The organism is Elusimicrobiota bacterium (assembly GCA_041658405.1).
Taxonomy (GTDB): Bacteria; Elusimicrobiota; UBA5214; order JBBAAG01; family JBBAAG01; genus JBBAAG01.
Genome location: JBBAAG010000012.1, coordinates 1 through 48971 on the forward strand (window position 1 = coordinate 1; position 48971 = coordinate 48971).

Annotated in this window: 44 protein-coding genes and 1 pseudogene; 5 read left to right on the top strand and 40 right to left on the bottom strand. The window is 40.2% G+C overall.

Translation table 11 applies throughout. The features are described from left to right. From WC955_03790 to WC955_03870, 17 genes are all read right to left on the bottom strand, one after another. The coding region (locus WC955_03790; GenBank protein ID MFA5858166.1) for a hypothetical protein at positions 1 to 464 on the bottom strand (464 nt) is incomplete at its 3' end. 125 nt (positions 465 to 589) lie between these two features. After that, a complete protein-coding gene (locus WC955_03795) occupies positions 590 to 1423 on the bottom strand; it encodes a DPP IV N-terminal domain-containing protein (protein MFA5858167.1) in 834 nt (277 codons plus the stop codon). Positions 1424 to 1644: 221 nt separating this feature from the next. Continuing rightward, entirely contained in the window at positions 1645 to 3450 is a 1806-nt protein-coding gene (locus WC955_03800; GenBank protein ID MFA5858168.1) for an RHS repeat-associated core domain-containing protein, read from the bottom strand. Between the two features lie 409 nt (positions 3451 to 3859). Next, positions 3860 to 5824 (bottom strand): RHS repeat-associated core domain-containing protein, encoded by a 1965-nt coding sequence (locus WC955_03805; GenBank protein MFA5858169.1) that lies wholly within the window; start codon positions 5822 to 5824, stop codon positions 3860 to 3862. Positions 5825 to 6197: 373 nt separating this feature from the next. Continuing rightward, on the bottom strand, positions 6198 to 6767 hold the full coding sequence (locus WC955_03810; GenBank protein MFA5858170.1) for a hypothetical protein: 570 nt from the start codon (positions 6765 to 6767) through the stop codon (positions 6198 to 6200). A gap of 12 nt (positions 6768 to 6779) precedes the next feature. Continuing rightward, entirely contained in the window at positions 6780 to 7604 is an 825-nt protein-coding gene (locus WC955_03815) for a hypothetical protein (GenBank protein ID MFA5858171.1), read from the bottom strand. A gap of 12 nt (positions 7605 to 7616) precedes the next feature. After that, positions 7617 to 8375: a hypothetical protein gene (locus WC955_03820; GenBank protein MFA5858172.1), complete on the bottom strand. Its 759-nt coding sequence runs from the start codon at positions 8373 to 8375 to the stop codon at positions 7617 to 7619. A 22-nt stretch (positions 8376 to 8397) separates the two neighbouring features. Next, complete coding sequence (locus WC955_03825; GenBank protein ID MFA5858173.1) at positions 8398 to 8538, bottom strand: hypothetical protein; 141 nt, start codon at positions 8536 to 8538, stop codon at positions 8398 to 8400. Between the two features lie 152 nt (positions 8539 to 8690). After that, entirely contained in the window at positions 8691 to 9341 is a 651-nt protein-coding gene (locus tag WC955_03830; GenBank protein ID MFA5858174.1) for a winged helix-turn-helix domain-containing protein, read from the bottom strand. A 98-nt stretch (positions 9342 to 9439) separates the two neighbouring features. Continuing rightward, positions 9440 to 13243: a MobF family relaxase gene (gene mobF / locus WC955_03835; protein ID MFA5858175.1), complete on the bottom strand. Its 3804-nt coding sequence runs from the start codon at positions 13241 to 13243 to the stop codon at positions 9440 to 9442. A gap of 215 nt (positions 13244 to 13458) precedes the next feature. After that, complete coding sequence (locus tag WC955_03840) at positions 13459 to 13746, bottom strand: hypothetical protein (protein MFA5858176.1); 288 nt, start codon at positions 13744 to 13746, stop codon at positions 13459 to 13461. A 100-nt stretch (positions 13747 to 13846) separates the two neighbouring features. Then, positions 13847 to 14704, bottom strand: a complete 858-nt coding sequence (locus tag WC955_03845; protein ID MFA5858177.1) for a toxin-antitoxin system YwqK family antitoxin — start codon at positions 14702 to 14704, stop codon at positions 13847 to 13849. 55 nt (positions 14705 to 14759) lie between these two features. Continuing rightward, entirely contained in the window at positions 14760 to 15185 is a 426-nt protein-coding gene (locus WC955_03850; protein ID MFA5858178.1) for a hypothetical protein, read from the bottom strand. Between the two features lie 14 nt (positions 15186 to 15199). Then, the gene (locus tag WC955_03855) at positions 15200 to 16705 is read right to left on the bottom strand and encodes a hypothetical protein (protein ID MFA5858179.1); all 1506 of its coding nucleotides are present in this window, start codon (positions 16703 to 16705) and stop codon (positions 15200 to 15202) included. Positions 16706 to 17147: 442 nt separating this feature from the next. Next, positions 17148 to 17576 (bottom strand): DUF2493 domain-containing protein, encoded by a 429-nt coding sequence (locus tag WC955_03860; protein ID MFA5858180.1) that lies wholly within the window; start codon positions 17574 to 17576, stop codon positions 17148 to 17150. Beyond that, entirely contained in the window at positions 17551 to 17910 is a 360-nt protein-coding gene (locus WC955_03865; protein MFA5858181.1) for a hypothetical protein, read from the bottom strand. The genes WC955_03860 and WC955_03865 overlap by 26 nt, the downstream gene beginning before the upstream one ends. Beyond that, on the bottom strand, positions 17894 to 18637 hold the full coding sequence (locus WC955_03870; protein MFA5858182.1) for an AAA family ATPase: 744 nt from the start codon (positions 18635 to 18637) through the stop codon (positions 17894 to 17896). The genes WC955_03865 and WC955_03870 overlap by 17 nt, the downstream gene beginning before the upstream one ends. 622 nt (positions 18638 to 19259) lie before the next feature. Here WC955_03870 and WC955_03875 point away from each other — a divergent pair. Continuing rightward, positions 19260 to 19949: a DUF4145 domain-containing protein gene (locus tag WC955_03875; GenBank protein ID MFA5858183.1), complete on the top strand. Its 690-nt coding sequence runs from the start codon at positions 19260 to 19262 to the stop codon at positions 19947 to 19949. A 170-nt stretch (positions 19950 to 20119) separates the two neighbouring features. On the opposite strand, the gene WC955_03880 is transcribed toward WC955_03875, so the two are convergent. From WC955_03880 to WC955_03900, 5 genes are all read right to left on the bottom strand, one after another. After that, positions 20120 to 20647 (bottom strand): retroviral-like aspartic protease family protein, encoded by a 528-nt coding sequence (locus tag WC955_03880; protein MFA5858184.1) that lies wholly within the window; start codon positions 20645 to 20647, stop codon positions 20120 to 20122. Next, positions 20634 to 20879 (bottom strand): hypothetical protein, encoded by a 246-nt coding sequence (locus WC955_03885; GenBank protein ID MFA5858185.1) that lies wholly within the window; start codon positions 20877 to 20879, stop codon positions 20634 to 20636. The genes WC955_03880 and WC955_03885 overlap by 14 nt, the downstream gene beginning before the upstream one ends. An 86-nt stretch (positions 20880 to 20965) precedes the next feature. Beyond that, positions 20966 to 22666, bottom strand: coding sequence for a type IV secretion system DNA-binding domain-containing protein (locus WC955_03890; protein MFA5858186.1), 1701 nt, complete (start codon positions 22664 to 22666; stop codon positions 20966 to 20968). Between the two features lie 4 nt (positions 22667 to 22670). Continuing rightward, positions 22671 to 23270, bottom strand: a complete 600-nt coding sequence (locus tag WC955_03895; protein ID MFA5858187.1) for a TrbI/VirB10 family protein — start codon at positions 23268 to 23270, stop codon at positions 22671 to 22673. Next, the gene (locus tag WC955_03900; GenBank protein ID MFA5858188.1) at positions 23240 to 23776 is read right to left on the bottom strand and encodes a hypothetical protein; all 537 of its coding nucleotides are present in this window, start codon (positions 23774 to 23776) and stop codon (positions 23240 to 23242) included. Before WC955_03900 ends, WC955_03895 begins: the two co-directional genes overlap by 31 nt. Before the next feature lie 55 nt (positions 23777 to 23831). Here WC955_03900 and WC955_03905 point away from each other — a divergent pair, with 55 nt between their 5' ends. Continuing rightward, complete coding sequence (locus tag WC955_03905) at positions 23832 to 24077, top strand: hypothetical protein (GenBank protein ID MFA5858189.1); 246 nt, start codon at positions 23832 to 23834, stop codon at positions 24075 to 24077. Here WC955_03905 and WC955_03910 read toward each other — a convergent pair. The 10 genes from WC955_03910 to WC955_03955 form a co-directional block, all read right to left on the bottom strand. Further along, positions 24064 to 24687, bottom strand: coding sequence for a VirB8/TrbF family protein (locus tag WC955_03910; protein MFA5858190.1), 624 nt, complete (start codon positions 24685 to 24687; stop codon positions 24064 to 24066). The two genes, WC955_03905 and WC955_03910, sit on opposite strands and share 14 nt — an antisense overlap. Then, positions 24684 to 25631, bottom strand: a complete 948-nt coding sequence (locus WC955_03915; GenBank protein MFA5858191.1) for a hypothetical protein — start codon at positions 25629 to 25631, stop codon at positions 24684 to 24686. Before WC955_03915 ends, WC955_03910 begins: the two co-directional genes overlap by 4 nt. 4 nt (positions 25632 to 25635) lie before the next feature. Beyond that, the gene (locus tag WC955_03920) at positions 25636 to 26580 is read right to left on the bottom strand and encodes a hypothetical protein (GenBank protein MFA5858192.1); all 945 of its coding nucleotides are present in this window, start codon (positions 26578 to 26580) and stop codon (positions 25636 to 25638) included. Continuing rightward, a complete protein-coding gene (locus tag WC955_03925) occupies positions 26577 to 29075 on the bottom strand; it encodes an ATP-binding protein (protein ID MFA5858193.1) in 2499 nt (832 codons plus the stop codon). The genes WC955_03920 and WC955_03925 overlap by 4 nt, the downstream gene beginning before the upstream one ends. After that, positions 29072 to 29338, bottom strand: coding sequence for a hypothetical protein (locus WC955_03930; protein ID MFA5858194.1), 267 nt, complete (start codon positions 29336 to 29338; stop codon positions 29072 to 29074). The genes WC955_03925 and WC955_03930 overlap by 4 nt, the downstream gene beginning before the upstream one ends. 8 nt (positions 29339 to 29346) lie before the next feature. Beyond that, positions 29347 to 29655 (bottom strand): TrbC/VirB2 family protein, encoded by a 309-nt coding sequence (locus WC955_03935; GenBank protein ID MFA5858195.1) that lies wholly within the window; start codon positions 29653 to 29655, stop codon positions 29347 to 29349. A 33-nt stretch (positions 29656 to 29688) separates the two neighbouring features. Then, positions 29689 to 31509 (bottom strand): hypothetical protein, encoded by a 1821-nt coding sequence (locus tag WC955_03940; GenBank protein MFA5858196.1) that lies wholly within the window; start codon positions 31507 to 31509, stop codon positions 29689 to 29691. Then, positions 31509 to 33011 carry a hypothetical protein gene (locus WC955_03945; protein MFA5858197.1) on the bottom strand — a complete coding sequence of 501 codons (1503 nt, stop codon included), beginning with the start codon at positions 33009 to 33011 and terminating at the stop codon, positions 31509 to 31511. Before WC955_03945 ends, WC955_03940 begins: the two co-directional genes overlap by 1 nt. 293 nt (positions 33012 to 33304) lie before the next feature. Further along, complete coding sequence (locus WC955_03950) at positions 33305 to 37918, bottom strand: hypothetical protein (GenBank protein ID MFA5858198.1); 4614 nt, start codon at positions 37916 to 37918, stop codon at positions 33305 to 33307. Positions 37919 to 38048: 130 nt separating this feature from the next. Beyond that, on the bottom strand, positions 38049 to 38924 hold the full coding sequence (locus WC955_03955) for an AraC family transcriptional regulator (protein ID MFA5858199.1): 876 nt from the start codon (positions 38922 to 38924) through the stop codon (positions 38049 to 38051). A 286-nt stretch (positions 38925 to 39210) separates the two neighbouring features. Here WC955_03955 and WC955_03960 point away from each other — a divergent pair, with 286 nt between their 5' ends. The 3 genes from WC955_03960 (at position 39211) to WC955_03970 (ending at position 42232) form a co-directional block, all read left to right on the top strand. Then, positions 39211 to 40320: a hypothetical protein gene (locus WC955_03960; protein MFA5858200.1), complete on the top strand. Its 1110-nt coding sequence runs from the start codon at positions 39211 to 39213 to the stop codon at positions 40318 to 40320. Beyond that, a complete protein-coding gene (locus WC955_03965; protein ID MFA5858201.1) occupies positions 40313 to 41773 on the top strand; it encodes a hypothetical protein in 1461 nt (486 codons plus the stop codon). The genes WC955_03960 and WC955_03965 overlap by 8 nt, the downstream gene beginning before the upstream one ends. 189 nt (positions 41774 to 41962) lie before the next feature. After that, complete coding sequence (locus WC955_03970; GenBank protein MFA5858202.1) at positions 41963 to 42232, top strand: hypothetical protein; 270 nt, start codon at positions 41963 to 41965, stop codon at positions 42230 to 42232. 3 nt (positions 42233 to 42235) lie between these two features. Here WC955_03970 and WC955_03975 read toward each other — a convergent pair whose 3' ends face one another. The 8 genes and pseudogenes from WC955_03975 to WC955_04010 form a co-directional block, all read right to left on the bottom strand. Continuing rightward, on the bottom strand, positions 42236 to 42733 hold the full coding sequence (locus tag WC955_03975) for a hypothetical protein (protein MFA5858203.1): 498 nt from the start codon (positions 42731 to 42733) through the stop codon (positions 42236 to 42238). Beyond that, on the bottom strand, positions 42721 to 42963 hold the full coding sequence (locus tag WC955_03980) for a hypothetical protein (GenBank protein MFA5858204.1): 243 nt from the start codon (positions 42961 to 42963) through the stop codon (positions 42721 to 42723). The genes WC955_03975 and WC955_03980 overlap by 13 nt, the downstream gene beginning before the upstream one ends. A gap of 227 nt (positions 42964 to 43190) precedes the next feature. Further along, positions 43191 to 44018: a HEAT repeat domain-containing protein gene (locus tag WC955_03985; GenBank protein MFA5858205.1), complete on the bottom strand. Its 828-nt coding sequence runs from the start codon at positions 44016 to 44018 to the stop codon at positions 43191 to 43193. Positions 44019 to 44263: 245 nt separating this feature from the next. Then, positions 44264 to 44692, bottom strand: a complete 429-nt coding sequence (locus WC955_03990) for a hypothetical protein (protein ID MFA5858206.1) — start codon at positions 44690 to 44692, stop codon at positions 44264 to 44266. Further along, positions 44689 to 45765: a hypothetical protein gene (locus WC955_03995; GenBank protein ID MFA5858207.1), complete on the bottom strand. Its 1077-nt coding sequence runs from the start codon at positions 45763 to 45765 to the stop codon at positions 44689 to 44691. Before WC955_03995 ends, WC955_03990 begins: the two co-directional genes overlap by 4 nt. 374 nt (positions 45766 to 46139) lie before the next feature. Further along, the gene (locus WC955_04000; protein MFA5858208.1) at positions 46140 to 46976 is read right to left on the bottom strand and encodes a TdeIII family type II restriction endonuclease; all 837 of its coding nucleotides are present in this window, start codon (positions 46974 to 46976) and stop codon (positions 46140 to 46142) included. Next, positions 46973 to 48160 carry a DNA methyltransferase gene (locus WC955_04005; GenBank protein MFA5858209.1) on the bottom strand — a complete coding sequence of 396 codons (1188 nt, stop codon included), beginning with the start codon at positions 48158 to 48160 and terminating at the stop codon, positions 46973 to 46975. The genes WC955_04000 and WC955_04005 overlap by 4 nt, the downstream gene beginning before the upstream one ends. Before the next feature lie 73 nt (positions 48161 to 48233). Then, a pseudogene (locus tag WC955_04010) lies at positions 48234 to 48806 on the bottom strand (ATP-binding protein). Between the last annotated feature and the right edge of the window lie 165 nt (positions 48807 to 48971).

Below are 48971 nucleotides of genomic sequence, written 5' to 3' on the forward strand. Positions count from 1 at the left end.
TAATAGTTTGCCGATTCGCTTTGGCCCGCGCTGTTGCCCATGAGGCTGTCATTAGAATAACTCGAAGGCGCGTAAGTGGTTATTGTAATACTGAATATACTATATTCTGCTGACTCTAATCCGTGTTGGTCTATTGCCTGCAGGTTTAACGGGTCGGACAATGCCAGGGTCAACACGTTGTTCTTCAACTGTATCGGCACAATTTTGTGGCGGTACGCAAACTTTGCCGGAATTTTTTCTGCGATAGATTTATCTATGAGTTTATCAGAAAGATTGGTAAACGGGATATTGAACTGCGCGGACAAAGCTTCGCATATTTGTTCTTCAGTAGCCCATTTGTACTGAATTAATATGCTGCCCAACCTCAGCCCACTAGTTTTTTGTTCTTCTAACGCTTGGTTGAGCTGAACTTGGGTTACTACGTGTTTATGTAAAAGTATCTGCCCTAAATATTTGTGTTGCATATATCCATTTCTTAACGCCAAAAGTATTTTAGGTTATTTATCGAGTGGAGTCAACACTATCTCTTCAAAGTGTCCACTTTTTCGGGGGGGGAGTAATTATATTCCCTTCCAAAACATAATCAGTATTATGAGTTGCTTTTAAAAGACCACCACTGCGGATTACATGGCGATATATTTTTGTCTTTAAACAATAATTTAATTTTGCCACTCTCAATATTAACTAGATAAAGCCCATCAGGGAAATATATATTTACTAACATTGTATATGTTGTTTCTTTATATCCAGCAAACACTATTTGTTGACCATCTGGTGACCAATCTATCCCAACTGTACGATAGGTATTTAAGTTAAGCTTCTTTAGTAAATTGCCGTTTCTGTCAATTATATAAATACCGTTTTCATTACCATCTTGATAGGTAAAAGCTATCTTTTTCCCATCCGGAGAAAATTTAGGTGACCATAACACTATATTGCTTGGAAAAACACTAGATAGAGTAACATATTTCCCTTTTTTGCCACTGTTTAAATGAATAAAACCATCAACTTTTATCTCTTTCATATTTTTACAATCTGCGCTAAGAATACATATACTTCGTCCGCTAGAAAACACTATTTCATTTCCATCCAGAGACCAAGATGGATCTCGAATCATTTTATAATTGTACTGAATACACTCATTTGATCTTAAATCATAAATTTCCAACTTTTCTTGTTCTATATCAGTTTTACCATATACCCCAAAAGCTATTTTATTACCTTTAGGGGAATATGAAGGTAAAAAATATTCTCCTGGACCAGCTATTTGTTGCGGTTTTTGCGTGGCTATATCCATTTTTACAATGTATTGAGGATAACCGCTGAAACCACTGAAGATATCAATAAACACAACTTCTTTCCCATTGGGGGATAAGTTAGGATTCCTCAATATACGTGCAGATTGCATTTTACCGTCTTCCATATAATTTCCAACCAACAATATCTTACGTAAATTACCGGGTGAGTCTTCACAAGATAACAAGTACATACTATTCTTACTGAGTGATACCCCGAAGACAACCATTCCATGTTGGTTCTTAAGCAATTCTATCTTTGCGTATTTATTAAATGATATACAACTAGATAACAGAGCACTAGCAACTATGATTATTGTTATTGTACTAACAAATTCTTTACTGTATTTCACTTCAATATTCCTTTGTTTATCATATATTGCAAATATCCTTCAAAGGAATGTCCTTGTACAGTAGAACCTCCGTTACCAAAAGGAATACCTATTCCTATACCATTAAATCCTGTTACATAGTCCATATTCCCCTTTATTACATTTCTTTCACCCTGATTACTATAGTACTCACTAAAAGGAGCTCCCATTCTATATACGGATTCCGATGATGTCCATCGGTCACTGTATTTATCATAAACTGCTGTACCGCCGCTGAATACAAATATTTTATCGTAGTCCCTATCTGAAAAATGTTCTATGTATGGGTCGCACGAAGTGTCTAAATTGTATTCATTTTTTATCACGTTGATTATATCACCAAACATATCCTCGTTGTACGGAAAAACTAAATCTATTCTATCGTACAATTCAGATTTTTGTTGTGCTTTAAAAAATTCTTTAATACTATTGTACCTTTCCTGCGTAGAATCTTGGTTTATTCCTGCAATAATTAGATATGATGCATTAGATTTGCTCCCCATAAATACCGAACCATCATCCAAATAATGAGGCTCCCAACCTTCTTGATATTGTTCTTTCGGAGATTCTTCTTCCGGACCTTCAAAAGCATGACCGGTGGGATCAAATCTTTTTATTGGATTATTTAAACAGTACACATACCTGTTTAATCCCTGTGGGTTATACATTAAGTTTAACGTATTATCCGGCGTTATGAACTGACACAACATCGGGTCATAGTACCGCGCGTTGTAGTAATACAATCCGCTCGTATCGTCGAGGATTTGACCGGTGTACTTTCTTGCGTTGTCTTTTGTGCCAGTTGAAGAATTAGCATACGAGTTTCCGTAAGGCGTATAGTTGTTCGTACGCACTACTGTTCCTGAGGAATCGGTTATAAGATTTGTACTCCCAAGATGATCACCATGGAAATACTGGAGACCGTCTTTAGTGCTGTCTAGTGCTATTCTTTGTGTCCCTGCATAAATATATTTAATAGTATCCGTCGCCACGTTGTTTATATACACCTCTTCGTATATTGTACCAATATATACACGCTTTGTAGAGTTAGTCCCATCGTCTACTATCTGCTTTACGCGTTGACCCGTGTAGTCATACTCGTATTCCGTGACTTTTCCGTCTACTGTTACTACCTTTATCGGACGGTTGTCGTAGTCGTATTCTATCCACCTGTTGTTACAGATTAGCATGTTACCGTTCAAGTCTTTGAGTACGTGATCAGTGTATTCTCTTATCACGTTAACTATTGTCTGTGTATCCGTCATTGTTTCTACGTCAGAAACTAATGTCCTGCCAGTTGGTGTTTCAAACCAACTTGTTACTTCTTTCTCTGGTGAAACCGGCCATTCATACCCAGATTTTAACGTATAACTCGATGTCGCAACTATATCCGTTACTGCTTCTCCAACTGTTGCTTTCATGCTATAATTAGATGACCCGCTTATTTCCGCACTATTTCCTGAGAACTGATGTTCGGAATACTGAATTGATGTCAAAGGCGTAATTATCATAAACTGCGACGCTTCCGCCGGTTGTTCTTCTGACTCTTCACCGTGTTCATCTATAGCACGGACTGAAATAATAAACGAATTTGTTTCTGTTACATTCCAGCAATGCGATACCTCTACCGCAGTGCCGTTAGGAACATACTCGGTTTCTTCATATTCCTGATTTGGCTTACTGTCGCTCCAGTCCCAGTTTATCTTATACTTGATATTATCCCCGTTTGTGTCCCACGACTGGATTACTGTTATTGTACCTATAAATTTTATTCTATTGTTCACTTCAATGTTCCGTTGTTTATCATATTTTGCAAATATCCTTTAAAGGTTCTTATCGCTTGAATATCCAAATAATTATTAGAATCCATAAAACCACGACAACAGCATCCGTGAGATATCTGGTATCCCTATCTTCATTTTCAAACTGTTTAATTATTTGTTTATACCGATCATGCCTTAAAAAATAGATTGCTGATAGTGTAAATGATATAGCACCCGCAACTCCTGTCATCCAATAACTAACTTTGGGTAATGAACAGATTTTTGATATATCGTAAATTAAATGTGCAGTTGGATAGAAGATAAATAGAACTAATACTCCTGAGGCAGACAATTCTGGTTCCGGTGCCATTATTAATTTACTAAAACGATAAAACTTATAGTATAAGTAATGAATTAAAGTTTTCATTTCTTACCAATTTTTACCATACATTTGTTGGAACATATACATCGGGTCATTCAGATTATTAACAGTTTGTCCTATTCCTAACTTAATATTTGTCCATGCTTGTTCAATTTGATTCCCAAAAAATACATTTAATGGTAAACCAACATATGGAAAAAATATTCCTATTCCTGTAATAGCTAAATTTGTCTCAAGCCTTTCTTGAGTAATTTCACCTTTCATAAATCTTTGATAATCAACCCACGCACTAACACCAGTAAAACCATATCCAAACCTTGATGCGACTTTCCCAATTGTAGCCGTTTTTATGAAACTTTGAAACCCGCGGAGTCCTTTACCGGGATAATAAACAAATATTCTCTCACTTGCTCCGGGGTATTGCTGCCATGTGTTATATATGTTTTGATATCCCCGTGTTTGCAGAGTTTTTGAACCAACTTCTCCTATACTCGATACAATTCCACCTACTTCCGTGACGTTCTTTATCTTTTCTAACATTGTTGATTGAGATGTTCCACCACTTACTCCCCACTCAGTATCCCAATTGGTTTCATTCGACACTGTTTCTCCACTACCGGTATCTTGATTTCCTTTTTTACTGTCGTAATCAGATTTATCTCTTAAAGACGTAGGGGTGGGATAACTATCTGAATATATAAATACAACTGTTTCATACCCGGATGGGTCAATATAATTCACAGGATTATTTCCACAGTACGTATATCTATTTAGGCTCTGCGGGTCTAATGGCTCGGAAACAATTGGGTCTGGAGTTACAAACTTACACAACATCGGGTCATAATAACGGGCATTGTAGTAGTAAAGTCCTGTATTATCGTCTAATATCTGTCCGGTGTATTTTCTCGCATTGTCTTTTGTACCGGTAGACGAATTAGCGTACGAGTTACCGTATGGCGTGTAGTTATTGGTTCTTACAACAGCACCCGAAGAATCCGTTATCAAATTCGTACTTCCGAGATGGTCACCGTGGAAATACTGGAGACCGTCCTTGCTGCTATCCATTGCTATTCGCTGACTTCCAGCATAAATATATTTTATTGTGTCTGTAGCCACGTTGTTTATATACACCTCTTCATATATTGTACCAATATACAGGCGTTTTGTTTCATCTTGTCCATCATTTACGATTTGCTTGACACGCTGTCCGGTATAGTCGTACTCGTATTCCGTGACTTTTCCGTCTGAGGTAACCACCTTGATGGGACGGTTGTCGTAGTCGTATTCTATCCACCTGTTGTTACAGATTAGCATGTTACCGTTCAAGTCTTTGAGTACGTGATCAGTGTATTCTCTTATCACGTTAACTATTGTCTGTGTGTCCGTCATTGTTTCTACGTCAGAAACTGGTGTATGACATATTTCTGTCTCATAACTCTCTGTAATCGTCCCGGTTTCCGCAGGAGCTGACCATTCGTACCCGGACTTTAATGAATACGCAGTACTAACAGAAATATTCGTTACCGCTTCACCGATTGTCCCCTGGCAATAATAGTTTGCCGATTCGCTTTGGCCCGCGCTGTTGCCCATGAGGCTGTCATTAGAATAACTCGAAGGCGCGTAAGTGGTTATTGTAATACTGAATATACTATATTCTGCTGACTCTAATCCGTGTTCGTCTATTGCCTGCAGGTTTAACGGGTCGGACAATGCCAGGGTCAACACGTTGTTCTTCAACTGTATCGGCACAATTTTGTGGCGGTACGCAAACTTTGCCGGTATTTTTTCTGCAACCGATTTATCTATGAGTTTATCAGAAAGGTTGGCAAACGGGATATTAAATTGAACAGATAAAGCTTCGCATATTTGTTCTTCAGTAGCCCATTTGTATTGAATTAATATGCTGCCCAACCTCAGCCCACTACTTTTTTGTTCTTCTAAAGCTTGGTTGAGCTGTGGTTGTGTTATAACCTGTTTCTGCAAAAGTATCTGCCCTAAATATTTGTGTTGCATATATCCATTTCTTAACGTCAAACGTATTTTAGGTTATTTATTGGTTAGAGTCAATATAATAGAGGATTTCTAATAAACTGTGAACATTACTGTCTATTCAAAGTGTCCACTTTTCGGGGGAAGATCACAGTTTCACACATTTGTTGCGTTCATCCAGTTTTTCGCCGTAAGGAAACAATTCTTGGAATAAGTCTCCGGTTTTTCGGTCTTTTTTATGGTAGGACACTTTTCTTCCTGCCTTTCGGGTTTTCCCAAGTGCAAGTTTTTTTGCGGGTTTCCGCGTTTTTCCTTGCACTTTTATGTCTCTTTAACGGTTATATTCTACTTCTTTATCGTCGGACTTTCAAAGAACTTTTCTGTTTTTCAGGGGAGCCTATTTAGCTATAACATCATTTAACATCTCTTGTATAAACTCCTCTTCATCTTTCTTATTTAATTTATTAGGTACTCTTGATTTTATCCTATTAATGCGATATTGTATCCAGCTTTCTTTAGTTCCCTTAGTAACTTCATGTAATCCTTTTTTATCCTTGTAATAAAACCTGTCATTGTCTTTAATATTATTTATCTTTATATCCAATCTATAACCCCAATTTGAACTTTTTATATCAGAATTTTGTTTTCCATCAAGTGATTTGTTATAAAAATAACTTAAAATAAACTTTCTTTCATTATTTTTAATTAGTTCTTTAAATTTATAATCAGCTACATAAAGAAATTGATCATAAATAATATCAGACCTAATAACTACCGTGCTATTTTCAACTATGTACTCCATATAACCTAGTTCCTCATAAGAAACAATTCCACTTGATAATTTTCTTACACCCCACATACAATCCCACAAAAAATTCGCAACAGACTCTTCCAAGCCCATTGTGTACCCTCCCACTATTGGAAAAAATATAAGCATCAATAGAATTATTATACTTTTCATTTTCATAATATACTATCCTTAAAATTTGTATTGCTTAATACTTTCATAAAGTATTGTCGGCAAAGATAAACCGAAACTCCCGAACATTCTATCCTGTAAATCAATTCCTGTTGTAGTTCTAAATACATCCGCAGCAAAACCAGAACATGGATTAAGGAGATTCCAAGCTTTTGTGCCTAAAGACATGTAATAATTAATTTTATTTAAATACCATTGATTTGAAAAATATGTATCATTTGGGACTCCATGTAACGTAATTTTTGTAAGAAAATTTGGAGACGCCCATTCAACCAATCCATTCTCATAATATAAATTTGCCATTTCAAGTGACTTTAACGGATCACTATCAATAGATGCCAAAGTGTGATAAGGTCTATCATAAGAAGGTCTTTTGATTATTTTAATATTATGACTATTATTTATGTTTTCTATATGGCTATCGGAGATTGACGATTTGAATTTTACTAAAAATTCTTCTGTTAATAACAATTGTTCATTTTTAGCAAATAAAACAGGGTGGACTAACTTTATAGAAATATCTTTCCTTAAATCTTTTTCCAAAGCATCTATGGACGGATAAGTGGTATTTTCCAATACAATGATTCCATTGATGAAAGTATCCTCCTTAAATTTCACCCCTTTTTTTTCAAACCACTGTTTTATTTCTTCTTTAGATCTTTGTTTCTTAAAACTAACTCCAATATAGTCAGAGGATACTTTAAGAAAAATCTTTTCTCCATTAGCATAATAAAAATATTTCTCGGCATTCCCCAAAACCAAAGAAGTATTCGTCAAAGCAATAAGAACAGCAAAGTAGAAAACATTAATAAATTTTCTTTTCACAATTTTACCTTTCTATTTTAATAAAATGTAATTTATTGATAGACATGCTAGTAGATATGGCTGAATCCTTCCGTCTATTAATCCTCTGACTTTAAAATCAGTACGCAATATAAAAAGAGGGGCTATTGTATATTGTAAACCAACGAGTACTTGCCAGCCATATTTTTCATATGTTGTTTGTGGTAAGTAATATTCTTCCCCCCCTCCTAGAGGAAGTGTTGAAGTTGGAGTGTCTTTAATATAAAAATACCCAAAACCTAGCCCATTATAACAATCAAATGACGTTGTTTTAATAAAGGAATATTTTAAAGATAAATAAGTAGTTGTATATTCACTTTCTATTGTTGGATAAAAAGAATAAACAGTAAGATAGTTCTTCATAATAAAATATCGTTTGGTGTGTCCAATGTCAAAACATAATTTCATTTTGTCAAGTATAGTAAAATCACTTTCTATTCCCGTATTCCATCCAAATTTGGTTTCACTCCGATCTTCCAATGCTAGTAAATAATCTATGCCATAAGTTAAACCATAATATAAACCTATGTCAAAGTATTTAAGATAAGGTTTCAAAATACAATCTGAGGTTCTCTTTATTTTTTGATCCTGAGACATTATTGGTTGAGTATGGGATTGAATTATTATTTTATCGCTAACTTCCTGGCAATAAACTGACGAAACAAGTGTTACTACAATCATTAAAGCAATGACTGCAGAACCGTAGAACTGTAAATCTATAATTGACTTTTTATTACGACTACCTGACTTCACTAATTTCTCGCTTTCAATTGGCTTAAATTAATCTAATTCTTTTTAACTCTTTTTCGTACCCGCTCATTATATTAGACACCTGAGTACTTAAAAAGTTCAACTCAAACAAAAATAATACCCCTCTGTTTTCCCGTACAACAGCATTATGGCTTTTTGTTTTCATCACAAAACCTTTCCTGCTTCCGAGATACTTTAGGTACGACGTTTAACACTGACGTTTTACGACTGGACCGGTGTAGATTTGATTATACAACTAATCTAAACTTATTCTATATAACTAATATTTTGTTTGTCAAGTAGTTAGTATGTTACTTATTATACAATAAAATAACCTTTGTTCACTACCGTCTTTATCATATCGCGGTTTGGGCCGAGTTTCCTTCTTAACCGCATAACAACAGAGTCTAACTCTTTCCCGCCTTTAACTTCTTTTTTACACCATATAATGTCGTACATATCCCGTCGGGTTGCTAGTTTGGGGTACGCTTTCATCAGCATTAACAAAAACTGGAATTCTTTATATTTTAGCGGGATATACTTACTCCCAACTTTTAATTCCATTGGGAACACCCAGAGTTCGTACTTCCCGGCTGTTGCATGCGGTTTGTCGTTCTCAATTTTTGCTACATGACCCAACACTCTTCGTACTTTATCCCTAAACACTTCAGGTTTTGCAGTCTTTACTACTATACTGTTCACCCCAGCACTGTAGAACTCTTTCTCTTCGATTTTGGAAGGTTTGGCATCCATAATTAACAGTATTTCTGTATTATTCGCGGAACGTTTTATAGATTTAATTACCTCTATACGTTTATCTTTGATAACAACAACGTCATAGTTCGATAATGAAATTCGGCCTGGTATTGTCAGGGAAGACGCTTTGGTTTGACAACACTCGTTAATTTCTTCAAGTTCTTTTGGGATGGTTTTATACCCGGCGAACAACACTTTTGGTTTCTTAAACATATTCCACCTCGTTCTATAAAAAGATATGTACGACTGGAACAACAATATTCTAACTCTAACACCGGGTTAAATACAAGTAAGAATTTATGTTTTTGTTATTACCTGTCAAACCCTAAGTCCAAAACGTTCACACCCAGCGATTTTGTGAGGTTCGTAACAGTTTTGTCTATCTTTCCCCTTTGGTCTTTGTCGAATTGAGATAGGATGTCGGTTTTCTTGTCCGGGATAATGTAACACTCCGCGCAGGAGAGTTTGTGGTCGATTGATAGTTTGGTGTCCCATAAAGATAACGAGTTTTTGTGGTTAAACACCTCGCACATTTTCTGTTTTTGTTCATAGGTCAAGTCCGCCCGCAAGTTCAGTTTTTGGGTGATAGCGTCCATCTCTTTCTTAAGTTTCTCAGTTTCTTTTTTGTCTGACTTATAAATCCTCAACAAATGTTCGTTATAAACCTTAAGTTCTTCCTCTGCACTCTGTTCATACACTTTGTCGGATAGTATAAAGCCAGATTCTTTGTAGCTAAAGCTGGTGTTGTTCTTGGTGTCCACAGATATTATGTCTAATAACTCAATGCTCATCTTCATAAAGTCGGTTGATACTTTTTTGCTGAACTGTTCGTCAATAAAGTGTTCGTTGGTACACACCACTACGCCGGATGAGTTATACAAAATGCTTTTCCTAAGTATATCCATAGTGTTGAATTCTTTAATACTCTTATCATACACCTCGCATGAGTTAACTTTGTTCTTAACGTTAAGGTAAAACACAACGTATGAGTTTTTGTCAGTACTAAAATATTTTTTGGCTAATATTGCAGCGTCAGCCGGTGTGCGGATACTGTTTTCGCTCTCTACCTGCGGTTTGGTTACTTCGTAGACCGGGACATTGTATTTGTTAGCAGGGCCGTCAAAATCGCCGTACTTAAATGTTTGGTAGCCCGTGACATTAGGGGTTATCGTAGCGTAACTCATATCCCCAATAACAATGTGGTCAATAAGGTTTATCCCCACGTTCTTGCAGGAGTTCGCGAGTTTCGCGGTTACCCTAATATCGTCTTCGCTTGGGGTGGGATCCCCCGAGGGGTGGTTATGAACAATAATGATGTTCTTCGCGTTTAAGTATATCGGTGTCTTCAGCATTTCCCGCGGGTGTATCAAATTCTCGGTTACCGTGCCAATAGATACTACTTCTGTGCCTAATAACTTGTTGTTGTCGTCTAATGACATTACCAATAGTTTTTCCCTATCACTGTCTTTGATAAACTTCATGATGTCCGCGGCTTGGGAGTGCTGGTGGATCATCAAGGTGTTTACCTGCAGGTTCTTCACTTCGTTAAGTTTTATCGTTGGGTTTTGGTACGCTGTTAATTCACCGGTAGGGGGTGATTGGACGATAGAGGATTGTTCCGCTGCGCTGGCTTTCAGCATAGTGTTTACCGACTCTTTCGCTTGGTTAAGTTTGAGTAATACGTTTTGCGTACCGGTGCGTAATATCAAACTGGCTTCTGCGTTCGTTAAATGTTCTGGTTTTATGCCAATAAGGGTTTCTATCTCCTTAAGTTCTGTAGCGGTGAACCGCGCTTTAATCGCTTGGATGTCCGCGTCATTCGCTAAAAACTGTTTGCTCCAGCTTGAGCCTAAACATACAATGCTTTTGCAGGTAATGTTGTGTTTGTGAAACGTTAAGTACGCGTCTCTTAAACATCCGCCCGTAGTGAACTGGTCGTCAACCAAAACTACGTTTTTGTTTTTCAACGCTTCCGGGTTAGCGAGGCCGTAGTCCCTGTGTACAACCATGCGTTCCCATGAGTTGAGTTCTTTACGTTTTAATGGTGAGGGTTTATAAACTAGTTGGTCGTCTGTCTTCACACCCGTGAGCCCAGCGAGTTTCGCGGCGAATTGTATAGGTAAAATGTTTGTGCCATAGCCTTTCTCCGTAAGCGGGACTAGTACACAGCCGGGTTTGTACCCCGCTAAGTCGGTTTTAAAACTGTCAATAAAGTCTTTTGTGATGTAGTTGTTTATAACAGTGTTAATTGAGGTTGAGTCACCGGACTTTGCTTTCATAACGTCAGAGATTATGGCGGGTGAGGAAAGGCTGTGTCCTGAGTATAGTTTTGCGTCTTTATCAAAAAACGTGAACGTTGGTTGGTTGTTGTAGTGGTACTCATTTTTATAGTACTCCACAACGTTGAGGTTGGCTTTCTTCGCGTAAGTGACTGTATTAACCGTTCCCCGGCTGGTATACGGTGTGTTTGTGTAGAACGCGTAAACTATGTCGGGGGTCATTTCTACCATTTGCTTGTTACGGAAAGGGCCGGCTTTTCTGCCGTGTTTAGCCCAGTCCGCAAATACGCGGATTACCTTTAACCCGCGTTCCTGCGCGTGTTTGTCCGCTATACTATCCGCCCCGCGGGCACCGCCGTGGATCACTACTGCGTTCACGGGTAAGGAGTATATGAGTTTCTTAATGGGTTCTTCGTCTTTAAACTCTCGCCCCCCGCAGATAAGGATTTTGTAGGCTCCCTCGTAAGTATCTGTGTTTTCCTTAGCGCTTAAATTGTTGTACTTAATACTATCGAATTTGTTTATCATGTATTCCACATCCTTTTTATTCGAAAATCGTGTCAACACGTCCGGGGTATAGTTGCAAAACAAATAGTTTATGCATAACGCAATTATTTTGTCGTCTCTTAACTTCCAAATGTCAAAAACAAAGTTTGTATTGGCTGCTAATGCATCGGTGTTGTGATTAAATTTTCCGCGTTTCTTTTGTTCCGCTTTAATACGATCCCGTATATCATCGAACTCGTCTAACATGCCTGGCACACCAGGTTTTGTGTGTTTGGTTCTTACAGCCCTAACAAAATCTTTGTAGCATATATCTTCCCACATACCGGACTCCATACGGTTATCCAAATAGAGTTTCAGTAAAGATAATACGTTGGTGTCTTTGTGATTCTTCCTGAAATTATCAATCAATTCTTTTTCGTTTACCTTAGTACCCGGCTTACTAACCTTGGTGGGTTGAGGTAAAACGAACTCATAGCCTTTCGCTACTGTGTTCCAGTGTTTTACGATGTCCGGTTTGTCTATCCCCGGGGTTTTGTCTTTCCTCGTAGTGTCCCATGCTTCAAGGTCTTGCATACCCGCGGATTTCGCTTCTACAATACTTTTTCTGCGTTGCGAAAACTTTTCTTCCAGTTCTTTTGGGATGTTGGTTATCCGCATATCGTTGTTAAACTCTAACCCGTACCCTATCTGCTTTAATTTAGCTGCGAGGTGGGTACGGTATAAGCTGCCAAATGCTTTATTAAAGTTTTTTTGCAACACTTTTTTAAGGTCAAGACCAGTGTACTTATTCCCCGTTTTTGTTATGTTCAACATAACTACGTGCGAGTGCAGGTGCGGTTCGTGGTCTCTGTTAAAACCGTCTCTAACCACAACATAGCACATCTTGCCCGTATACACTTTTTGTTTGTTGTTGGGCCGGCCAAAGGCGTAGTATTTTTCTATCTCTCCCATAGTTTCTAAAACTGCTTCATCATGAAGATCTATTATCCTATTGTCTTTGTAGACCAGTGCTGCGATGCTGATACTTTTTGGTGGTGAGAATGTTAAGTCCACACCTTTTACTTTGTGTGTTCTCGCGATTTTTTCGCTCGCGTTGTTCCTGCCGGATAATAGGTTTGACATATCGATTTCGGAAATCGCATCCCCGTTATTGTACCCGAGGTCAGAAGACAAGTTCCCGTATACTTTTACGTGGTTGTGCTTGTCGTCCGTTAATACATTAACCCGTTTTTTGTGCAGCCCTTCGTGTTTATCCGGGCTTTGCCGGAAGTAGTAGTTTTCCGTGAAATGGTATTTCACTAATGCCGCGGGGTTGTTGGTTATCATCATTGTGTTTAACATGTTAGACCCAATATTGTTGTCATAAGTTGTGGGACAACCGGGTATAAACTTTCGCCTGCGGGTACATAGGCACGTAAGTGCGGGTGTACGCACAATTTAACACGGAGTGTTAATTGTGCAATGGTGCATACGTTCTAAGAGAGAGGGCGAAAGGTGGGGACGGTGTGACCGAACCCCCGTACCGCTGGTGTCCGTGTCCCCTCTTACTTCCCCGTATTTTCTGCTGGTGGGTGTTGAATGTCACCAGTTGGTGCTGGGGTTGTACTTCCATCTTGGGTCACGAGCTCCGGGAAGAAGTCTTTTAGATAAACGTTCAATGCTTTGGTTTGTGATTTGTTAATGAAAAACTCTTTCTTCGCAGTGTTAAGTTTTTTGCTTAGCTGTTTCTGCTGAACCATAAGCTCTTTGAGTTTGTCAACAATCTGTGGGCCTAATTCTTTTACGCTGTCCCTGTAGGTCAACGTGATGCCGGAAATTACAATCTTTGACATAGTGCCTCCTCTTAATTTTTACCAATCATTATCCCATTGTCTTGCTAAACGAGAAGGCCTGTCAGGTTCTCGCGTTTGGTTTATATTATACTACATTTATTTATTTTGTTTCTTCACTTAATAAATTGCCGTTGGTGTCGTATGTTTTATTACTGATCAACTTGCCATTTTTGTAAATACTTTCTTTTAACAATTGTCCAGTTTCAGAGAATTCTTTCAAAAGCACGAAGTTACCATTATTATAATTCTCTTCCGCTTTCAGTTGTCCTGTCTCGTAATATTCCTTGGTTATATCTTCAGGATTGCCATCTTTCCAATACGATTCCATTTTTAACTTACCATTCTTATAATATTCTTTAGATATTCCTTCCAGTTTGTCATTGTGAGCATTCCATTCAACTTCTAATTGTCCTGTGTCGTAATATTTTTTCTTTCCATTAGACTTACCATTCTTATAAATTTCTTCAACTTCTAATTGTCCTGTGTCATAATATATTTTTGATATTCCATCTCTCTTATTATCTTTGAAAGTACATTCTGATCTTAAATGCCCTGTATCTTTATATGTTTTAAATATTCCTTCTAATTTATTAGCTTTAAAATTACATTCTGATTCTAACTGCCCATTTTCGTAATAAGATTTAGCTATTCCATCTCGTTTACTGTCATTTATAATAAATTCTGACATCAAATTCCCTGATTCATAGTATTTATTTGATATACCATCTAGTTTGCCATTTTTGTAATTAGATATTGTTTTCAACTGTCCCGTTTTGTAATATTCTTTCGTTATTCCATTCGGTTTGCCATTTTTGTAATTTCCTTCTAACCAAATCTGTCCTGTGTTATAATATTTTTTCACTATCCCATCTGGTATTTTGTTATTACAGCCAAGTATGCAAATACATAATGCAAACATAGCTGAAGTCATAACTGAAATCTGTTTATTGAATTTCATCATTAACCTTTCCTTATTGGTTATTTCTGGGTCAAAGTCAAAATATATTTTACTATTACGGTTTCGTTATCATTTTGAAAATGGGAACAAAAAATTGTACTAGAGAGATACAAAGTGCTAATATTCCCAATAGCACAGATGATAATCCTAGTCTTGCAGAAACTCTATAGGCAGGGTCAGATGCATCCCACGCCCACATAAATTCACCCCAAAAACCAGACTTTATAAGAACAAAGTCCACATCATCATTAATATTCAATCCTAAACGATTGCGTAAACGTTCGTCAATTTTTAATTCAGCTGCACTGTTGTTATTGTCTCCCCTTAAAATAGCGTATATTTTTTTTGAATTAACTTTAACCTGGCAAACGGTACCTTCTGTGATTAGCGTTCCTCTTTGATCAAGTCTGTGTTGTTCTGGGATACGTATAGTATCTCTATAAATATCTTTTTCATATGCTTGGCGTACTTTGAGTTTCATCTTTTTCCCTTTGGTTATTTTACCATAGTTTCCATGATTTTCACGATTTCGGTTTGGATGCCGATTTCGCTTTTCGCGTAAAATATGCCTTTTTGGCTGGCGTTTTCTACTGCCTGAGATTTTATCATGCGTTGCTGGCTTTCCGGTAAGTTAAAATATTTTTCTAGCATTTTACTGAACCGCATGTCTTCTTTCAGGCGTTCTTGATTTTCTTCTTTACTTATATTTTTGTGGGTTTCTTCAAACGCTTGTTTATTGTCTTCTTCCTTCATGAATTCAAGTGCAAAGGGTTCGTATTGCAGGATGCCGCCAAAAAACTTTACGTCGTACCTGGTTTTCATGGCTTCAATCCTGGCATAATAAATTATGCGTTTAACTTTGTCTATGCTGCCAACACGGGTGAGGAGTTCCGCGGCTTGTTGTTTTTCTTTGTCCGTGGGTTTTGTGCGGTTGAGTTCAAATAATGAAAAAAAGTGCGATAGGGTTTCGGTCACTCCGGATTTTTCGGTTGATGACGGGCCAAAGTTTAACTGAGGTTGGGGCCTGGCCGGTTCGAGTTCGTTGTTCGCGCGGGCGCCCGGGTATATGTGGAGTTCCCAGTCGTTAGGGTTTTTGCTTTTTGTGTTAACCCACTTAAAGTCTTTGATGTATCCAAAGGTTATAAGTGTTGTGAGGTGTTTGTTAAGTTTCTCTTTTGCTTTTGATATGTGGCGTTGGATTTCTAACGGTATGCGCTGGCAAAAGTCGGTGTACGGAAGTTTTACGTAGTTGTTGTTGTTCATTATCGTTGTAAATGCCAGGTTGAGGATCAGGTATAGCCGTTTTAACACGACGTCCGGGAAGTCCATCATGTATTTGTAATCTATTTTTCGTGTGTAATAAGTGTTGAAGCTGTGTGTGTACATCTCGTTTAGGACTATATATACGTGTTCGGATATGCCGGTCTCTTTTTCTTTTTCTGAAAGTTCGGATTTCGGGATTTGATCGGGTATAGACTCGTTTTTTAGGACTATCATTTCGTATTTGTGAAAAAACGCGTCAATACCACCGGATACATATTTCTTTTTTTTGTCTAGTTCCCAATTGCGTTTGAATGTGTGTTGTGATTCGATGTTCATTGTTACAAGTTCTTTAAGGTCTTGTCGAATAGATTCTATGTTCGCGCCTTTTGGAATAACGCCTTTTGTCATTGCTATCTCGTAAAGCGAGGTTGCTAGATACCGGGAGACCGGCCAGCCGCGGTCGTTTATAAGTTTGGTTATCGCCAGGTCGGTCTCAATCGCGCTGGGGCCAGGGAGGCCGAAGGCTTCTGTTCCCATCACTCGCCAAATCATTTCTTTTTCTTCGTTGCCGTCACGAAACTTGCGTTTATATAAGATTGTGTTTTTTTTACTCTTGGCATATACGTTGCCAATAGGGTATTGCATAAAGTTTACTTCGGCTTTTATAGGCTTTATTATGTCGTCGCGAATTTCTTTTTTGTCTTTTTCTATTAATTTATCGGTTGTGTCGTCACCCATTGTTAAAGTTGTCCCCTTTTATAAAAATGTAACACACGTGTCGTAAAGTGTGTAAAGTATTAGAAGTAAACACAGAAGTAAAGAAGAAGCAAGTTTGTTGCCAAAAACGGTAACTTCAGAAAAACGTTGTAGTATCAAGCGAAATAATGGAAATGCGCCGTTAAAACCCGCAAAAATATTTCCCCCAAACTTAACCATTATTTCCCCCGAACTTAACCAAGCGCTTCCCCCAAACTTAACCATTGTTTCCCTCGGGCTTAACCATTATTTCCCCCGAACTTAACCAAGCGCTTCTCTCAAACTTAACTACTGTTTCCCTCAGACTTAACCAAAAACCAGCAAGATTAACCATTATTTCCCCCGAACTTAACCAATTCACCCAGATTATCCTATTTCCCCCGAACTTAACCAAGAACCTTAGCTTGCTATATTTCCCTCAAACTTAACCATTGCACTGTAAACCAGGCGAACACTCAAACTCAACTACAGGCACTTTAGCGCGGTTTGCCTGCATTACCATGTTAGCAGTGCCTTTTGATGCTTTCTTGTCACTGTAGAACGCATAAACACGGTCAGGCATGCCTTCCACAAGCATTTGCTTGTTACGGATAGGCCCGGCGGCTCTGCCGTATTTCTTCCAGTCTGCCGGGAACGCTAATACTTTGAGGCCCCGCTTTTCAGCAAGGATGCCCGCAAGTGTATCAGCTCCAGGCGCTGCGCCGTGGATCACCACATCGGTGTCCGAGAATGTGTCTATAACTTTCTGTATAGGCACAGGGTCGCTGAAGTCGCGGCTGCCGCAAATAAGGGCTTTCATAATTGCACCGGTTTCATTATACCAAAAATCATGAGTTAAGTTTCTTCGCAACAAAATCTGACATCGTCTCGCCTTCTTTGATTGCCTGTATCTTGATGTCCTTCACCAGCGAGGTCGGCAGCCAGAGCGAGATCTGCGTTACACCCTCCGCCCTGGGCTTGCCCTCCGCGGATATCTTGCCGGGTTTGCGCGGTTCTACTTTTCTACTAATCTGTTTGTCTACTAAAGTAGAATTAAGTGTTACTGTATTAGTAGATTTCTGGTTATCTACTTTAGTAGAAACCTGTGTTTCTGGTTTAGTAGCCACCGCAGCCTGGCCGCTGCCGAAGAATACCCCGAGCCCTTTACTGCTGTCCCTGAGAGTCGGGCGTTTACTGTTTTTGCTCATCTTTCAAAACCTCCTTAGCGAATTCCTGGTATTGTATTGACTGTTCCGAATGCTTATCAAAAGTTATCAGCGGAATACCCGCAACTGCGGAGTACGCAAACCGTATGGTTTTTGTGATATACGTTTTGTACGCTGGGTAGTACGGCTTTACATCATCAATAATTTCCTGGGCAATATTCGCGCCTTTCTGGTACATTGTAAAAAGTACTTTGAAAGTAAGCGCGGCATTAATTTTTTTTGCGGTATCAATAATTTTTTGCAGCGGTACCAGTGCGCGCATCGCTAAATATTCGCACTGTACCGGTATTATGATATGGTTCGCCGCGACAAGCGCGTTCGCTGTGAGTATCCCGAGCGAGGGGGAACAATCAATGATGATATAATCATAACTTTTCTTCAACGGCCCTAACACTGTTTTAAGCGTGTACTCAAACGCGAGCTTGCCGATCATCTTTACTTCCGACTCCGCGAGGTTGATGCTCGAGGGTATGATTGACAGGTTCGGCACGGCGGTGCCCAAACACTTCGGCTCGTCGCCGTTGAGGAGGTTCAGTGTCGTGTACTCCACATTGTCCGGGTCAAGCCCTAGCGATACCGTCAGCCCTGCCTGCGGGTCAAGGTCTACCAGCAATACTTTTTTGTTTAATTCCGCGAGGCACGCGCCGAGGTTCAGCGCGGTTGTGGTCTTTCCGACTCCGCCTTTTTGGTTGGTGATAGAAATTATCATTTAAATTTCATCCTTTATATATTTCTACTATTCTACTAATCTACTGTTCTGTTATTCTGTCAAACTACTTTTATACTTCAGTAGTATTCTACTTAACTACTAAAATATTGTCAAGGGGAAAATATAATATTTTTTCAATCAATATTTTCTTAAGCAGGAGAGGGGGGGTGAAATGTTGAGAATAACCCTTGTAGATAGTGTTTTAATGCGGGTTTTAGGCGGTTTCAGCCGTTTTCCTCTGTTTTGAGCAGGACATTATAAGAAATGCCTTGTTTTTGCGCTGTGGGCGAAGGAAAGGGGGTTGGGTACTATCTCAGGGAGTGGGGTGAAATGAGGGTTGATATTAAAAATTACGGATTAGCAGATTTTTAACTTACCGATGAATCTCATTTTTTATTTCCTGCTTTCGTAACTCACCATTGGCACCCTTCATTAGGTTGACTAACTGCTTTTGTATCATCCAACGCCAAAATTATTTAACTTGATAATTCCACAATAGCTTGCTGTGCGGAGGTTCATTTGACAAATAACTTAAAATTGGTTAACATTAGTTTAGTTAGATTGCAAAACCTGCAATATTTACAGAAATATTTAGGCAATGAAATATATGTTAGGAGAAGAAATGGAAGAAATGGATAAAAAAGAATTAGAAAGTATACCCAAAGTAATTGATATATATTGTAATAGATGCGAAGGATATACAAAACATGATTGTGTTTGGAAATCATCTCGCGAAGATGTAAATTTTGACGAAGATGAATCTGTCGATTTTATTGAAATTTTAATTTATGTTGTCTGGCGTTGTCGGGGTTGTGAATCCATATCGCTCCAACTAAAGTACACTAATTCTGCAGCTATCAACCAAGAAGGTGAAAATGTTTGGGATATAGAGTATCATCCAATTCGAAAAAAGAGTTCTATTAATCCAAAATATTTTAATAAACTACCCATAAAGCTTACTGAAATATATAGAGAATCTGTAACAGCATATAATGCTAAAGCATACCTGCTATGTGCTGTGGGACTAAGAAGTCTTATTGAAGGTGTTTGTAAAGACAAAAATATTAGAGGCGATAATCTAGGAAAAGAAATTGATGGTTTATCTACTATTCTACCGCAAAATATTGTTAAGAATCTTCACAACTTACGATTCATGGGTAATGATGCTGTGCACGAACTAGATCCTCCAACAAATTATGAGCTTAAGTTAGCAATAGAAATCTGTGAAGATTTACTAAACTATCTTTACGAACTAGATTACAAGACTACAAAATTGAATAAATACAGAGAATTTCAAAAGGAATATAAATAATCCTAAAAAGGCAATCCAGTTGACGTTGTCCTGTTAGGGCAACGCAGGTATTCGCCGATGTGAAGATCGTGGTAGTAGGGGATGCCGAATATAACCAATTATTTTTCTCCCAACCCATCCATAAACTCGTTAACGTCGGTGCGGTGGAGTATAACGGACAAGGTGAAGTATTAAGTTCTGTTACGTTTCTTTTGGTTTCTAAGATTTACCATCTCGCTTTTTTCTAACAAATCAACTGGGTTGCTGTGCGATGGTATGCAGAACGAAAACATTGTCATGTATTTGTGTCCGTCAAATTTCTTTGAAATATTGAAGTCGCCGAGTTGGATTATGTTCATGCCAATCAAAACATCACAGTCTTGTATAGGGCTGCAGGTAGCGTGAATGTTGGGGATACGTACTCTATTGGGTAAAATAATGTCAACAAGGTAAACATCAACAGTTTTTGGTTCTTCAGAATCAACAACGTATACTTTTGCAACATCAATAGGTTGTAATTGCAGGTCAGAAACGACTTTCGGCGTGATAGCCGTGTGTGTAGCACCGGTATCCCATACCGCTTTATATTTTCTGATATCTTCTTTAGCAGGGAATTTTACGGAAACGTCAGTAACCAGTTCTTTAACAATGCCGTCATTATAGATTATCCTGAACGCATGATGGAACTTGGATTGTTGCGGAGTGCTATCTTGCTGCATAAACGCGGCTATGGAATCGCATAACGTTGCTTTCGTCCTGGTTTTCAATGAGTTTCACTAGAAAAGTGCCTAGTGCGTTGTCTTTACTGGTTTTCTTTATAGCGTCGTTAATGGTGCTGTAGTATCCAAGTATTGTTTTGCCTTTGATAACAACGTACTCGCCGTTGTGTTCTTTTATTAGCTCTGGTAGTGTTGATATAAAAAACTTGTATTCTTTTTCTAGTTTTGCCATTGTATCCGCCTCTTGATATTATTATACTCAAAATCAGTGTTTTTGCAATAATATATTTTTAGGGTCAAATTCGTAGAAAAAGTGTTTTATAACCCATCCATAAACTCGTTTACGTCGGTACGGTGGTGGTAGTCTAACGTAGGGATGTCAGATTGTCCGCCCAGCACGTCTTTGACTTTGCCCGGGCTGATACCGTGTTCGTGGAACAGTACGAACTCGCGGTTCTTCAACCGCCCCACGTCTTCCGGTAACAATACTTGGCGTTGTTTCTCATTCATACTGCTGGTGCTTTGGTTCGTTGGTAAGTCCAATAGTTTGCGGGAAGAAGTAGTGTACGATTTGTGTGTGTCGTCATACAGTATCTTGCCTGCGCGTTCCGAGAAGTTTTGCCTCGTATACAAGTCGGTTACCCGCATAAGGAAAAAGTTGGTTGATTGCCAGCTCCAGCCCGAGTATTCCCGCCTCTGCGGGTCGGGTATACGCTGGGCTGAAACTATTAACGCTAAACCTTTTGACCGGCATTGCGAGAACACGGCGGTCTCCACGTCTTTTGGTAGCTTAAACGTTAAAGCTTCATCTATGAATGCGGAAAAGTTTATCTTGTCTTCATCACTAACATCAGGCTGGGAGATTGCGTGTAAGATAAACGCGGTTAACATCAGGGATAACGTGCCGTGTTGTTCCGCTGAGCATACCGGGTTGTTCAATAAAAAAATCCTGCCTCTATGTTTCAAAAAGTCTGTGATACTATAAGTTTTGCCGCCTGTTCCGCTGGGGGAAAAGAGTTCAATCGCGGCAATGTCTTTCAATGCTATCATCGCGGAGGTGTATATGCTTAAGAACGTCCGGTCGTCTTTGTTGACACTTTTGAGTTCCATAAGTTTTTGTTTCGCATTCAAGATTGTGTCGGATGAAGAAATAGTGTTTTTCAATAACGATATTGCGCTGTCCGCCCAAAAACGGTCGCTACCGCCGCTGCCCGTATGATAGTTTTCTATTGCCGTTGAAACCAGTGCGTGTAGTAACTGCGGGTATTTTTTGAAGTCGTCCCACAAGGACCATTTACAGCTTCGCGTGTCATAAGGGGCGAAGATTAGGTCAGTCCCTGGGTTGTAGTACGTGCGTAACCACTCGCCTTTGGGGTCGTGGATCAAAATCGGGATGTTGGGGTATTGTTTTATCAGGCCGTCATGGATTATGCGCATTAACCGGGATTTACCGGTGCCCATGTCGCCGATGATCGTGGTGGTACGTGCCAGCCGGTTGTAGGGAACCACAACGCCGCTCATGTAGTCCGGTGCGAAGTAGCGGATGGTTTCGTGCAATATGTTTCTGTTATAACTGCCTACAACAATACCGGTGCCGGTCAGGGGTGTGAATACCGGGGAGTATTTCGCGTATTTTTTTAACAATCCCGTAAGTTTTGTGGATTTAAGTACCGGGCTTAGGATTAATATCAAGAATGAAAGGATAAAACTTATTGCTGATAAGTAGTAATACAACGGGTGAAATATTATGTCGTACAGGTTGGTTATTGTTGCGTTACCAAAATATTTTGTGTGGTTTACAGGGAATACGTATTTGTTGAAGTAGTATGCGAAGTAAACTAAGCATAGATATATTACGAACTGGATAAACGCTATCTTTGGCCGGGCGGGTTTTAAAATGTAGTACACAAAAAAGTGGAATACGTAAATAAAACAAACTAAGAATACTGTAATATGTACTACCGTGGGTAAGCGGGAGTAGTGGTTTATCAGCCATGGGATAACGGTGTTTAACTGCATAATGTCAGTACTCAACCCTATCAACGATATACACTACTACCGGCGTGCCTTTCTTAACCGTTACTGAGTATGTTGGTTTGTAAGAAAGGTCTCTCGCGGAGTCCGCAGTTAGTTCTTTGATAATAGGTTTCGCAATACCCGGGACTGCAATGTTCGCTGCGGTCTCTAACAATATTTTGGCGGGTAATATTTCCTGGTACTTCTTCACCACCCCGGGGATGCCCAGAGATCCGTCGGTGTTAAGCGTTAATGCGTTAATCTTTAATTCCTGCCCGTTGGGGAAAACTGTGGTATGAAAAAAAATGTTTACCCTGTCATCAGATTTCAGTATAGATGCGTACCCTATAATCTTGCTGTGTTTCGGGAGTATGATTTTGTCAAGGTAGATAACGTCGTACTCAATCTCGGCAATCACGGGGCTTTCTATGTTATAAGAGAAAATAGCGGTTTGTAACACAGCGTCGAACATATAACCTGTATGCATAAAGTATTTCATTTTGGTTTGCACTGTGTTTGTCATGCCAGTCCAGGGTTCTATCCCTGCGGAGACTGTGCTTACTGCCAGTAACAAAACTATTTTAAAGAGAACGAAACGTTTATACATCTTTGTTTACCTCCTGATTCATAAACGGTTAATACCAAGTTGCCCGTATATTTAAGTACTGCAAAACCGGTACAGTCGCTATCCGGTTGGACAAACGTATCTACAAACATGTTTGCGGGGATAGGGTTGGCGGCAGTGTCCGCCAGTGAGACTGATGATATAAAGAAGTAGGTAGGGGTGGGGTTGCTTAGCCTGAATTTAATTATGGTTTTGTCTTCAAACGGGGTTTTGGATATAACGGATAAAAGAATGTCCTTGCCGGATTTTAGGTCATTATAAAAGTATGTTTTGTCGTTATCCTTTAAGTACCGTGCTAAAGATTGGCTGGTAAGGGGTGCCGGTAGTGCGGTTTTGGGTGCGGGTTTTGGTGGTTCTACTGGTTTTGCCGGTTTTTGGGTTAATATTTTTAGTAACGGTTTTGCTGAAGGTTTAACCTCTTGCTCTTTTTTTTGGGTGTCCGGGGGGAGATTAGTTTGTTTTGGGAGTACCATTTGTTGCGCTAACATTGTTTCTGTTACCAGTATAAAATCTGCGTTTGTCCTGGAGGTAATAACGTTAGCGATGAACTTGTCCGGGGCGGGGAGCGAGGTGTATACGTTAAACTCCGGTAAGCGAGTTTTCTCCGGGGTTATGCTGAACTCCGGAGGGTTTACCTGTGTGGATGTGCTGGTGCCTGTACAAAAGATTGTGTGTGAACCTATCGGGGTGTACACAAAGCCTGTGGGTTCAATAAAAAAAAGGAGGTATAGGGTTAAGAGTACTGATATAACGATAAAGTTTAGGTATTTCACAATTATTTGTCTTTAAAGATTGTTTCGTTATAGTAATCAACAAGTACGCCCCAGGGGGTTTCGAGGGTACGCGGAACTTTTTTGTAAACTAAGTCGGTTTCAAACACTATGTCTTTACTAAAACTTGGGTTAAGGTATGACGTTACTTCCCTGTACCCTTTAACTTTTACGGATACTACGTATTTTGAATCTTTTACGATATCAATTTTTGAGAGCACAACTTTTGTTTTGTACTGCGACTGCGTTATCTGGTCAACCACAGTATTCGCAGCAAGGTAGGTGTCCATCTTTTTCTGGCAGTCCGGTGTCATTAACTTAAACGCTTTCTTAAAGTTTTCCATGTACGTGTAATAATCGTATGCCGTGAACTGGTCAATAAAGGTTTGGGTGAAGTTCGAGAGTTCGGGGACGGTAATACTTACCTGCGATTCCCAGTTTTTAACCGCCTGGGGTTGCCCAAGTTTGTCTACTGTAATTACTAAAGGCGGTTTATTATTGCTTTGTCTCAACAACAGTACGAGCCCTGTGATAATAAATAATAGGATTATGATTATGGTTTTCAGGAAGTTTAGCATGTTAAGGGTGTCACCCCATACTTCATAGTATTTTCGCGAGGTTGTATTCATCGTTTTGCTGATCCTTTATCCGGCGGTTTTGCCGGGCGTGATTTTCCGATATTACCCAATGCCGAGCCTATTGCTTTGCCTGTATTCCTGAAACTGTCACTGACATAAGATTGGAGTGTTACCGGTACTTTCGTACCGTTGGAGGTAACCATGTCTTTAACCCGTAACGCGCCAAATTTTGAGAATGCGAACCCCGTAAGCCCGATAACCGCGGTACCTAGTGTACTGACTGTTTGCCCGGATAGCAGGTTCGCGGTGAATACCGGTGTCAAAACAAACATGGCAATCATGCAGATCGAGAATACAATAGTGAGTAACGGGTCGCCGCTTTGCAGTATGGCTACGGTGTTAAACGATAAGTATGCTGTCTGCATAATGCGGAGTATCACAATCCAAAAGGATACCTGGAACGTGCTTAATAACCATCCACCGAAGAAGCCCGAAGTTGGTTTCCACAGGTAAAATGATATGCATATCGGGCCGGTGATGTATAAAACCAGTAAGAAAATAAAACGTATGAAGTTAAAGATTTCTTCAATCGCTATGCTTACTAACAAAACTATGTTCATCACAAATGTTGTTATGTTTATCGAGAGGAACGAGCCCGGGGCGGAGTCTGTCTTTGCAAGGTTAACCGCGACGGTCATAAACTCAAACCATTTGTCGGTGCTTAATATACACATCGCGGATAGTTCACAGAACGATATTATTTTTCTGAACAGGTACCGGTAAACAAGTAAGCAAAAAAAGGTTAGTACCGAGTTCCAAAGGACGGATTTTAGGTTTGACTTACCGTCGGAGATAAGGTTTGCTTGTTCCGTCAGTAATGATACAACAAAAACTAGTGAGAATATCATCACAGATATTCCCCAGGTTATGCCGATAACCGGGGTGCCGGCTTCCGGGACTTTTAAAACGTCAATAATGTACGCGGGGGTTTGCATAGAGTTATCTCCCCCCTCCTATTTTAATGTTTGAAGGATGTTCAATCCTGGGGGTTTCACCCAGCATGTTCTGCGCTTGGTTCTCACGGCTGGTGTTTGAGTATAACTGTTTGCGTGTATTGATAAGTGTTTGCGCGGTGCTGTATACCTGCTGTTGCTGCTGGTACAAAAATTGTTTGTACGAAAGGTCGCGTTTGTCCTGGTCTATCTGCCCTTCAAAAAGTTTTAGGAGTGTGTAGTTAAGGTTCTGCAGGAGTTTGGCGTTCATGAGCTCCATTTGTACCTTCGCTACTTCAACGTCTTCTTTTTTGCCGGATTTAAGTTTTGTGCCGATACTTTCTATCTCACGGTAGTTATTCGCGATCCCTGCGCTGGTTGCTGATTTATAGGTTTCATTTGCTTCAATCTTTTCTTCCCTGTTCTTTTGGTCCCACAAATTGTAGTTCGCATAGGCTTCAAGTTTGGTGGATGCTGATTTAATCTTCTTTGATAATTCTGTACTGTTCATCTGTGCGGCTACGGCTGAGCTTACGTTTTGGCTGAAGCTAAGGGTTTTGTCCCTATACGCTTTCCACCCGTCGGTTTGGTTAGCGTACCAGCTATTGCCCGAGAATACGCGTGAGTCAATGTCTTTGTTGTACTTAGCTACGGGGTCGGTAAGCGTATTCGCGAACTCTGTGCTCCACTGGTTAAAGTAACCATAAGGGTTTTCGTTGAAACTGCGCATTTCGTCATAAAACTTAACACTATCGTCGTAGTTGCGTTTAAGCGTTGCGGCGGACTCTATGGTTTGCGCTATCATTGTTTTACGGAAAAGTTCTTCATTAACCTCGTTTACCTGTTTTGCCGCCCAGGAGACTGCGTCTAAGATAACGTCAAGGACGATACAGTACCCGCTTTGTGCGGATAATAAAACTATTAATGTTGTTAATACTGCAATTATTTTCATATTATGCCAGCCTTATAATTTTGTTCTGCCAGGATTTTAAGGATTTCAAGGGCCGGTAAGCCCGGGTTATGCGAACGCACTTCCTGTTCTTTCTGATAATCTTCAGGGTCGGTGGTGCAGATCCAGTAGTCGGAGTTCGGGACTAAGATATTCAATACCCGTGTTTTATCCATGGATTTAACCATAATCTCGGAGTATTTACCCCGGACTGATGATAGTGATTTCACAAGGTTTACCTCCTGGGTGTTTAACCCGAACTTTATCAAAAGTTCGTGGCCTTTCTGTAACTTCAATATATATTTTGTGTACGAGTTCGCAAGTACTGCTGAGGCTGACTTACTGGAAAGAAAGTCGTCCGGGCTTTGGGAGACTGACAGGATTGATGCGTTAAACTTCCTGGCTGTGCGGTAAAGGTTTTCTATGAGTTGCGCAGAGGTCGGGTCGTTGAATAATTGCCAGCATTCGTCAAACACTATCATCTTGCGTAAGGATTTATCATAGAGTTTCTGCCAGATAGTGTTCTGTATCAAAAACAGGACGACGGATTGTAACTCCTTTTGTTCCTGAAGTTTCTGAAGGTCAAACACTACCATCCGGGATTTTGGTTCAAGCGTTGCCCTGCGGTTGAGCATCTTGCCTTTAACCCCGGAGGACCATTCTTCGAGGTTGCTGACAAAGTGTTTGGCAATAGCCGCCGCGCCGTCATCCGCTGAAACCCGTACGGGCGTATAGTTGTCAAGCTGGAAAAGCAGGTCCGAGAGTATAGGGATGTTGTCCACACAGCATTTGTAGGTGTTGACTATAGAGCGTTCCAAGACAAAGGATTCCTGACCGGTAAGCGTGTCTTTCTTTAATAATTTTTGGATCAATAGTTTGAGGTACGCTATAACATCAGCGTCAATTTCAAATTGTTCAAAGTCGTAGTTGGTAACCGCGACGTTCTTCGGGGGGAACGGGTTAAACGAGTACTTATCAGAGAGTTCGATCTCAAGGTATTCGCCGCCCAGCAGGGTGCAGAGTTTACGGTAACTTCCTCCGATATCGGTTATCACAATATGGTTATTTTCGGATTCCACATAAAAGTTGTTCAATAAAAAGTTTGTGGTGAAGGACTTTCCCGAGCCCGTAGTGCCAAGTACAAGGCCGTGTTTCGCCGGTAAGCCCGGATCGAATACGTCGAACGGTAGTAATTCGTACTCACGGGTCAAAAATAGCATCTTCGGGTTATCACAGCCCCTCCATTGCTGGGAGACCGGTAGGAACTGCGCAACGGCGTCCGTATGGAATACGTGTTTTGTTGAATTATAATGCCGGTGGTTGGGGAGTGCGGATAAAAACAAAAAGAGGTGGCACATATCGTCAATCACGCCTTCCGCTTCACCGATTGTCCTGAACTCGGCTATACACGCGTTTGTGCGGGTGGTGAGGTTAATGATATCCCTGTCCCGCAAAGTAATGCTGAATGAGAGGTTGAACAGTTTTTGGCCGCTGGACTTAATGTATTCCACCAGTTGTTCGGACTGCATGGATTTAAGTTCTGCCTCGTAGTTTCTCTTAAACGGGTTAAACGTAGATATTGCGGCGGCTAATGTGCGGTTGAATAACAGGTTCTTAATGGTATTGTCCTGGTTGACGGTGTCAACTGCAACACAGAAGTCGTACTCGCCGTTTAGTTTTGACATAAACTGCAGTATATCGGTGTACTCCACGTCTTTCGGGCGGATGTACATGTTTACCCCGCGGTAGTAGTACCCGTCAAGCTGGCACTGGCTAAACTCGTTCTCACAGGCGTTATAGCAGATCTGCGAACGGATAGTGTGGTCATCAGTGTCCCCGCAGGGGTTGTATTCCAGAATACCGGACCTCGAGGGGTTGAGGTGGTTGTAGAGCAGGTTAAGGATTTCGTGTTTGTCCAGTTGTTTAAGCTTAATCCCTGCGGAGTTTAGCGATGAGGATAAGATATTCCCTAGTTCCGCAAGGATAGCGCTGTGCTTGCTGTTGAGAGACCTCGCGGTTTTTGTGTAGTCATTATAAAAAAAGTTTTGCATCGTCAACGACATTTTTGCAAGGTCAGTAGTTTCCGGGTAGGCGGTAAGGTATAGCAGGTAGCGCCTCGAGTACGGGTTTAACTCCTTAAAATGTTTGACTTTCCCGCTGACGACGTACTGCGAGAATGCGGATTTCGTATCCACAGAAGCGGTGTAGGAGTTTAGCATTGAATTATCGCCCTGCCTCTGCTGGATTACGAACTGTAACGTAACATTTTCAGGGAGGGAGTGCAAAACATTGCGTAACTGCTGAAAAAAGTAGCTTGTCTCCTCCCCGCTTTTCAACAGAAGGTCAACCCCGGTGTATTCGTATACCAAAGACATCTGTAAGTTCACACCGATAACCGTATTATTTTCTATCGCCCAGAGGTTGAGGTATGAGGGTAATGGTTTACTGAAGTTTTGCCAGTATAACTGTTTAATCGAGGTTGGGGTGAGGTTAATCATTTTAGTCCTTCCTGTGTGCCCGGTAATGAGAGTACTGCGGGGATTGAGAAGTAAAGGTACAGCTGACGTGCCATATTATCGTTACGGTTACGAACACGTTTTGCGGTTAGTAACGCGCCAATCAAGAATACAGTATCAGCGATAAACGATACGATGATACCGTGGACTATCATGAACAACACAATAATAACAGCGGCGTCCATCAGCTGTACGCCAAAAAACAGTAGTTTATTATCAATTGCCCTGTAACACTCTATACGCATAAAGGTTCTTAATTCCCGAAGCTCTGGATTAATTTCAGTATCTGCGGGGCAATGAATATGATTATACCCCCAACAATAACCCAGATGCCTTTCTTCAATGCCTGCTCGTCGTGCATCGCTAAGCGTATCCCCGTGATAATCAACCCTATGATCGTAAGCCCTGCGCCTAATACCGTGGATAGCCATGTGATAATCTTGGTAAACGAAGCTCCGACTCCTGAAGTGTCAGAAAAAGTTACTGTGGATGCACAGAAACTTGCTGACGCTAATAACAAAACAATGAGCACGGATAAAAACAATTCTTTTCTTTTCATCATCTTAACGGTCCTCCTCTTTCTTTCTTTTTGTATTTATGGTAATTTGCGTTGTATATACTTATTCTTTGCCAGTACGGATTCCAGTTCTTCACACGGGTATGCGGAGTTTAGGTTCACAAGGTCATAGTATGTTTTTACTGATTTTTGTATATCGTCAGTGGTGTAGGATATCGCGGCAATATAGTAAAGTTTTTTCTGGTACAAATCATCGTACAGGCCCGGGCGGGGTATATTACGGTAAACTGACATCATCTGCGCCTTAACCGCGTCATCCGCGGAGATACGGTATGCTTCTTTGAGGTACAGGTATGCTTCAGGGTACTTAGCGTCCTTAACGTAGTTCAGTGCGGTACGTACCATTTCGTTGGTATAATTCTTTTTCTCGCCCTCAATCAGGCGTTTCTTCGTACCCGTGTTTTCCTGGTAGGGTTCAAGTGCTTCAAGTTTTTTGTATTCAAGTTCCGCAGCGGTATAGTTTTTTGTGTGAACATAATCAATGATCCTGCGGTTAAGCTTATCCGCGAAGTGCGTGGTTAGCATATCCATTATCTTAAGCTGTTCGATTGAAATATCTGTTTTGCGTATCTCAAGCAGGTTAAGGGTTACCATATCACCGGGCGAGATATCAACCGCGCAGAGCACGCGTTCAAATGCGTCACTAAAAAGTTTTGTGGCCATAAGGTTTGAGTATTCCGCATGAAGTTCCTGTAACCTCCTTGAGTTCTTTGATGTTTTGCAGAGTTCAAGCATGCTCTTTGCGTCTTGTTTATCCGGGGAGATAGGTATTATTTTCTCGAGGTACTGTATTGCAGCGTCGTAGTCTCCGGCCTTAACAAAATCGGATGCTTGACGGTAGTACCGGCCGTAGAGGCGTTCGGCTTTTTGTTTTACGTCCAGAAAGTCGCGGAGTTCGTCCGAGGGTTCCTCCAGTTTCTCGGGGGTACCCCAGCGGTAGGACATGTCAAGCGCGTGGAGGTAAGTGTCTTCCACGGGGATAAATGAGTAGTTAAGGGTTATATCGCTGAACATAAAACCTAACCCCAGGCTGTACTTACCGGAATACTGGGCGTTATATCCTATCCGCGCGAAGAGCATGTCCTTGCGGTACTCAAGCCCGCAGGAGTATTGTGTGCCGGTAAGGCAGTCAACAAAAAGTTTTAGTTCGTCATAAGAAAGGAGTTCTTTCTTTAAGTTGTACCTCGGGAACAAGGATAGCGATGCGTTGGCACTTAACCTGTACGTACAGACGTCAAAACCGGTATCGCCTGATATACCAAGGCTGGAGGGCGGGAGGATATTCAGTGCGCTTATCCCGGTGTTTACCGCCAGCATATTACGTAACGCGTTACCCGTAAAGAACAGGGGTTTGTATATCCCGATATCCATGCCGTAGCAAAGGTTTGACTGGATACCGTTGTAGTCGTAGTATGACGTTTTGATTGATGTGCCGATACCGAATCCGTGTATAATGCCTGCCAGTGTGAATAAGCACCCGGCTTGGCTGAAGTACGCGGAGGTTGGCATGCTGGTTAATGCCGAGCGTTCTTCAATGTTGTCACGGTAAAGCTGGCATGCGGATATTGAGTACTTAATATTCCCGAGGCTGTTAGCGTAGCCAAGGTAGTTAAACCTTGCGTTGTCAAACAGGAGGTAGTATGAGCCTATAACCTCCGGACGCAGGAGTGAGGATATCCCCGCGGGGTTAAGGGGTGTACTGGAAAGGTCGCCCGGGTAATAGCAGCCCCCGATACTTTTGCCTGTAACGCTTGTGTTGTCGAAAATACTGCAGTACGCATGGGCTGACAGTAAAACTATGATTGCTACCGTGAGAACTCTGGGTTTAAGGTTTAGCATTAGTTTAGCATGCCTTTTATGATATTAACGATTTCGTTATTTATACCGATAATGCTTTTCGCGTATAACGGGTTGCGTTGTTTTGCGTTTACCACTGCCTTTTGCCTTATACTTTTTTGTTCATCCTCGGGTAAACGATAGAATATTTCTAGTAGTTTGCTATAGTGTTTATCTTCTTCAAGTTTTATTTGGTCTTCTTTCCCGGTTTTTTCTTTGTTATTCACTTCACATGAATGTTTTGTATTTTCTTCCCGGATATATGCTAAAGCGTCGTTCTCGTAGGAAAGTACTGCACCAAAGAATTTTATGTTAAACCCTGTCCTTGCGGCTTCCAGTTTTGAGTAATATATTATGCGTTTAACTTTGTCTATATCGCCGGTACGTTTGAGGAGTTCCAGTGCCTGATCACGTTCTTTATCCGTTGGTGTATCGCGTTTGAGTTCGTAGAGGGCAAAAAAGTATGTTAGTACTTCATCAACGCCGCGCGTATTGGTGCCGGAAATGCCGAAGTCGAACTGTTCCTGGTTTTTTGACTGGTCAAGTTCGTAATTTGCGCGTGTGCCCGGGTAGAGGATGAGTTCCCAGTCATCGGGGTTGCTGCTGTTATTGTCGTTCCAATCATAGCATTGTATGTACCCGTCGTGTTTCAATGCGTCAAGGTGTTTTTGTATTTTGCGTTTAGCGTCCGATATATACCGCCGGGTTTCAATCGGTATGCGCTGGCAAAAGTCGGTATATGGAAAGCATACATATCCGTTTTCGTTCATTACCGTTGCGAATGCGAGGTTGAGGATAAGGTATATACGTTTCAAGACTACGTCGGGGAGGTTCATAAGGTAGTTGTAGTCAATTTTTTTTAGGTAGTAGCTGTTAAGGCTGTTTAAGTATATTTCACCAAGGACGATATATACGTGGTCAGAAATGCCGGTCTTGCGTTCTTCCGGGGTGAGTTCGGATTTCGGGATAGAACCCGGGAGAGGCTCTTTACGCAAAATTATTGCGTCGTATTTATGGAAGACAGCGTCACCTCCGCTGAGGTACTTTTTCCTTTTATCTTTCTCCCATACTTGTTTATAGGTAAACTGTGATTCATAAGAAGTAGTGGCTAGTTCCAGAAGGTCGCGTTTTATTAAACGGATATTATCACCGTTGGGGTTTATATTCTTAGTTTTCGCAATTTCGTAAAGAGAGGTTTGCAGGTAACGCACAACAGGCCAGCCACGGTCGTTTATGAGTTTGGTTATCGCTAAGTCTGTCTCTATAGCACCGGGGCCCGGGAGGCCGTACTCTCCGGTACCCATTGCTTTCCAAATAATTTTTTTCTCTATCCCGTTATCCCTGATACTGCGTTTATACGTAACAGTTAAGTTTTTGCTTCTTCCATAAACATTACCCAGCGGGTACTGCATAAAGTTTACCTCTGTCTTTATGGGTAATGCCACTTCCCTATTAATTACTTGTTTTACGAGTTCTCTGGATTTGTCTTTTGGGTCATAAGCCATAAGTTAAGCCTCGCATTTCCGATATAACAAAAAATACACACAAAACCTGTAGTGTGTTGAAGTATAAGAAGTAAAGAAGAACGGCAACTTGTTTGCCAAACACACTAAACTATTGATAAATAAACAAAATATTAAATATGTGTTCATAATAAATTTGCTCCAAACTTAAGTATTTCTTGCTCCAGACTTAAGTATTACTTGCGCCAAACTTAAGTACTATTGGCGCCAAACTTAAGTATTATTTCCACCAATTACCAGTATATTTATCCCGAATTTAAGTACTACCCCGTAGATCATGCGCGGAGTACCAATATCACAGTTTTTTTGTAAGTGCTGCCTATTCTTATAAAAACGATATATGATCCTGTGTTAAGAATGTTACCGCTGGAGTCCCTGCCGGAGTACGGGTATACATTCGACCCTCTCCGCGCGGAATAACTGTCCTGAAACAATAATGTGCCGAATTCAGTAAATATTTTTATGTCTGCGTTACCGTCTATGGTTGAGTTAAATACTATATTCGTACTCCCGTTTGCCGGGTTGAACGGGTTGGGGTAGTTAAATACTTTATCGTCATCCATGTTTACCGTATTAAAATTGTATACCGAACTTTGTTTTCTCCTGCCGGTATCGTCTTCAGCGATTACGTACCAGTAATAAGTTTTGCCCGGGTCAAGCGAGTATAGCGTGTGTGCCGGTTTTGTGCCGGTATATACCAGTTTAAGGACAGAAGCATCAGTACCAAGGTATAAATAATAAATGATTCTACTGTTTGGATCGGGGTCTGTGCTGTTCCATACAAGGTTTACTTTTGATGAGACTGTGGTGTTTGCGTTGTTGTCAAATATTGTGAGGTCCAACGGTAAAGTCGGGAGCGAAGAAACTGTGAATACGTGGGTTGAGGATTTAACTGTCCCGCCATAGCCGTAAGAGTCCCGGGTTTCGCAGTAGTACGAGTACGACTTGCTTACCGTTGAGAACGATGCGGTGTAGCTGTATATAGCGCCGGTATTATTGTCTCCCGAGACATAAGTCATTGACGCTATGAGTATTTGTTTGTCTCCGATGAACACGGTAAGTTTAGGATATCCCGTAGCGGGCGGGTTGTTATCCAAATCTGTGTATTTCGCTTGGATGTTGACGGGCTCGTTTGGGGTTGCTTCCGTGAGGTATGTTATAAGTTCTACCTTGGGGACGCTGCGCACAAATAAGTCTCCGAAGGTAACAGTGCGGGTACTAACGCCAAGAGGATCCTGTGCTTCAAAGTAGTAGCCATAATCCCCGTAGTCAGTTATGTGCAAAGCAATACCATACAGCGATCCCGTACTGTGTACTCCGGAAATATAAGTCATACTGGCAACTATCACCGTGGTTGAATCGTTAACGATATATAGTTTCGGATATCCTTCAAAGGGTTCCTGGTTGTCCGGGTCAATGTACTTAATCCTGAAGGAAAAAGTTGTATCTAAATCGCCAAGTGCAGGGTATACACCGGAGGTAACGTAGTATTGTTCCCCGGTAATGCATAACCTCGGCGGGTTGTTTGACACCACAGGGCCGGATGACAGGCTTACCGGTGATCCTGTGGCGGTAGTATAAAAAACGTCGTATGCCGTGAATTTGTATGTGTAGTCAGTTCCCAGGTCGGTTAGCACAACGCCGGCGGAGTATACCGTGCCGGTTTGGTATATCCCCGAAACGTACCCCATAGTAACCGGGCTGTCGTCTATCTCCGTCCCGGATTTGTAGATATGCAGTTTCGGGTATCCCGCGGCGGGGGTTTGGTTGTCAAGGTCAACATATTTGATACGGAAATAGTATGTTGTTCCCGGTAAACCTGTTCCCGGGTTAATGCCGTCAGTAACGTAGTTTGTTTCACCGGTCCACGCTAATACCGGCGGGGTGTTGACTTTCGGGGATGATAGGACAACCGTCTCTGTTGACTTATTAAACTCGTCCATAGTGTCGAAACTGTAGGAGTAGTCAAGCGAGGGCGGTAAGTTTGGTATGTTCCTATAAAATATAACACCCGATAGATAGTCAGTACTGCCGGTAGATAATAGTGTGTAAGGGCTGCCCGAGATTTCTGTTTGGTTATTGTATATATGTAACTTAGGATAGTTGAGTTTCGGAGGGTCGTTGTCGGTATCAACGTATTTTATGCGAAAATAAAAAGTGGTACCCATTGCGCCTACTTCCGGGGATATGCCGTCTTCCACATACCCTGTTTCCCCGGTCCATACCAACTGCGGGGCGGAGGTTGATACCACGGGGCCGGATATAACTTGTGTGTTTGACTGTAAGCTAAAAGAGTCATGCGCTACGAAGTAGTACGAATAGTCGCGTCCGGAGGGTAGAGCGGTACTGTAATAAAACGTTTTGCCGTCAATATAGTATGTGTCCGTCAGGTCGGTTTGCTGCATCTGTGTGTTAATAACAGTGACAGTACCTTTTAGTACAATCAACTTAGGATATCCTTCCAACGGCGGGTCGTTATCTGCGTCAATATATTTTATGCGGTAGTTAAGAGTTTCTTCCGAGGTTAGGCATAGTTCGGGGTCCAGCCCGTCGGAACTATAGTCAATCTCCCCAGTCCAGGTTAATGAGGAAGTGTTTACCCTATAAAAATCTTGTCCAGTAGCGTCCGAGGTTAAGGGTGAGTAGTATGATCTAATCCAAGGATTATAAGAGTAATAGGAATAACTAGAAGGAACTACGGTATAGTTCTTATCAGTATCGAGAGATGAGAAAAGATAACATCCAAAACTATCTGTCACACGTGTTTGTGATTCCAGCCCATAGGTTAGCCTTAGAGTTACGCCAGGCATTGGATTCCCGTCGGGATATTTTACTTCCCCGCTGATGATTGCTTTTACATCCGGGCCGGGTGAAGACAAGAACTGGTGTGCTGAACTGTTCCACACATCATAAGACTCGAACGTGTAACCGTAATAACTGCAGGGCGGGAGTAGTGTGCTGGTCGTACAGATAATCCCGTCGGTGTAGGAGTACATTGTTGAAGGCATAGATAGTAAAAGGTAGTCGGTTTGCCCTTTCTTAATCCGTACCTTGGGATAGCCGGGCTTAGGCGCATCGTTTTCGTTATCCAAGTATTTTACCTTAAAACAAAAAGTTGTGGTGCTTAGCCCTGTTTCCGGATCAACTCCGTCGGTTATATACCCGGAATTGCCTGTCCATGAGAGCGCGCAGTTGCCGGGTACCCTCTGGAAATTACTCGTGCCATTACCATTAATATAAGAATATGTTAGGTAAGGTGGTGAGAATTGCACGTTACCCACTCCCGGTGCTGAACTTGTAACCAAAGTCCAGTCAAGAAAATGAGATACGTTTATAAGGTAGTACCCGTTATTGTCTGCTACAACTGTGCGGGTTGATGCGCCGGTATAGGCGTTTACCGTTGCGTACGGGAACGGTGTTGTGCCGTTAGGATAAAATATGTAGCCCGAGATTTGCCAGCCCACATCCGGGCCGGGCCGCGACAAAAACTGTGTGGCTGAGGTATTCCACATATCGTAGGCTTCAAATGTGTATGTGTAATAACTGCAAGGTTCTAACAGTGTTGAGGCGGTGAATAGTTCGCCGGTAGCCCATTCCGCAGATTCGCTGGTCATGTTTAACAGTAAATACGTAGACGCGCCTTTTTTTATGCGGACCTGTAGTTTATCGTTTACCGGCGGGTTATTGTCAGTATCGGTGTATGTTACCTTGAATGTATAGGTTGCGGTTGATGTACAGATTTCAGGGAGTACGCCGTAACTTGTGCCGCCATAATTGTTCCAGCTAAGCTGCGGAGGGGTGTTGTAGTACATATACTTAAGGTCTTTATTTGAAGTGTCATAATAGGCGATATGCGCACGGTTGCAGGTGTCAATCGCTAATGAGTTATAAGTTCCGCAGTCATTAGTTGTTGCGTCAACTATTTTGCGGGACCACGATGTGCCGGTATAACTCGTATACATTAAATCATAACTCGTACCGTTGTAGTAAGATACGTGAGGGATGGAGTTAGAGTCAAGAGATAGTGAAGTTTGGCTGGTCAGGCTGCCTAGTGTTGCAGGGTCAGCGGGTGTTATCGTCCAGGTTGTACCGTTGTACTCCGCGTATTTCAGGTGCCAGGCCGCTGGGCTAATGTACGCGATCCGCGGGTGGTTGTCCGCATTAACCTTGATTGAAGTCCAGTACCCTGTGTTTTCGGTGGAATCAACGGTTTCCGTTACCCACGAACTACCGTTATACTTTGCGTGTTTAAGTTTTGTGTTTGTTTCATCACGGTAAGAAATATGAGGGGTACCGTCTAATCCAACGGAGGTTGAGTTGTATTTCCCTACGTTCCCCACGGAATCCACGGGTTCTGTGTTCCATGTGCTGCCCGTCCAGGTTGCACAAAATAAGTCTAGGTTTTGTGTGGTATGGTATGAGATATAGGGTGTGTCGGTGTTGGGGTCAAGGGATAGGGTGAGGTATTTAAAGTCTTCCCCGGAGTAACTCCCGGAGTCAACGGTTTGGTATGACCAGTTACCCGAAGATATACGGGTTGCGTATTTAATGAAGTTAGTGGTCTCGCCTACCGGAACGTGTTTGAAGTACGCGATATGCGCAGTGCCGGCAGTGTCAATCGCCAGGCTACAGTACTTGCCGGTATCGTCACCGGGGCTTGAGTCAACGGTTTCTATGCTCCAACTACTTCCTGTCCAGCTGGCGTACATAAGTTTTGTGTTTGTTGCGTCGTAGTACGCGATGTGCGGTTTGTTGGTTGAGTCCAGTGCAATAGAACAGTGTTGTCCAGCGTCGCCTGTGGATTGTACGGTTTGGGTATACCATTCTGCGGAGAGGTCAGAGGTAGTGAATATAAAAATTAATATAAGTAATATATGTGCGTATCTCAAAAAATATTGTCCTGTCTATTCTACGCTGCCCGGCCGTTACTGTGTTTAAGTTAATTCTTATATAGCGTTGGGCAGTATTTACTATATGTGTTTATATTACTTCTAAGGATGGTTAAATGTCTTGGCGGATTTATCGAAAAGATTGACAAAATTTACAGTATTGTTTTGGGGTGTATCCGGTAAACCTTTTGAACGTGTGGTTGAAATGGCTGAGGTCGTTAAACCCGGATTTATACGCTATCTCGTGCATTTTTATGCAGGGAACGTGTTCTAGAATGTTCTTAGCTTCCGTAATCTTTTTTATAAGCACATACTCTTTTATCCGGAACCCCGTTTTTTGTTTAAACGTGCTTGAGAGATGGCATGGGGATAGGTATGCAATGTTAGCAAGATCGGGAAGGTATATTTTTTCCTTAAAATGTTCGTCTATGTACGTAATAACTTTCAGTATTGCCGGGTCTTCAACGAGTTCGTGTAACGGGCTGGGGGCTTTCTCCGCGCCGCGTTGTATGAGTATCAGAAGGTGAGACAACAGGCTGGCTACGCATTCTTTATAATTTGTGCGCTGGTTATTGTATTCCCTTAACATAATACTGAACGCAAGTTCAATTTCACTTGCTTCTTTCGCGGATAAACGTACCTGATGTATCCCGTTTATGTTATGGCAATACTTAAATGAATTGAGTACTTCCAGTGATTTCCCTGTCATTTTGGATGCGAAATAATCGTAGTTGAACAATACTGTATACTTATCGCAGTTGGGATGCTTGTCAAAGATGTATTTATGTATGTCTTTGATATGAATAACGAAAACCGTATTGGGACTGGTGGCGTACGTCCGGTCTTTAATAAAAATGCTGCCGTTCTTACGGACGAAGTAATGGATTTCTATATTGTGAAGGTGCAAATGCGGGTAGTAACACTTTACTTTTGTAGGAGGAGAATAAGCAATTATTATTGGGAAACTGTTCTCGCGGTAATTAACAGCCCTGGCATTGTTGTTCATTATATACCTCTCTTGCACTGTACTAACAATATTAAGTAATACAGTTCTATTATACTTGTATGGCAAATATACTGCTTGGGTAATTTATGGATAATATTGACAAACCAGCATAAATAGTTTTTGTGCGGTTGTACATACATATGGCAAAAACAAGGATATAGGATTTGTCATGCTTTTCAAAATATATCCCAAGACTTAATTACTGCAATTAAAATATCATTAGATGTGTTCAAAAAACATATTGGGCAAGAAGAGGTAATTGTTATTGTTCAGGAGGATGGTTTACGTGAAGATTATTACAAAAATTGTTGTTGGGTTGGTTGTTGGTATGGTTGTTTATGGATATCCAGAACATTCTTTCTGTTCTATCCCGGTGATGAGTTACAACAACGGAGAAAAAGAAGTTGTGCTTGACGTATTCGATACCTGCGGAGGCACACCTGCGGGTGGATGGGATCACTGGGCGAGTACATTGCAATCGTGCTGCGGTGAACTTGCCGGTATCGGGAATTATACGGGTACTGGAAAAGAAGTAGATGCCGGGTATTTTAGCCCGGTATTCCCCCCTTCTGCGGTAACGAATTTGTGCGCCGTTCCTTCAAAACACGCGTATTGGGTGGATCTTTGTTGGTCTTGCCCGGGAGCTGTGCTGGGGTCTTCGAATCTCGCAGCAGGGTCCACTTATTTTATACAAGTGAGTTCGTATGTTATACCCGTATCCGCGTGGGATAAAATTAATGCAGCCATAAGTATTGCCACCGGGCCCGTGGTTATGGGTACAACCGCGTACTTTATCGCGAAAACCACGTCGTCACAGGTATCTTTCCCCGCATATATGCTTGAGGAAGATGTTACCTATTATTACCGCCTGTGGACAATGGATGACGAGGCGAATATATCGGATATTTCAAACGGCGCAACGGCGTATGCAACCGCGCCGTTTATCGGTGTGGAAGTAGATGATGAGCATGTATGCTTCAATTTTGGCGATTGCTGTACCGGCCAAACATATATTTCTACCGCCGCGCTTGTAGTACGGAACATTGGCAATGTTGAGGAAGATTATATTCTGAACGTTAGTTCCGAGTCTACCGTATGGAAAATAGCAGAAACGCCGTATTCAAACCAGTGCGCGGTAAACGCGGTATTCCATGCTGAAAAGCCGATAAACACAAGTTTTGCACTGGATGATTTGTTAACCACAAACCAGGTGCGCTGTTCCGCTGTTGCGTATACGGTAGACGACGCGGGCCCTGAGGAACAACAGACCGGTACATGGGTCCCGCTTGATACCGACAGGAACCTGTGGGTTAAACTACGAACCCCTATCGCTACGATAAGCACTGATAATCAGGTTATCCCCATAGTTATCACCTGCGAGAGCCCGTATGAGTAAAAGACGTGTATTATTATCGTTAATATTAGTTTTATTTACTTCTTCAATTGTACACTCCGGGGTTCCCTACAGCATAAATTACCAGGGACGGTATCGTGAGAGCGGGACAGCGGTTACCGGAACTCGTTCGTTTGTTTTATCGTTATACACCACAGAAACCGGCGGAAGCCCGGTATGGACGGATACTAAGAGTTTAGAGGTTGTGAAAGGGTTGTTCAGGACAACACTGGAGATAGATGAGGATATTGACTGGCGGAATAATTCGGTCTGGCTGGAAATTAGCATAGGGGGTACAACCCTTTCCCCTCGTGAAAAGCTCAGTACCGTGCCATACTCGTTCTACGCTTCCAGTACCGCATACGCTTATACTGCGTATAACGCTAATAACGCAACCGGCACGTTCACAGTTGCTGATAAAGTCGGGATAGGAACAACGAACCCGGGAAGTTATAGGCTTAGTGTTGCGGGAACAATAAACGCAACTGAATATTATGACGACGGCGTATTACTGACACAGGAAAGTTTGTGGACAGCAGTAGATGGTGATATATATAACAATAACTACGCAACCGGTAAAGTTGGGATTGGCACTACTGCACCATCGTCAGTACTTGAAGTTTATGGCGGGTCAGTGACAATACAGGGAACTAATGCCGGGTTAAGGGTGGGAACTGCTAATTTTTCCGTAACCACAGAGGGGAGCGTCGGGATTGGAACAACGAACCCAAGCCAAAAACTGGAAGTGTCACAGGGAAATATTAAAGCCGGGTATGGCGTAATAACGTCTACGTTCCAGATGACAACCGGTGCTGGGGCAAGTAAATTATTGCAGTCCGATACTGCCGGGAACGCTACATGGTGGACACCAAACTATATAACTTCATATTCTGAAACCGATGGCGTTATCGGGAATGAGGTAACAGATAAGGCGGATACAACTCTTACCCGCAGCGGTGCCGGGACAAGCGGGGATCCGTACAAACTTGCGGTTAATCTCACAAGTACAAATACATGGGCCGGATATGTACTCGCAAAAACAATTGCCGCGGGTTGGGACTGCAATAATGTTGATTTGAACGGAGCAGGGCCGTGGGCTTTTAGCCGTGAAATATTTAATACAGATAGCGCCGGGACATATTATTCATTAAGCGGAGGTTCAATCACCATAAAAACAGCAGGATATTATATGATAGTTGCACATATTACGGTAGGCGATATTGATACTACTGAACAAAGAATATTTTTAAAGAAAGTTTATCCTTCAACTACAGACCTTCAGGGTATTCTTATGGGATATGAGGCTAGAAGTACTTCGGCTTTCTGTACACACAATTTTTCGTATACAGGTAATTTCTCGGTTAATGATAAAATTGTGGTATACAATTCTAATACAGCACATCAAAGATACGGGGGTACAGGGTGGACACAGATATTTATTTATAAACTTAACTAAGAAACTAAATTATGTATAAACATACTGTTCCTATTACCAAACCTGTTGTAATGCTTTATACCAACATTTCTAATACCCCGCTTCATTTAATAAATTAAATATTTATTAATATATATGGTATGTGTTTATAACATAATTTGTCTTGGAGTTATTTTCGAATAGATTGACAAATCGTAGGGTGGGTAATAAATGAATGTTTTGGATAAACATAAAGTTAGAAAGGTCTTGGTGAACTGCCGGAAGAAAGTTATGGCTATGGAGTCAATATCCTCAAGGAATAAGTGTGTGTTGTTCGATACGTTCGGGGTTGGTACCGGGAAGTTCAGGACGTATAAAGAGGTTAGTTCAACATATAAAGTGTCACCACGGAGAATAAGGAGTATCTGCGTTGATGCACTACAGAAGGTTCAACGGATGAGGAATAGGACGGTCAGGGAGGTGTGGGTTAAAGTAGTTTAATAACTAGAGAACAATATCTGTTCTTGGTGTTAACCGCATACAACTATACCGTGCAACGTTGTAAAACGAAATATGGAAATATGTAAAAAAATCTTCTCTGCCAAGCACAAACGGGCAGTCAGGCGAGTTGCCGGTTGAGTCTTCAATAAAACATATATCTAGCGCTAGAGGTTGTAGAAAACTGATTAGCGTGGTTCCCGAGTATATCTGTATTATCCCGGAATGCATGTATCCCCGCATAGGGTTCTTGCTACCGCCTATTCCGATAGGAGTTTTGATGTTGGTACCGTGTTTTATACGATGCAGGTTGTGTTGCAGTTGTATCGCACCGATAAAAGCCGGTGCTGTTGAACGGTCTGCACCGGAATCTACTACCGCGTTTTCTATAATCGTAACGATGTTGTTTGCCGGGTTCGTAACTTTAATTTTTATTACCGGCTGAGCGCCGTGCGGGTACCTAAAAAGAATGGAGTGGTTACGGTCGTACTCTACCAAAGGCATAGGGACTTGTTTTTGTTGTTGTACGCGATCGAGATGTTTTCCCGGGTATAACCTTTCTCCAATGCTTTATCAAAAGCTGTTTTACCGTTGTCGTCAGAAACGATGATATTGTGTGTTTTGTCGTAAATAATGTATGTGCCTTCGTTATGCAGCGATATCATCCCTTTTGATTCAACAACAATCTTGGGTTTTGGTTCTGTTAATATTTTTGTTACACTTTTTTTAGGCATACTTGTTCCCCTTTGCTAGTTAACTGGTTAAAAGAGTATATAAAAACCCGGGGGGTTGTCAATAGAAGCGTGGCGGGGTAGAATGTGTGCAGAGGTGAAAGTTGTTGGAAAAAATCGAGTAGGTTGTCCAGCCAGGCGTTTTATGGGTTGGTAGGCGCCCGGGTTCGAGCGGAACGGAAAATACGCGGGATCAGTGTTGAAGAGTTTTTTAAATTTTTTGTTTATTTTCATTCTTTTTTTCTCTCTATATTTGTTTCTTCTGCTTTCTTAAGTTCTTCTTGCATTTCCTGATATTCTAATTCTTGTAATCTCTTTTTGCTCTTTTTATCTCCAATTTCTCTCAAAATTCCTTTTGCAATATTTTTCACATAATAATTTTCAGACTTAAGCATTTCATCTATCCTAGATAATATAAATTCTTTATCTCCTAACTCAAAAAGACAATACGTCGCTTTAGCACAAACTACTTCATCTTTATGATGTAACAATTCCGTTAATATTTGTTTAGTATTAAACTCTTTATAATATTCTCTATAACCTCTATGCGGAATCACAGACGTATCAATTTTATCTTCATATAAAATTTCAAGATGACCTTCTCGGGCATATTTCTCTAGTAATGTGATTATTTCTTTTGAACCATACCCATTTTTAAGCAACAACATGGCAGCTAGTATTTTATATTTTCCATTTTTTACGTATTCTTTGATAAATGGTAAAGCCATATCAGTATCTTTTATTCTTATCAATGACTTAAGAGCAGCTTCTTTCACATCCCCTGTTTCATTTTCGTCTTGGACTATTTTTATTAATGGCTCAATAATTTTCTTATCTTCTGAAACGCCAATATCATAAATTAGACGCCATCTTCTTTCTCCTTTTGCTGTTTTTAATTTTTCTAATAATTTAGGAAGGTTTTTCTTTATTTCTTCTTTTCGTTTTTGCTGTTCAATAATAAATTGTTTTCCTGATTTCTGATTTTCTTCTGCAAACACATTACAATTTCCAATAACAAAAAAACATACTGTCAGCAAACCTATAATATAATTCTTCATCTTTTTCACCTTCCCTTAAAATTCTCAACAAATAAAAAACCTCGAGATAAAATTAAAATATCACCGAGGTTACACATATAAATCGAACACGAACAACTCTTTATTGTTAAACTCTTTTTGATTGTTTGTCTGCTTCTACCTGACTTCACTAATTTCTCGCTTTCAATTGGTTTAAATTACTCCAATCTCTCTTAACATTTCTTACGTACCCAATAATTACTATTTAGAGCACCAGCACATAATATTTATGTGGCCATTTGTCCTGACCACAAAATTATAGCTTTAGATTGCTTTACATTATTTGGGTTACTTGGATCTACTAACGTTGCATTTCGTAATTCCCAATTCCCTGACGTTACCGGTAAAGTACCTGTTCCTGTGAATACATGAAGATACGTAAAATCCCCTAAGCTTCCATGGATTCTAATATACCATCCTTTATCATAATCAATGGCTTGAGCTGTTCCACCTTCTACCGGGGTAATGGAACTTCCATACGACCCTCCGTAATCAATCCCTCTATGAAACCATGTACCTGTGCTAACATTGCGGGGACCATAATCTGATGTTATTGGCCAAGACCATGGAGTTGATATAATGGGTTCAATAGAAAATATTATTGATGGATACCACAAGAATAAGCAACACAAAATAAATCGATATTTATTTTTCATTTGTTTATCTCCGGCAATTGTTTAATATCAATAATTTTAAAAGTTCTTTTATCATCCTGGGATATTTTAGCTTTATCATTATCAAGTATATCCTTGACATACAAACGTGCATCTTCCAATATATGTACATTTTTTGTGTCACCACTAATAAATAATGCCCCCTCTTTTATATTGACCAGAATATAATTTGGATACCAATTCATATTATAAACTTCCACTTCTCTTGATAACTCAATTTCTTTTCCTTCTTGGTCATATATTTTAAGCCCATTTTTACCATTCAATTGAAAACATATTATTTTACCGCTACCTGAATATTCTAATGACAAAATTCCCCAATCACCGTCTATAAAATCACTTGGATTCTCAAATCTTTCTACTGTTTTTGTCCACAAAACTTTTCCTGTAGCATCATATAAAACAAGTTTTTCTTCAAATAATGTTATTAATGGGTCATAAGATTTGTTTTCCTTCTGTTTTTTAACTTTATCTTCTTCTTCTTTTGTTTGCGGTTCCCACTTTTCATAAACTTTTTCATCCACTAGTGCTAATTGTCCAGTATTAGACACCAGCGCATTTCTATAGACATTTCTCTTACATAAATGCGTTTTATTCCAGTTTTGAGTAATTATAGTTTCTGATGGTTTCCATCCGTCTGTGGCTGATAAAACTATTTCTTTTAACAATTTCCCTTGTTTATCATAAAATCTTAATAGATTTGGATTAATATCGTTACATACCCAGTTTTTAGATTTATTTTCAAGTTCTTCAAATTTCTTCAGTAGACCTTTTTTTTCTGCTTCTTCATATGAATTAAGTCCTAATTGATCTTTCAATAATTTTTGTTCTTTAGCGTATACATAATCATTTTTTTCATGGTCTGTGACCATTCTACGACCAATTTCTTTACTTTCTTTGTCAAAAAAAACCATTTCGACAGTTTCTTTACGTATTATAGGTCCTTCTATTTGTTTTTTTAACACTCCTTGTTCAAGGTCTATCACATCACTTTTAGCCAAACTCACCAAAAGAAACAGAATAAATAAAACGTTCATACCAACTAACTTTCTCATCAACTTTTTCTCCTTCTTTGTTAATGTTTTAATAATCATATTCAAGACACCAAAATCCCTTAAAACGTTCAAATAAAAAATCCCTACTCATTTTTTTACATACAACATTACTTGCAGATTCCTTAGGTACAACGATTCAATGAAGTATTTTGAATCTACTAAAACAATACTAACAAGCACTGCGGTTGTTGTCAAGGCAACAATGTGGGGCGTTGTAGTATGATAAAATAAGCCCGGATATTAGGGATGTAGTGGTGGGTGGCCGTGTCCGCGAGCTGGCCGCAGAAATGTGTGCTTAGAGTGGAAGAAGGGAAAGAGAATCCGGATATCGGGGTCGCGCTAAGTATTGCAAGGGGGTTGGGTGTGAATGTGGGTTATAATTTATTTTCTTCAAGATTATCAGGAGGATTAATACCTAAGTATTCCCTATATATACTGTCCTTATAATCTTTACCGATTTCATTAATTGCATCAATAAATGCTTTATACGTTCCAAGCCCACCAATTTTTTCCCAAAATTCAGTTCCTATTAAAACAACCTTGTCTGTTTTCATATTAAACCATCTGGCAGGAAAACTCCATGAATAATTTTCTCGTTTTCCGTAAGGGTTATATGGTAAAGCATAGTAGGCATCATCAATCTGACATGGTTCCATACTGTAAAGTTTGAGTATCTTTTCCTTACTTACTTTTGTTTGGTCACTATTTGGCAAGGGGGCTTTTAATTCAAAAGCATATTTTTTACAATTCTGTCTATCCTCAGCATAAACATCACAAATAACGGTGACTGGAATAATTTTAGATGATTTCCCTTCTAAAATATATTTTAATTCTTGTTCCCAATCCGGTTTTATACGTTTTTTTCCTTTTTCAGAATGTTCTAGATTATTCAAAACTTCCTGTATTCTACGTAGTCTTTCAGAATTTACTTTTCCAATAATCTTATGATCTCTGTCTCCATAGCCAAGACCTTTATTAGCAGCAACAATAGCTAGTTTTTCCCACACATCACCAAAAGGAGTCACAAACCTTCTTTCAAAATGAGAACCCTTAAATATTTCATCCGGAACAAGAGCTGCATATAATGGTTTTTTTGATTTATGATCTTCTTTTACAAACGGGTCGTTTACTAAAACATTATTCATTACCCTGTCCATCATGCTTTTCACGACAGATTGAATTGCTATTTTCATTTCTTGTTCTTTAGTCATATTTTTTGCCAGATTAAAATGCTTTCATAAAAAGGAGTGCTTCTTCTGCCTGTTCTTCTGTTTACGTGACGGTTAATCACTTTAATTTCTTTAAACCCAACCACATCAGGTTTATATAAACCAAATTTGTCGTGCACAACTATTAATACAAGCCCGTTTTGCGTCATATAATTTCTTGTATGTAAAAGAACATCATTAATACCTTTTATATATTCATGTTTTGCTTTTTCTGATTGTCCGTTCTTCGCTGCGCCTATTTCTTTAATCTCATTATTCTGTAGCCCTAGAAGTTCATAAGCATATTTATGTTGTTCGTGATAGTCTATTAAACCAATATATGGGGGCGAAGTGAAAACCATGTCGATTCCTTTTGGCAAATCTACTTTCCTAGAATCTGCATGATTAACAGTAACGTTTGCTTTTGTACGAATAACAGAAAATTCTTTTATTCTTTCAAGGGTATCTAAAGTATAGTGAGACAAAAATTTATATGCACTTGTAACTGGTTTACAGGTTCTGTTGTGTTTATAACAGAAATAAGGTTGTACTTGAGGCATTTTTGGAAAATCTAAATCAAAATGAGTAACCATCCTAGCAGAACGTGCGGAACGGGAAAGGATAATTTTGAATAAATCCTTATAGGTATAATTCTTAATCAGGCTTAGATAAAACAAAAGCTCTTTTTGTGTGTTTGGTGCAAACCATGTTTTAATATACTGGTTTTGTGTTATGTTATGCCCACTATTGTTTGTTAAGTTATTACTCATGTATATGCTTAATTTATTTAAAATATCCTTAACTTCTTTTTCAAGAAGAAAGATGTTATATTCCGAGGTTTTCACCTTAGAAAGTAATGTGTTAAAGATAGAGATATCGGTACCGATTGAAGCAATACCTAAAGCATTTGCTTCAACTAGGGTCGTACCAGACCCGCAAAAAGGATCATAGACTACCTTTGGGTTGTATTTCCTTAAAAATACTTCAGCAAGCTGAGGGATAAACTTACCCATATATGGATGAAGCCTGTGAACATGTTTTGTTCTTTGCATTTCAGGCAAATCGCGTTCTCGCCAGTTAAGATTTAGATCTTCAATATTTGTGTTTGTATTTATGCGAGCAAAATCCGTAAACGGATTACGTTTATATTGTTTGGCGATATTTTGAGCAATTACATTGTCGTACATAGTAAACCTACCTTAAACCATATCATAAAATTTATTATATCATATCCTTGAAAAGCAAATCTTGGTTTTATTTCTATAGATCACCTTCTACTACTTCTTCTTCATTATTGTCATCTGAGTTATCGGATAATATAGTTGCAAACTTCAAGGTGTGACTGTCAGGTTTTTTATTGTCCGGTAGTTCGTTTATTTTAAGTTTTAATGGCATAGGAGTTGCGATGCCGCTAAAAATACACGTTCCGACTGATAAAGTGGGTATAGACTCTTCAGTTATTTTGTCTATATAGGAAACAGCGTTCCCAATTGTTAAAAGGTCTCTTTCATTGATGAGTTGATGAATAAAGTAATTATGTGCTTGAGAAATTATAGTGTCGGATATGTCATTAGGTCTTTGACTTGCAATAGTAACAAAAACACCGAATTTTCGTCCTTCTTTGATAATCTCTTCAAAAGTTTCTAATCGATAATCTTTCCAGTCTTCAGTCTCTCTAAAAGACGTTTTGGATAAAATATTATGGGCTTCATCAATAATAATATTCAATGTTTTTTTGTTGTTTTCCTTTTTATGTTCGTTATATAGTTTTTTTGCTATTAGTAATGGTATAGTTTTTCGCATATCCAAATTAACATCATGTAGGTTTATTATAGAACAGTTGAATTCCTTCCAAAAATTAGGACTTTCTTCGACTTGGAAAGTGCTATACTGCTCCCATATAAGATTATAGCAGAAATTGGTAGAATAAAGCCTCTGGAAAATGGAGGCAAAAAAGTATGGGGTATCGTAAATGGGACAGCGAAACGAAGTTTCTCA

Coding starts and splice junctions, on each gene's coding strand:
- WC955_03825 (MFA5858173.1), bottom strand. CDS start 8,538: ATGAAAACAAAAAGCCATAATGCTGTTGTACGGGAAAACAGAGGGGTA.
- WC955_03900 (MFA5858188.1), bottom strand. CDS start 23,776: ATGTTAGCGCAACAAATGGTACTCCCAAAACAAACTAATCTCCCCCCG.
- WC955_03975 (MFA5858203.1), bottom strand. CDS start 42,733: ATGCCTTTGGTAGAGTACGACCGTAACCACTCCATTCTTTTTAGGTAC.
- WC955_03965 (MFA5858201.1), top strand. CDS start 40,313: ATGAGTAAAAGACGTGTATTATTATCGTTAATATTAGTTTTATTTACT.
- WC955_03925 (MFA5858193.1), bottom strand. CDS start 29,075: ATGATTAACCTCACCCCAACCTCGATTAAACAGTTATACTGGCAAAAC.
- WC955_03795 (MFA5858167.1), bottom strand. CDS start 1,423: ATGGAAGACGGTAAAATGCAATCTGCACGTATATTGAGGAATCCTAAC.
- WC955_03840 (MFA5858176.1), bottom strand. CDS start 13,746: ATGTCAAAGATTGTAATTTCCGGCATCACGTTGACCTACAGGGACAGC.
- WC955_03910 (MFA5858190.1), bottom strand. CDS start 24,687: ATGAATACAACCTCGCGAAAATACTATGAAGTATGGGGTGACACCCTT.
- WC955_03980 (MFA5858204.1), bottom strand. CDS start 42,963: ATGCCTAAAAAAAGTGTAACAAAAATATTAACAGAACCAAAACCCAAG.
- WC955_03895 (MFA5858187.1), bottom strand. CDS start 23,270: ATGTATAAACGTTTCGTTCTCTTTAAAATAGTTTTGTTACTGGCAGTA.
- WC955_03885 (MFA5858185.1), bottom strand. CDS start 20,879: ATGGCAAAACTAGAAAAAGAATACAAGTTTTTTATATCAACACTACCA.
- WC955_03865 (MFA5858181.1), bottom strand. CDS start 17,910: ATGAGCAAAAACAGTAAACGCCCGACTCTCAGGGACAGCAGTAAAGGG.
- WC955_03995 (MFA5858207.1), bottom strand. CDS start 45,765: ATGAGAAAGTTAGTTGGTATGAACGTTTTATTTATTCTGTTTCTTTTG.
- WC955_03890 (MFA5858186.1), bottom strand. CDS start 22,666: ATGCAGTTAAACACCGTTATCCCATGGCTGATAAACCACTACTCCCGC.
- WC955_03805 (MFA5858169.1), bottom strand. CDS start 5,824: ATGCAACACAAATATTTAGGGCAGATACTTTTGCAGAAACAGGTTATA.
- WC955_03845 (MFA5858177.1), bottom strand. CDS start 14,704: ATGAAATTCAATAAACAGATTTCAGTTATGACTTCAGCTATGTTTGCA.
- WC955_03970 (MFA5858202.1), top strand. CDS start 41,963: ATGAATGTTTTGGATAAACATAAAGTTAGAAAGGTCTTGGTGAACTGC.
- WC955_03930 (MFA5858194.1), bottom strand. CDS start 29,338: ATGCGTATAGAGTGTTACAGGGCAATTGATAATAAACTACTGTTTTTT.
- WC955_03810 (MFA5858170.1), bottom strand. CDS start 6,767: ATGAAAATGAAAAGTATAATAATTCTATTGATGCTTATATTTTTTCCA.
- mobF (MFA5858175.1), bottom strand. CDS start 13,243: ATGATGATAACCAACAACCCCGCGGCATTAGTGAAATACCATTTCACG.
- WC955_03985 (MFA5858205.1), bottom strand. CDS start 44,018: ATGAAGAATTATATTATAGGTTTGCTGACAGTATGTTTTTTTGTTATT.
- WC955_03915 (MFA5858191.1), bottom strand. CDS start 25,631: ATGCAAACCCCCGCGTACATTATTGACGTTTTAAAAGTCCCGGAAGCC.
- WC955_03850 (MFA5858178.1), bottom strand. CDS start 15,185: ATGAAACTCAAAGTACGCCAAGCATATGAAAAAGATATTTATAGAGAT.
- WC955_03940 (MFA5858196.1), bottom strand. CDS start 31,509: ATGCTAAACCTTAAACCCAGAGTTCTCACGGTAGCAATCATAGTTTTA.
- WC955_03920 (MFA5858192.1), bottom strand. CDS start 26,580: ATGAAAATAATTGCAGTATTAACAACATTAATAGTTTTATTATCCGCA.
- WC955_04000 (MFA5858208.1), bottom strand. CDS start 46,976: ATGACTAAAGAACAAGAAATGAAAATAGCAATTCAATCTGTCGTGAAA.
- WC955_03875 (MFA5858183.1), top strand. CDS start 19,260: ATGGAAGAAATGGATAAAAAAGAATTAGAAAGTATACCCAAAGTAATT.
- WC955_03830 (MFA5858174.1), bottom strand. CDS start 9,341: ATGTTTAAGAAACCAAAAGTGTTGTTCGCCGGGTATAAAACCATCCCA.
- WC955_03935 (MFA5858195.1), bottom strand. CDS start 29,655: ATGATGAAAAGAAAAGAATTGTTTTTATCCGTGCTCATTGTTTTGTTA.
- WC955_03955 (MFA5858199.1), bottom strand. CDS start 38,924: ATGAACAACAATGCCAGGGCTGTTAATTACCGCGAGAACAGTTTCCCA.
- WC955_03905 (MFA5858189.1), top strand. CDS start 23,832: ATGAACTTGTCCGGGGCGGGGAGCGAGGTGTATACGTTAAACTCCGGT.
- WC955_04005 (MFA5858209.1), bottom strand. CDS start 48,160: ATGTACGACAATGTAATTGCTCAAAATATCGCCAAACAATATAAACGT.
- WC955_03855 (MFA5858179.1), bottom strand. CDS start 16,705: ATGGGTGACGACACAACCGATAAATTAATAGAAAAAGACAAAAAAGAA.
- WC955_03870 (MFA5858182.1), bottom strand. CDS start 18,637: ATGATAATTTCTATCACCAACCAAAAAGGCGGAGTCGGAAAGACCACA.
- WC955_03880 (MFA5858184.1), bottom strand. CDS start 20,647: ATGCAGCAAGATAGCACTCCGCAACAATCCAAGTTCCATCATGCGTTC.
- WC955_03945 (MFA5858197.1), bottom strand. CDS start 33,011: ATGGCTTATGACCCAAAAGACAAATCCAGAGAACTCGTAAAACAAGTA.
- WC955_03990 (MFA5858206.1), bottom strand. CDS start 44,692: ATGAAAAATAAATATCGATTTATTTTGTGTTGCTTATTCTTGTGGTAT.